The organism is Acinetobacter sp. YH16031 (assembly GCF_013417335.1).
Classification (GTDB): domain Bacteria; phylum Pseudomonadota; class Gammaproteobacteria; order Pseudomonadales; family Moraxellaceae; genus Acinetobacter.
Genome location: NZ_VPED01000013.1, coordinates 1 through 57671 on the forward strand (window position 1 = coordinate 1; position 57671 = coordinate 57671).

Annotated in this window: 50 protein-coding genes, 1 tRNA gene and 1 pseudogene (1 of these 52 running past the window's edge); 28 read left to right on the forward strand and 24 right to left on the reverse strand. The window is 42.6% G+C overall.

Annotation, left to right across the window (positions count from 1 at the left end; translation table 11 throughout):
• The 15 genes and pseudogenes from FTV31_RS07850 to FTV31_RS07920 form a co-directional block, all read left to right on the forward strand.
• Positions 1–112: pseudogene (locus FTV31_RS07850) on the forward strand (IS982 family transposase); the annotation flags it as partial.
• A gap of 89 nt (positions 113–201) precedes the next feature.
• Positions 202–501: a hypothetical protein gene (locus FTV31_RS07855; protein WP_180014105.1), complete on the forward strand. Its 300-nt coding sequence runs from the start codon at positions 202–204 to the stop codon at positions 499–501.
• 148 nt (positions 502–649) lie between these two features.
• Entirely contained in the window at positions 650–2071 is a 1422-nt protein-coding gene (gene cysS / locus FTV31_RS07860; protein WP_180014107.1) for a cysteine--tRNA ligase, read from the forward strand.
• 65 nt (positions 2072–2136) lie between these two features.
• Positions 2137–2212 (forward strand) — tRNA-Gly (locus tag FTV31_RS07865).
• 273 nt (positions 2213–2485) lie between these two features.
• Positions 2486–3463 (forward strand): KpsF/GutQ family sugar-phosphate isomerase, encoded by a 978-nt coding sequence (locus FTV31_RS07870; RefSeq protein ID WP_004786235.1) that lies wholly within the window; start codon positions 2486–2488, stop codon positions 3461–3463.
• A 3-nt stretch (positions 3464–3466) separates the two neighbouring features.
• Positions 3467–4006, forward strand: coding sequence for an HAD family hydrolase (locus tag FTV31_RS07875; RefSeq protein WP_180011851.1), 540 nt, complete (start codon positions 3467–3469; stop codon positions 4004–4006).
• Between the two features lie 33 nt (positions 4007–4039).
• Entirely contained in the window at positions 4040–4588 is a 549-nt protein-coding gene (lptC, locus tag FTV31_RS07880; protein ID WP_034705852.1) for an LPS export ABC transporter periplasmic protein LptC, read from the forward strand.
• The gene (gene lptA, locus FTV31_RS07885) at positions 4572–5138 is read left to right on the forward strand and encodes a lipopolysaccharide transport periplasmic protein LptA (RefSeq protein ID WP_159122791.1); all 567 of its coding nucleotides are present in this window, start codon (positions 4572–4574) and stop codon (positions 5136–5138) included. The genes lptC and lptA overlap by 17 nt, the downstream gene beginning before the upstream one ends.
• On the forward strand, positions 5138–5881 hold the full coding sequence (gene lptB / locus FTV31_RS07890; RefSeq protein ID WP_004786227.1) for an LPS export ABC transporter ATP-binding protein: 744 nt from the start codon (positions 5138–5140) through the stop codon (positions 5879–5881). The genes lptA and lptB overlap by 1 nt, the downstream gene beginning before the upstream one ends.
• A gap of 140 nt (positions 5882–6021) precedes the next feature.
• Positions 6022–7563 carry a TolC family outer membrane protein gene (locus FTV31_RS07895; RefSeq protein ID WP_180014109.1) on the forward strand — a complete coding sequence of 514 codons (1542 nt, stop codon included), beginning with the start codon at positions 6022–6024 and terminating at the stop codon, positions 7561–7563.
• Positions 7560–9698: a type I secretion system permease/ATPase gene (locus FTV31_RS07900; protein WP_166135207.1), complete on the forward strand. Its 2139-nt coding sequence runs from the start codon at positions 7560–7562 to the stop codon at positions 9696–9698. Before FTV31_RS07895 ends, FTV31_RS07900 begins: the two co-directional genes overlap by 4 nt.
• Positions 9695–10882, forward strand: a complete 1188-nt coding sequence (locus FTV31_RS07905; protein ID WP_004786223.1) for an HlyD family efflux transporter periplasmic adaptor subunit — start codon at positions 9695–9697, stop codon at positions 10880–10882. Before FTV31_RS07900 ends, FTV31_RS07905 begins: the two co-directional genes overlap by 4 nt.
• Positions 10883–10996: 114 nt before the next feature.
• Entirely contained in the window at positions 10997–11596 is a 600-nt protein-coding gene (locus FTV31_RS07910; protein WP_180014171.1) for a YigZ family protein, read from the forward strand.
• Positions 11589–12206 carry an acyltransferase gene (locus FTV31_RS07915; RefSeq protein ID WP_180014111.1) on the forward strand — a complete coding sequence of 206 codons (618 nt, stop codon included), beginning with the start codon at positions 11589–11591 and terminating at the stop codon, positions 12204–12206. Before FTV31_RS07910 ends, FTV31_RS07915 begins: the two co-directional genes overlap by 8 nt.
• Before the next feature lie 187 nt (positions 12207–12393).
• Positions 12394–13236: a universal stress protein gene (locus FTV31_RS07920; protein ID WP_034703837.1), complete on the forward strand. Its 843-nt coding sequence runs from the start codon at positions 12394–12396 to the stop codon at positions 13234–13236.
• 170 nt (positions 13237–13406) lie between these two features.
• Here the strand turns inward: FTV31_RS07920 and FTV31_RS07925 are convergent, their stop codons facing one another.
• The 22 genes from FTV31_RS07925 to FTV31_RS08030 all read right to left on the reverse strand — a co-directional run bounded on the left by FTV31_RS07925 (position 13407) and on the right by FTV31_RS08030 (position 40376).
• Entirely contained in the window at positions 13407–14072 is a 666-nt protein-coding gene (locus FTV31_RS07925; RefSeq protein ID WP_166135213.1) for an O-methyltransferase, read from the reverse strand.
• 132 nt (positions 14073–14204) lie between these two features.
• On the reverse strand, positions 14205–14918 hold the full coding sequence (locus FTV31_RS07930; protein ID WP_004786214.1) for a D-Ala-D-Ala carboxypeptidase family metallohydrolase: 714 nt from the start codon (positions 14916–14918) through the stop codon (positions 14205–14207).
• 140 nt (positions 14919–15058) lie between these two features.
• On the reverse strand, positions 15059–15382 hold the full coding sequence (gene fdxA, locus FTV31_RS07935) for a ferredoxin FdxA (protein WP_004786212.1): 324 nt from the start codon (positions 15380–15382) through the stop codon (positions 15059–15061).
• A gap of 204 nt (positions 15383–15586) precedes the next feature.
• A complete protein-coding gene (gene mutS, locus FTV31_RS07940; protein ID WP_180014113.1) occupies positions 15587–18211 on the reverse strand; it encodes a DNA mismatch repair protein MutS in 2625 nt (874 codons plus the stop codon).
• A gap of 289 nt (positions 18212–18500) precedes the next feature.
• Positions 18501–20507: a triacylglycerol lipase gene (locus tag FTV31_RS07945; RefSeq protein ID WP_180014115.1), complete on the reverse strand. Its 2007-nt coding sequence runs from the start codon at positions 20505–20507 to the stop codon at positions 18501–18503.
• Positions 20508–20631: 124 nt separating this feature from the next.
• On the reverse strand, positions 20632–21582 hold the full coding sequence (locus tag FTV31_RS07950; protein ID WP_004786208.1) for an ABUW_2363 family tetratricopeptide repeat lipoprotein: 951 nt from the start codon (positions 21580–21582) through the stop codon (positions 20632–20634).
• A 122-nt stretch (positions 21583–21704) separates the two neighbouring features.
• A complete protein-coding gene (gene cysE, locus FTV31_RS07955; RefSeq protein WP_004786206.1) occupies positions 21705–22514 on the reverse strand; it encodes a serine O-acetyltransferase in 810 nt (269 codons plus the stop codon).
• The gene (locus tag FTV31_RS07960) at positions 22514–23362 is read right to left on the reverse strand and encodes an RNA methyltransferase (protein ID WP_034703830.1); all 849 of its coding nucleotides are present in this window, start codon (positions 23360–23362) and stop codon (positions 22514–22516) included. The genes cysE and FTV31_RS07960 overlap by 1 nt, the downstream gene beginning before the upstream one ends.
• A gap of 36 nt (positions 23363–23398) precedes the next feature.
• Positions 23399–26971: a DNA polymerase III subunit alpha gene (gene dnaE / locus FTV31_RS07965; protein ID WP_159122782.1), complete on the reverse strand. Its 3573-nt coding sequence runs from the start codon at positions 26969–26971 to the stop codon at positions 23399–23401.
• Between the two features lie 580 nt (positions 26972–27551).
• Positions 27552–28247, reverse strand: a complete 696-nt coding sequence (locus FTV31_RS07970) for a methionine ABC transporter permease (protein WP_004786199.1) — start codon at positions 28245–28247, stop codon at positions 27552–27554.
• The gene (locus FTV31_RS07975; protein WP_180014117.1) at positions 28244–29269 is read right to left on the reverse strand and encodes a methionine ABC transporter ATP-binding protein; all 1026 of its coding nucleotides are present in this window, start codon (positions 29267–29269) and stop codon (positions 28244–28246) included. The genes FTV31_RS07970 and FTV31_RS07975 overlap by 4 nt, the downstream gene beginning before the upstream one ends.
• Positions 29270–29341: 72 nt before the next feature.
• Positions 29342–30217: a MetQ/NlpA family ABC transporter substrate-binding protein gene (locus FTV31_RS07980; protein ID WP_180014119.1), complete on the reverse strand. Its 876-nt coding sequence runs from the start codon at positions 30215–30217 to the stop codon at positions 29342–29344.
• 535 nt (positions 30218–30752) lie between these two features.
• Positions 30753–31301, reverse strand: a complete 549-nt coding sequence (locus FTV31_RS07985) for a GNAT family N-acetyltransferase (protein WP_180014121.1) — start codon at positions 31299–31301, stop codon at positions 30753–30755.
• A gap of 11 nt (positions 31302–31312) precedes the next feature.
• Complete coding sequence (locus FTV31_RS07990) at positions 31313–32152, reverse strand: TIGR02391 family protein (RefSeq protein ID WP_180014123.1); 840 nt, start codon at positions 32150–32152, stop codon at positions 31313–31315.
• A gap of 85 nt (positions 32153–32237) precedes the next feature.
• The gene (purD, locus tag FTV31_RS07995) at positions 32238–33521 is read right to left on the reverse strand and encodes a phosphoribosylamine--glycine ligase (RefSeq protein ID WP_180014125.1); all 1284 of its coding nucleotides are present in this window, start codon (positions 33519–33521) and stop codon (positions 32238–32240) included.
• 147 nt (positions 33522–33668) lie between these two features.
• On the reverse strand, positions 33669–35243 hold the full coding sequence (gene purH, locus FTV31_RS08000; RefSeq protein WP_180014127.1) for a bifunctional phosphoribosylaminoimidazolecarboxamide formyltransferase/IMP cyclohydrolase: 1575 nt from the start codon (positions 35241–35243) through the stop codon (positions 33669–33671).
• Between the two features lie 94 nt (positions 35244–35337).
• Positions 35338–35607, reverse strand: a complete 270-nt coding sequence (fis, locus tag FTV31_RS08005; protein ID WP_001086304.1) for a DNA-binding transcriptional regulator Fis — start codon at positions 35605–35607, stop codon at positions 35338–35340.
• A gap of 401 nt (positions 35608–36008) precedes the next feature.
• Entirely contained in the window at positions 36009–36869 is an 861-nt protein-coding gene (locus FTV31_RS08010) for a DUF3426 domain-containing protein (RefSeq protein WP_180014129.1), read from the reverse strand.
• Positions 36870–36887: 18 nt separating this feature from the next.
• Entirely contained in the window at positions 36888–37793 is a 906-nt protein-coding gene (prmA, locus tag FTV31_RS08015; RefSeq protein WP_180014130.1) for a 50S ribosomal protein L11 methyltransferase, read from the reverse strand.
• Between the two features lie 123 nt (positions 37794–37916).
• Positions 37917–38816, reverse strand: coding sequence for a bile acid:sodium symporter family protein (locus tag FTV31_RS08020; RefSeq protein WP_180014132.1), 900 nt, complete (start codon positions 38814–38816; stop codon positions 37917–37919).
• Positions 38817–38904: 88 nt separating this feature from the next.
• Positions 38905–39792, reverse strand: a complete 888-nt coding sequence (locus FTV31_RS08025; RefSeq protein ID WP_180014134.1) for a bile acid:sodium symporter family protein — start codon at positions 39790–39792, stop codon at positions 38905–38907.
• Between the two features lie 146 nt (positions 39793–39938).
• Positions 39939–40376 (reverse strand): hypothetical protein, encoded by a 438-nt coding sequence (locus tag FTV31_RS08030; RefSeq protein ID WP_180003123.1) that lies wholly within the window; start codon positions 40374–40376, stop codon positions 39939–39941.
• A gap of 249 nt (positions 40377–40625) precedes the next feature.
• Here FTV31_RS08030 and mnmG point away from each other — a divergent pair, with 249 nt between their 5' ends.
• From mnmG to FTV31_RS08045, 3 genes are all read left to right on the forward strand, one after another.
• Positions 40626–42506, forward strand: a complete 1881-nt coding sequence (mnmG, locus tag FTV31_RS08035; protein ID WP_180014173.1) for a tRNA uridine-5-carboxymethylaminomethyl(34) synthesis enzyme MnmG — start codon at positions 40626–40628, stop codon at positions 42504–42506.
• Positions 42507–42815: 309 nt separating this feature from the next.
• Positions 42816–44009, forward strand: coding sequence for a 3-(3-hydroxy-phenyl)propionate transporter MhpT (mhpT, locus tag FTV31_RS08040; protein ID WP_180014136.1), 1194 nt, complete (start codon positions 42816–42818; stop codon positions 44007–44009).
• A 113-nt stretch (positions 44010–44122) separates the two neighbouring features.
• Positions 44123–44449, forward strand: coding sequence for a hypothetical protein (locus FTV31_RS08045; protein ID WP_180014138.1), 327 nt, complete (start codon positions 44123–44125; stop codon positions 44447–44449).
• 56 nt (positions 44450–44505) lie between these two features.
• Here FTV31_RS08045 and glnG read toward each other — a convergent pair whose 3' ends face one another.
• Positions 44506–45987, reverse strand: coding sequence for a nitrogen regulation protein NR(I) (glnG, locus tag FTV31_RS08050; protein ID WP_005235270.1), 1482 nt, complete (start codon positions 45985–45987; stop codon positions 44506–44508).
• Complete coding sequence (gene glnL, locus FTV31_RS08055) at positions 45974–47083, reverse strand: nitrogen regulation protein NR(II) (RefSeq protein ID WP_125278343.1); 1110 nt, start codon at positions 47081–47083, stop codon at positions 45974–45976. Before glnL ends, glnG begins: the two co-directional genes overlap by 14 nt.
• 350 nt (positions 47084–47433) lie before the next feature.
• Between glnL and rimO the strand changes: the two genes are divergently transcribed.
• The 10 genes from rimO to lpxD all read left to right on the forward strand — a co-directional run.
• A complete protein-coding gene (gene rimO / locus FTV31_RS08060) occupies positions 47434–48777 on the forward strand; it encodes a 30S ribosomal protein S12 methylthiotransferase RimO (protein WP_004786172.1) in 1344 nt (447 codons plus the stop codon).
• A gap of 46 nt (positions 48778–48823) precedes the next feature.
• Positions 48824–49552, forward strand: a complete 729-nt coding sequence (gene pyrH, locus FTV31_RS08065; protein WP_004786170.1) for a UMP kinase — start codon at positions 48824–48826, stop codon at positions 49550–49552.
• A gap of 79 nt (positions 49553–49631) precedes the next feature.
• The gene (gene frr, locus FTV31_RS08070; protein WP_005235283.1) at positions 49632–50186 is read left to right on the forward strand and encodes a ribosome recycling factor; all 555 of its coding nucleotides are present in this window, start codon (positions 49632–49634) and stop codon (positions 50184–50186) included.
• A gap of 7 nt (positions 50187–50193) precedes the next feature.
• The gene (gene uppS, locus FTV31_RS08075; RefSeq protein ID WP_179992307.1) at positions 50194–50946 is read left to right on the forward strand and encodes a polyprenyl diphosphate synthase; all 753 of its coding nucleotides are present in this window, start codon (positions 50194–50196) and stop codon (positions 50944–50946) included.
• 5 nt (positions 50947–50951) lie between these two features.
• Positions 50952–51776, forward strand: a complete 825-nt coding sequence (locus FTV31_RS08080) for a phosphatidate cytidylyltransferase (protein WP_004786167.1) — start codon at positions 50952–50954, stop codon at positions 51774–51776.
• A complete protein-coding gene (gene ispC / locus FTV31_RS08085) occupies positions 51777–52973 on the forward strand; it encodes a 1-deoxy-D-xylulose-5-phosphate reductoisomerase (protein ID WP_180014140.1) in 1197 nt (398 codons plus the stop codon). It abuts the gene before it with no gap.
• Between the two features lie 3 nt (positions 52974–52976).
• The gene (gene rseP, locus FTV31_RS08090; RefSeq protein ID WP_104426204.1) at positions 52977–54332 is read left to right on the forward strand and encodes an RIP metalloprotease RseP; all 1356 of its coding nucleotides are present in this window, start codon (positions 52977–52979) and stop codon (positions 54330–54332) included.
• Between the two features lie 38 nt (positions 54333–54370).
• On the forward strand, positions 54371–56815 hold the full coding sequence (gene bamA, locus FTV31_RS08095; RefSeq protein ID WP_180014142.1) for an outer membrane protein assembly factor BamA: 2445 nt from the start codon (positions 54371–54373) through the stop codon (positions 56813–56815).
• Between the two features lie 80 nt (positions 56816–56895).
• On the forward strand, positions 56896–57387 hold the full coding sequence (locus FTV31_RS08100; RefSeq protein WP_218948697.1) for an OmpH family outer membrane protein: 492 nt from the start codon (positions 56896–56898) through the stop codon (positions 57385–57387).
• Between the two features lie 3 nt (positions 57388–57390).
• Positions 57391–57671, forward strand: partial view of a UDP-3-O-(3-hydroxymyristoyl)glucosamine N-acyltransferase gene (gene lpxD / locus FTV31_RS08105; RefSeq protein WP_180014146.1) — the 5' portion only. 790 nt of this gene lie beyond the right edge of the window; the window shows 281 of its 1071 coding nt (coding positions 1–281); the start codon lies at positions 57391–57393; its stop codon lies beyond the right edge, outside the window.

The following is a 57671-nucleotide window of genomic DNA, read 5'->3' on the forward strand; positions in this document are numbered from 1 at the left end:
TAAAGCACGTAGTCTTCATGGATTTCTGAGTGGAATTTACGCCTCACTATGTGCATATCAATTAACCCATCAAAATAAGCCAACAATTCAAATTAAGGAATCATCGGCTTAAGCAGGATCCGGGTTAGTATATTATTTGCGAGTACAGTTGAACAACCTATACTTAAAGGATCTTTAGGAGAGTTAAAAGGCCGTTATGCTTTGGATTGTTCAAAAGAGAAAGCCCATAGCTTATCTTATGTTATTGGTGAAAAAAGCATTTTGCGCTTAATTTCTGCTAAGCAAAAGCGTGCTTTATTAAAGTCAATTGAGCCTAAGTCTGAAAAAACTTTTGAAGGTTATCAATATATAATTACCGCCGAGTACCAAGGGACTACGATAGATTTCTACCAGAAAGATCATCAAAACTATGCGCGTGTTTTAAATACCAGCCTGAGTAATTCATTGGGACCAAAAACCAAACAGATGTTAATACAGTGCAAAACCGAAGCTAAATCCTGATATCTAAAAAGACCAGCAATAGCTGGTCTTTTTATACAATAGAGAAATAACCGCAGAAAAAAACCTTGAAAACTTTTCTTAAAACTTTATGAAAAATAATGCTTAGGTTAAGATGAGCCATCATTTGTAAAAGCATTCTAGAAGACCTATGCAACCATTTGTTCTATATAACTCAGAGCAACGTAAAAAAGTAGAATTTGTACCTCGTAAAGAAGGTCAGATTGATCTGTATGTCTGTGGGATGACGGTCTATGACTACTGTCATATCGGACATGCACGCACAGTGGTTGCATTTGACTATATTATCCGTTTCCTGCGCAGTCAGGGCTGGAAAGTAAAATACGTACGCAATATCACTGACATTGACGACAAGATTATTAAACGTGCCAATGAAAATGGGGAAAGCATTTCATCACTGACCAGCCGTTTTATTGATGCCATGAATGAAGACTTTACCAAATTAGGCTGTCTTGCACCGGATGAAGCACCAAAAGCCACTGATTACATCAATCAGATGCAAAACATGATTGGTACGCTGGTGGAAAAAGGGACTGCATATCCGGCAAATAATGGCGATGTTTACTTCGAGGTTGAAAAATTCGCCAAATACGGGCGTCTCTCAGGCCGTAAACTGGAAGATATGCAGGCAGGCGCTTCTGAACGTGTAGACGTCGAAGTTGAGAAAAAACACCCGTTTGACTTTGTACTTTGGAAACATGCCAAAGAAAATGAACCTTCATGGGCTTCACCATGGGGCAATGGTCGTCCAGGCTGGCATATTGAATGCTCTGCGATGTCAACTTGCTGCCTAGGCAATCATTTTGATATTCATGGCGGTGGTGCTGACTTAAGCTTCCCGCATCATGAAAACGAGATTGCACAGTCAGAAGCAGCCACTGGCGAACAGTATGTAAATTACTGGATGCATGCCGGCTTCATCAATGTCGATGGTGAAAAGATGTCGAAGTCTTTGGGGAACTTCTTCACCATCCGTGATGTGATTGAAAAATTCCATCCAGAAGTGGTGCGTTACTTTATCGTATCCTCACACTACCGCAGCCCGGTGAATTATTCTGATGTAGCCTTAAAAGAAGCGAAAAATACGCTGATGCGTTTCTATCATTCTTTTAAAGCTTATCAGGCAGTGTATGGCGAACAGCTGGTTGATACGTTAGATCAAGGCTTTGTTGAGCGTTTCAATACAGCCATGTGTGATGACTTCAATACACCAGAAGCCATTGCTGTATTGTTTGAACTGAATAAAGAGCTGAATCGTGCAGTAAAAGATCAGAATCAGGAACAGGCTGCTGTTTATTATTCTACTCTGCGCCATCTCACCAATATTCTGGGTCTGGTACAGCACAATGTCGACGAATTCTTAAAGTCTGATATTGGTCAGGAAGCTTTAGGCTTGTCTGAAGAGCAGATTGAAGATCTGATCCAGCAACGTAAAGATGCCAAAAAAGAGAAAAACTTTGCTCGTGCCGATGAAATCCGCCAGTCTTTATTAGACCAAGGAGTGGTGCTGGAAGATACCCGTCAAGGAACTGTATGGCGTCGTGCTGATTAATTCGACAGTTGAATCAATAGAGAGTTGACAGTTAGCAGAAACTCTCTATAATTCACTCCCATATTGCGGGAATAGCTCAGTTGGTAGAGCACAACCTTGCCAAGGTTGGGGTCGCGAGTTCGAGTCTCGTTTCCCGCTCCAAAATTCAAAAAACCCTGATCGGAAGATTGGGGTTTTTTATTGCCTACGCAAAATAAAAAGGACAATCAAAACTGATTTACCTAATGAAATTCTAAATAATGAAGAGCTTTCGGTCAGGGAAATTTTAGAATATTCTGTTTAAGTTTTATGAAAAGCTCTACATTTTGAAACCTGCTATTTGCATAGATATGATAAAATTGCGAAAATTATTTTTTGCTAGAATGAGTCAACTCTGTATAGAGTTAAGGTAAACCTACTTTGAACCCACCAAATATGCCAAATCAAATAGACTTCCAGAAAGTTGCACTTGAAACCTTGCGTATCGAAGAACAAGCATTACAGATTTTAGCCACGCAGATCGATGAGCGTTTTAGTCAGGCATGTGAAATTATCCTGCAGTGCAAAGGTCGTCTGGTGATTACCGGGATGGGGAAATCCGGGCATATTGGCCGTAAGATGGCGGCAACTTTTGCGTCTACGGGTACGCCTTCATTCTTCATGCACCCGGGCGAGGCAGGGCATGGGGATCTCGGTATGCTGGTACCGGGTGATGTACTGATTGCCATTTCAAACTCAGGCAAAAGCGATGAAATCATGATGCTGATGCCTCTGATCAAGCGTCTGGAAATTCCCTTAATTACCATTAGTGGGGATGCCAAAGGCCCAATGCCACAAAATGCTGATGTGGCTTTAACTCTAGGTCATCTTCAGGAAGCCTGTCCACTTGGCCTGGCACCGACTTCGAGTACAACAGCAACTTTAGCGCTGGGTGATGCACTGGCTGTCGCTCTTTTAGATGCACGAGGTTTTACTGCTGACGATTTTGCCTTGTCACATCCAGCGGGTGCCTTGGGTAAACGCTTATTGCTGCATGTAAAACACTTAATGCACACTGGTTCGGAATTGCCAAAAGTGTCACCAGATACACCAATGAATCAAGTTTTATACGAGATTTCAAATAAACGCCTAGGTTTAACCACAATTGTGGATCAAAATGACCTTCTGCTGGGTATTTTCACTGATGGTGACTTACGCCGCCTGATCGACAAACAGCAAGGTTTTGATGTCAATTTACCGATTCAGGAAGTAATGACCAAAAATCCGCTGACAATTTCTCAGGAAGCACGTGCTGTCGTTGCACTGGAAAAAATGAACGAACGTAAAATTAATCAATTTGTAGTGGTTGATGATGCCAATAAAGTCATTGGTGTAATTAGTATGCATGACCTGATTCAGGCTGGGGTAAATTAATAAATGGCATCTTATGTATTATTAGAGCAGGCACGTCATATTGAGGCACTGGTACTTGATGTAGATGGTATTTTAAGCGACGGTTTTGTCACATTGACCAACACGGGCGATGAGATCAAGTCTTTTGATATCCGTGATGGTCTGGGTATGAAACTGGTACAGCAAGCCGGAATCAAAGTGATCATTATCACTGGGCGTCAAAGCAATATCGTACAGAAACGTATGTCGGATTTAGGTGTAGATCTGGTTTATCAGGGCCGCGAAGATAAAGGGACTGCTTTGCGTGAAGCGTGTACTCAGCTCGATATCGATCCTGAAGACTGTTTATACATGGGTGATGACTGGCCTGATCTGTCTGCCTTCGCGATTGCAGGCATGAAAGTGACTGTTCCAAACGGCCATGTTGAAGTGCGTCGTCGTGCTGATCTGGTAACGCAAGCCTATGGTGGTCGTGGTGCGGTACGCGAGATTTGTGACATGTTACTGATGTCCAAAGGTAAGTACCAAGAGTTACTTGAAAAATATACTCGTGCGCCTTATTAATAAGTCATACATCCTGGATTAAGTACACCGCTTATGGACACTAGAGTTTTATATCTTACGGCTATTATCATTGCCGCAATAAGTGGTGGTTATTACTATTACAGCGGTAAAGGCAACAAGTTGCAGACTGATTCTGCACGTAGCATGACCTATTCTGCGAATAATATTAACTTAACCCAAACTGATGAAAAGGGCATGTTGTCTGTTCGTGCCCAGGTCGACCAGCTTGAACAAAACCTGCAGCTAGAGACTTCAAGTCTCAAAAATCTGCAGGCAACGACCTATAAAGACGGTCAGATTGATGCGACATTCTTTGCCAAACAGGGCAACGGTTATGATGACAATACAAAAGTTGTACTTTCTCAAGAAGTGCTGGCGACCAAGATCATGCAAAATGGAAAAATGCAGTTCCGTACCGAGGAGCTGACCGCTTTTCCGAAAACACGTGAAATTGAAACCGATAAAACTGTCATTGTTGAATCTCCACAGGCTGAATTTATCAGTCAGGGCCTAAAAGCCAATCTTAATGATGGTCAATACGAATTCTTTAATATTCGAGGAAAGTATGAACCAAATTCCTAGAGCTAAAATGATGAAAACTTTCCTTAAGCGCGCTGCGTTGTTAAGTCTGGTTGCATTGGGTTCAGCCACTGCGTTTGCATTGCCATCTGATCGTAATCAGCCGATTACCTTATTAGCTGACCGTGCGACTTTTAATGAGCGTACTGGAGTCACGACTTATTCAGGTAATGTCATTATTGAACAGGGCACCATGAAATTGCAGGCCAATTCGATTGTGGCGAATCTGAATAATAAAAAACAGATCAGCCTGATTACGGCAACAGGTAGCCCGGCTCAATTTCAGCAGAAAGTTGATCCTGCCAAAGGTTTGGCCAAAGGTCAGGCACAGAAAATTGTCTATAATGCGGAAACCGGGATTATTACCCTATCTGGAAATGCCTACTTGCAGCAAGATGGCGCTAGTATCCGTGGTAATACACTGAAATACAGCATGAATAAAGGCGATATTGAAGCAACAGGTACACCAAATAAAACCGGTTCAGCAGCAGGTCGTGTACAAATCGTGATTCCGCCTTCATCTTCGAAATCCTTCCCGGGAGCACGTGATTAATGGCACAGACGCATCAGGTTCAGACTTTAACCATTAAGCATCTGGCGAAAAATTATAGTAAACGCTGGGTAGTCAAGGACGTTTCCTTCAGTATGGAAAGTGGGCAGATTGTTGGGCTTTTAGGACCTAATGGTGCAGGTAAAACTACCAGTTTCTATATGGTGGTGGGTCTGGTGCGTATGGACAAGGGTGAAATCCATCTGGATGATCTCGATTTGTCTGACTTGGCAATGCATGAACGTGCGCGAAAAGGGATTGGCTATTTACCTCAGGAAGCTTCTATTTTTAGAAAACTAACCATTTCTGAAAATATTATGGCGATTCTGGAAACCCGTAAGGATTTAAGCAAAGCTCAGCGTCAACAACGTTTAGCCGAATTACTAGCAGACTTTAAAATTACCCATATTAAAGATTCATTGGGTATGAGTGTTTCGGGTGGTGAACGTCGTCGTGCTGAAATTGCCCGTGCTTTGGCAGCTGACCCTAAATTCATGTTATTGGATGAACCTTTTGCCGGGGTTGACCCGATTTCAGTGGGTGATATTAAAGATATTATTACGACGCTGAAAGATCGTGGAATTGGTGTATTGATTACCGATCATAACGTTCGTGAAACTCTAGCCATCTGTGAACATGCCTATATTGTCAGCGAAGGTTCAGTCATTGCTGAAGGCACGGCACAAGAAATTCTGGCCAATGAAACGGTACGTAAAGTTTATCTGGGTGATGACTTTACTGTATAGAAAATTTTCATTATCAGAAAAACCCGCATTAAGACTTTAGTCGTCAAATGCGGGTTTTTTTTAATTACATTAAGACGAAAAAGCTATCTTTTTGTATGATTTGATATATTGTTAGGCTAAAACACGAAACATTCATTATTATGCAATTTAGGGTGCAGCACTTAAAAAATGTTCAGGGGATAATAGATAAAATTAAGGGAAGATGGATCATTCTTCTTTTACCTTTATCTGTACCATTTGTACATGCAGAAAATTCACAGAATTATTTTAGTAATATTAAAAGTGGGTTAGGAAAACTGATTGCACCAGAGCCAACACGATCGGCGCAGACGATTGATATTAGCTCACTGAGTCAGTACTCACTGGATACCTCAAAGGTGGCTGAACTGCCGCAGATTAGTCGGCCGCAGCAGGCACAATCTTCAATTCGACCTATAAATGCTGGTATTCCTGCAAAAATGAGTCTGATTGAGGCGGTTCATACTGCAGTTCAGCGTCGTCCGGAAATTGCCCAGAGTATTTCGTCTTTATCTGCACAGGCCGCCAATATTGATGTGGCCAAAGCAGCGTATTATCCGCAGTTATCTGGCGGTGTAGGTACCGGAGATTTGACCTCAGGTGAACGTGGACGTCAGGTGGTTTCTCTGAATGCAACCCAGATGCTATATGACTTTGGCAAGATTAGAACCAATGTCAGTGTTGAAGAAGCGAGACTGGCAGAAGATCAGGCAAGAGTATTGGTAAGTCTGGATCAGGTGGCACTGGAAGTAGCTGATGCTATCGTCAATATTAAACGCTATCAGGAAATTACCAAGATTGCCGAACAACAGATTCAGGGCATTGCACGAATTGCAGAAATTGCCAATTTACGTGCCCGCGCCGGAATTAGCACACAGGCTGATCCGGTTCAGGCGCAATCCAATCTGGAAGCTGCGCAATCTAACCTGATCGTGCAACAGACCCAGTTAAGACAATATCAGCAACGTCTACGAACTTTATTGGGATTTGATGTCTCTGCAATTCAATGGGAAATTCCAGATCGGATCGTGACCCAGGCTAATCTTTATCAGGATCCTGAATTTACTCAGATTCCAAGTATGATCTTGGCACATTCAGGGGTGGATGTAGCCCGATTGCAAAAAGATCAGGCACGTTTAAGCCGTTATCCGACCATTAATCTGAAAGGTAGCTTAAGTCAGGCGGTTAATGGTCGAAATCCGAATAATAATGAAGATGATGGCTTTTATAATTCAATCATGATTGAAGCCAGCAGTAATTTTTATCAGGGTGGCGCTGTTCGGTCTCAGGCACGTGCTGCCAGTTATGCCGAAGAAGCTGCACGCGCACAGGTCAATACTGTCTATCTGGATGTGCTGGATCAGGTTCGTTTAATCCGGGAACAGATCGAAAATAAACAAAGACAAATGGATGTCCTGGCTCAGCGCCGTGAAACCACGGTACGAACCAAAGAGCTATATCAAGAACAATATAAATTGGGCACTCGGACTGTAGTGGATTTATTGAATGCAGAACAGGCGATTCACAGCGCAGCACAGGAAATTGAATCAGCGCGCTATGACATCTATTCGGCGATTGTGCAATACATTCAGGTGACAGGTCGTACACGGGATATTTACGCGCTTAACCGTATTTCTATTCAGGGGTTTGAAGTTCAGTCATGAGTACTATAATAAATTATCAGCCGTGGCTTCAGGCAGTTTTGAATATTGCCAAGCATTATCGGATTGAACCATCTGAGGAACGGATTCGTCTGCAACTGGACTGGAACCAGCATCATGACATTGATGAAATGCTCAAGATTGTCAGCCGTCAGATGGGATTAAATGTCCGCAAAAATAAATTTGATAGCAGTCTGCTGAATCCTTGGCGTTTGCCCTTATTGGTTGAATTTGATAGCGGAGATGTCGGTGTTATTGAACGTATCGACACACAAGGTAATGTCAGTGTACAACTGAGTGGTGATGCCGGTTTATCGCAAAGTTTTACCATCGAGCAGTTAGAAACAGGTGCGAAGCATGTTTATATCCTGCGACCAGAGTCTTCTGTGCCGGATGCGCGTGTCGACGAATACATCAAGCCCTTTGAGAAAAACTGGTTCTGGTCAATTGTTCTGAAAGACTGGAAACGCTATATCGATGTGATGTTTGCCTCTTTAATCGCCAATATTCTGGCTTTGGCAACGATTGTCTTCTCGATGAACGTTTATGACCGTGTCATTCCTTCACAATCGATTCCTACTTTATGGGTGTTGGCCGGCGGTGTACTGATTGCGGCGATTTTCGAGTTTGTATTGCGGGTATCCCGTATTTATCTTTCAGACATTATTGGTAAACGGGCTGACCTGAAAATATCTGACCGGGTATTTGGGCATTCCTTAAGAATTAAAAACAGTGAGCGTTCCAAATCGACCGGAACGTTTATTTCGCAGATTCGTGAACTCGAAGGTGTGCGTGAACTGGTCACTTCAACTACCGTGACGGCTATTGCAGATCTGCCATTCTTCTTCCTGTTCCTGGGGATCTTCTGGATTATTGGCGGCAACCTGTTCTGGGTTATGCTGTTGGTAGTACCACTCATGATTCTTCCAGGGATTCTGGCGCAGAAAAAACTGGCTAAGTTGGCACAGTTAGGAATGCGTGAATCTGCGATCCGTAATGCTTTATTAGTGGAAGCCGTACAAGGGATTGAAGATATCAAGCTGTTAAGAGCTGAAACCCGCTTCCAGAACCAATGGAATCATATGAATGAGGTCTCTGCTGATGTCAGCATGCAACAACGTAAAATTGTTGGCTTAATGACAGCATGGACCCAAAAAATTCAGGGACTCACCTTTGCTATTGTGGTTTTGGTCGGTGCATTTGCGGTGATGGATGGTGAGATGACCACAGGTGCTTTAGTTGCCTGTTCGATTTTATCATCACGGATGCTGGCACCTATTTCACAAATTACTGGTGTCTTGGGCCGTTTACAGCAAGCCAAAGTTGCCAAGGGCGGTTTGGATGAATTGATGAAAAAACCGGTGGATCAGCCGGATTATTCACATCTGATTCACCGTCCTGTTTTAGATGGTCATTATGACCTGAGTGGCGTGGTGTTTAAATATGGCGATGATGATCCCAAACCGAGTCTGGTCATTCCAAAACTGGAAATCAAGCCCGGTGAAAAAATAGCAATTCTGGGTCGTAACGGTGCAGGTAAATCGACTCTATTGCAACTGTTGTCGGGTATGCAAACCCCAGCACAGGGTAAGGTCAAACTGGATGGTATTGATCTGACCCTGATTGATCCTTCAGATGTACGCCGTGATATGGGCTTGCTCAATCAGAATTCACAACTCTTTTACGGCAGTATTCGTGAAAACCTGACTTTGGGAGCACCGCTCGCTACGGATCAGCAAATTCTGGAGGCCTTGCAAATCACTGGTGCACTTAACTTTGTTCAGGAGAAAAAAGAAGGTCTGGATCATATCATTCTGGAAGGTGGAGTGGGCTTCTCGGGTGGACAGCGTCAAGCCTTATTACTGGCACGGCTCCTGATCCGCCAGCCTAAAATCTTATTGTTAGATGAGCCAACTGCAGCGATTGATGATGTTTCAGAAAAGCAGTTAATTGATCATCTGAAAGGGTATCTGGCACATCGTACACTGGTGGTGGCAACGCATCGTCGCGCCGTACTGGAGTTAGTTGACCGTATTCTTGTGGTCAATGATGGCAAAATTGTCATGGATGGTCCACGAGACCAGATATTGAATCAGTCACAGGTAGGAACTAAACGGGTCGTGGGAGCAAGCGCATGAGTGAACCACAAACATTAACGCGTTCAAACAAAGTGAGCTTTCAGGAACCGCCATTACCGAAATCCAGTTTGATTATCTGGATTGTGGGCATTGGCTTGTTAATTCTATTGACATGGGCCTGGTTATTTAAACTGGAAGAGGTCTCGACCGGTACGGGTAAAGTCATTCCATCGTCCAAAGAACAGGTGATTCAGTCTCTGGAGGGCGGCATTCTAACCAAGTTAAATGTCAAAGAAGGTGAGATTGTAGAACGTGGTCAAGTCTTGGCACAGCTTGATCCAACCCGCTTCGAATCAAATGTCGGTGAATCAGAATCCTTGCTGATCGCTTCACGCGCCACTTCTGCCCGTTTACGTGCAGAAGTGAGTGGTACGCCGTTGTCTTTTCCGGAAGAAGTGCTGAAATATCCGAAACTGGTTAAAGAAGAAACCGCACTCTATCAGTCACGTCGTGCCAATCTGGAAGAATCTCTTGCCGGATTGCAACAGGCATTGGTACTGGTACAACAGGAATTGGAGATGACCGCGCCATTGGTGGCCAAAGGCGCAGCCAGTGAAGTTGAAGTTCTACGTTTGAAGCGTGAAGCCAATGACCTGCGTAACCAGATGAACGATATTCGCAACCAATATTATGTGAAAGCACGGGAAGAACTGTCCAAAGCCAATACTGATGTGGAAACTCAGCAACAGGTAGTACGCGGCAAGTCAGATACCTTGAACCGGACCATTTTTAAATCCCCAGTTCGTGGCGTGGTCAAAGAAATTGATGTCATGACTTTGGGGGGCGTGGTTCCGCAAAATGGCAAGTTGATGACCATCGTGCCTCTAGATGAAAAATTACTGGTTGAAGCCCGAATTTCACCACGTGATATTGCCTTTATCCGACCTGATCAGGAAGCACTGGTTAAGATTACTGCCTATGATTACTCGATTTATGGCGGTCTAAAAGGCAAAGTGACTGTGATTTCGCCAGATACCTTGCGAGATGAAGTCAAACAGGATCAGTTCTACTATCGTGTGTATATCCGTACCGATAGTGACAAATTGAGAAACGCCGCCGGGCAGGAGTTTAACATCACACCAGGTATGGTGGCTTCTGTTGATATTCGTACCGGAGCAAAAACGGTAATGGACTATCTGATCAAGCCATTCAACAAGGCTAAAGAAGCGTTACGTGAACGTTAAATTTAAAAGTAATCAATAAAATTAAATTGAATCAAGCCTCTCGTATAGAGAGGCTTTTTCTTTGCCCCATCAAAACAGGTATACTGCACAGGTGAAATTTGAATGCCTGAAGTTATGCCATTTACCATTGCCAGCCTTGTCAGTTTTGAGGAAGACATCAAAAAAAGCCGATTTCAGGCCTTTGCCACACCTGTAGAAAATGAGCAGGATGTGAAGGATTTTCTGGAGGCCTATCGTGATCCGACCACCACTCATCAATGCTGGGCCTGGAAAATCGGTCATCATGTACGCTTTAATGATGATGGTGAGCCATCGGGTACCGCTGGCCGACCGATCCTCGCGACTATTGAAGGCAATGAGCTAACCAATGTACTGGTACTGGTGAATCGCTGGTATGGTGGCATCAAACTTGGAACCGGCGGACTGGTCCGTGCCTATGGAGGCTGTGCTGGACAATGTTTGTTATTAGCTGAAAAAATTGAGCTGATTGAAAAGAAAAAGGTCGAATTTGCTTGCCAGTTTAATGAGTGGGCGATTTTTCAGTATGAGCTGAATCAGCAGCAGATTGATTATCAGGAAGAATATACGGCTGAAGGTGTACAGGTTCAGGCACAATTTCAGAAACATCAGATTGAACCTTTTGCGTTGAAGATTCAGGATGTTACTCGCGGACGTGAACAGTTAAAAATCATAGAAGAAGCTACAGATGACTGAACCAGATCCATTACTGAAATATCGTGAGCAGCATAAACACCGTCTGAATTATATGCCTTGGCTATATTGGTCCTTAAAACCCAAGAATCGTGGTTGGGCTGAGGCTTGGCAGAAAGAATATCAGACCTATCTGATGGAGATGGAAACAGTCGAGATTGGTGAAAACTGTTTTATTTCGCCGTTGGCACATATCTTCGCTGAACCGGGGCGTAAAATTATTATCGGGGATAATACCTTTATTGCGGCAGATTGTACGCTACATGGTCCTTTGGAGATAGGGAGCGAAGTTGCAATCAATCATCACTGTATTCTGGATGGTGGTCGGGTTGGGATTAAACTGCATGATCAGGTACGCATCGCAGCCTATTGTCATCTTTATGCCTTTGATCATGGGATGGAACTGGAGCAGCCGATTTATCAGCAGCCAGTCAGGTCCAAAGGGATTGAGATTGGTCGGGATGTCTGGCTAGGTGCCCATGTCGGCATTAAAGATGGGGTGAAAATTGCCGATCAGGCGATTATAGGGATGAATAGCATGGTCACGAAAGATATTGAAGCGCGTGCAATTGTCGCCGGAAATCCGGCAAAATTGATTCGATATCGGGATTAAAATAGTGAAAGAAGTTCTTGGAAAAAGGATTTATATCAGGTGCTTAATATTCGGTAAAGGCCTTAGAACATCACATAAAAGTTAACATATTTCAATTCAAGCCTTACAGATTTCAGTGCACATTTACTAATGCTTGTGCTAAGTTAAAAATAACTAAGAAATTTTTATTATAAAAGAGAGGCTGAACATGAAACGTGTCATTGCCTGCATAGACTCCTCACCATGCACGAACGCACTTGCAGATGCGGCTGCATGGATTGCCAAACAGACCGGCCGTGAACTGGTTTTATTACAGGTTCTGGATTATTACCCGGCCAGTTATCATCTTGGGGAAATTAGCGGTGTGATTGGCTTTGAAAGCAATGCCATGTTGCTTAAAGAGCTGGCTGAGCTGGAGCAAAAGCAAAGTGAAATTGCGCTTAGTTATAGCAATAATCTGCTCCAGCATATTTCGGATCGTATCTTTAAAGATTATGGCATCCGCACCACCCATATTCAGGAAAAGGGTGATTTTCTGGAACAAAGTTTTCAGATTCTAAAACCTGATGATATTGCTGTAATCGGACTACTCGGTGAGCGTTCTGCCGAGAAAAACAAGCCAATCGGCACCAATGTAGAAAACTTTATCCGTGGTGCTAACTGTACAGTGATGACTGTAGGGGAACACTTCAGACCACCGACACGTTTTATCTTTGCTTATGAATATTCGCCGACTTGTGTGAAGATGATGAAACGCATTGCAGAAAGTGATTTATTAAGACAATTACAATGTCATCTGCTTTATATCGGGGATCATGTGGAAATCCTGAATGAGCCTCTGCAATATTTGACAGAAGCAGGACTAGAGGTCGTTCCAGAATACCGCTATGGAGAAGTAGCTGAAAATATCCTGTCTTATCAGCAGGAACATGGGATTCAGTTAATTGTCTTGGGGGCATTCAGTCACAGCAAGATCCACCAGTTCTTCTTGGGCAGTATTGCGACAACGATTTTCCGAAATTCTAAAGTGCCATTATTGGTAGCGAAGTAGAAAGAGGGTGATAAAACCTACAGAAATGTATTTTTTGATAAATTGTTACAGCTTGAATTAAAAATAACCAGAGTTATCCTCATATATTGTGGATAACTCTGTGGTTACATTCTGTAAGATGATGTTATTTATCGAGAATACTTTATTGGCTGATTTTTGTTCTAGTCGTATTATTTGACAATTGCGAGTGCAAAACCATCATGTCCTTTACTGCCAACGGTCTGTAAAGCAGTACAAGATAAGATACGTGGATGATTTTCCAGCGCTTTAAACATGTCACGAATGCCTTCAATACTTGGTTTTTTATTATCCGGATTGATGATATCACCGGCACGAATCACATTGTCCAGGAAGATAATGGTACCGGAGTGAGAAAAGTTTAAGCTCAGCTCCAGATATTCAGGATAGCTTTGCTTATCGGCATCAATAAAAATAAAGTCAAAGGCTTCAGTATCTTGAGGCAGGGCACGAAGCACATCTGCAGCACGGCCACATTTCAGCTCAACTTTCTGTTTTAACTGTGCACGATCAATATTTTCCTGTCCCATCGCAGCATGTGTATCACGGCCTTCGATTGTCAGGATATAACCGTCTTCAGGGAGGGCACGAGCCAGCCACATGGTGCTATATGCAGCAAAGGTTCCTAGTTCCAGTACGCGCTTGCACTTATTCATCTGGATCAGCATTTGCAGCAGCATGCCCTGATTCGGCGCAACAGCCAGATGATCTGGAAAACCATGTGCAGCAGTATTTTCAAGAGTCTGATTCAGGATAGGATCTTCAGGAATTAAATGTGAATCAATGTAGCGGTCAATATCTGTCCACATTTGTTGCATAGTACTCGCACCTTTGTTGTGATGCGTGCATTTTAAACTTTTCCGGGCACAGCGCAATTTATTGTTCTATATTCGCTGATTTTTTAGGCTATACAAAGCCAAAAGCTGGCTTTGTATAGAAAATGAAATGACTTAGTAATTACACATTGATGAGCGACGACTTAAATCCGGGCCCCAAGTGCGATAACCTTGAGTATCAATATGGATTTGGCCAGAGGCATATAAACCGAGCCCCATATTCAGGCTTTGTCCATGCTGTAACCAAAACTGGCACAGTTTGAACTTGGTATTTTCAATTGCTGCATAATCCTGAGCCTGTGGGTACTCAGGTCCGATCCGAAAATCAATTGCCGAGTTAAACAGGTGACGTGAAGAATTAGCTCCACCGGCACACTGATTTAAAGGCAGGTCACGATAAACCGAAGTGACTTCAAAATCAGTCAGTACATTGGCAGCAACCAGATATTTGAAGACACGTAAAGTAGGCACCTGATTTGACCAGAGCTCACGGCTTGGAATCATATATTGAGATCGACCACATTTAGCCCAATCCCGTGCAGTACGCATCAGCTCAAAACTTGGAATAATATTTCCGACCCCTTGCTGGGCCAAAAAGTTTTCATATTCACGTACAAGAGACAGGTTATTTAGTGCCGATACCCAGTGAGTATAGACATAAGGAACCGGTTTAGGCTGTGGTTTATGGTTGTACTGGACTCGTTCTTCTGGGATGTAAATCCTTTTATCTGGAGTTACTTTACCAGACTGTTTTGTGGTGGTAGCACATCCTACAAAGACAAGCGGGATTATACAAACACTCAATAACCCCTTTATTAAATGCTTCATTGATAGCAATTCAGATATTTTAAAATAGCGCTATTTTAGTCCACTTTTACGGAGAAAATCAGGATAAATTGCAATGAAATGTGTGGATGGGGTATAAAAAAAGACCAGTCTATGCTGGTCTTTTTTTAAGATTTGAAAAATTATTTTTCAAGATATTGTAATTTATCAGTTTTACCATTCCACTCTTCACGGTCAGCAGGTTGCTCACCAATTTGAGTGATATTCGGCCATTTTTGAGACAGTTCAGCATTTAGCTCGATAAAGACTTCTTGGCCTTCCGGTAATTCATCTTCAGAGAAAATTGCATTCGCAGGACATTCAGGCTCACATAACGCGCAGTCGATACACTCGTCCGGGTTAATCACAAGGAAGTTAGGACCTTCATAGAAACAGTCTACTGGGCAAACTTCAACACAGTCTTGATATTTACATTTAATACAATTTTCAGTGACAACGAAGGTCATGGCGACAGCTACCTAAAAAATATGGTTCTAATGACGAATACCGTATTTTAGGCAAAAATAGAGGGAACAAACAATTCCTTTTATTGATATTTGTTATATATAGGGCTGTTAAATTTGAAAAAACTGCGATGATTTGATGGAAGGCTCAGGGAATGAGAATCATCATCAGCTAAGCCCTATGCGGGATAGGGCTTAGAAGAGATTTTAACTTGGCTGTTTCATGAGATCTTTAAGAGCATAAAGTTGCTGTAATGCTTCACGTGGGCTCAGATTGTCGACATCAATGTCTTCTAATAATTCAAGCGCTGCTGAAGGCTTTTCAATCTCGATGACTTTTTCGATGATTTCAGGCATGGCAAACAGATCATGCTGCGGACTTTGTGGTTTGGCCTGATGCTGCTTTTCCAGAATTTTTAGGCGATGCTGAGCTTCTTTAATTACAGCCGCAGGAATACCTGCCAATTTAGCCACCTGTAAACCATGACTCTGACTAGCTGGACCATGTTGGACTTTATGCAGCAGAATCAGATTGCCATTTAGTTCTTTGGCTGTGACATGGTAGTTATCAATGCCTGATTCTTTATCCAGTTCGGTCAGCTCAAAATAATGCGTTGCGAACAGACATAAACATTGAATCCGTTTAGTCAGATCCAGCACACAAGCCCAAGCCAGGGACAGCCCGTCATAAGTACTGGTCCCGCGACCCACTTCATCCATCAGGACTAGCGACTGGCTGGTGGCATGATGCAGGATTTGTGAAGTTTCCGTCATTTCGACCATAAAGGTTGATTTACCGGTCGACAAATCATCTGCAGAGCCAATCCGGGTAAAGATCCGGTCAATTGGTCCCAGTGTTGTCGATTGCGCCGGCACATAACTACCGCAATAAGCTAGCAGGGCAATCAGGGCAGTCTGGCGCATAAAGGTGGATTTACCGCCCATATTTGGACCGGTAATAATGGCCATACGGTGCTGATAATCCAGCTGTGTATCATTCGGAGTAAATGCAGCCTTGCTTAAGGCTTCCACTACGGGATGACGGCCGGCAACGATTTTTACACCAATTTCAGGGCTAAATTTTGGTCGTGACCAGTTGCGTAAACGTGCCTGATGCGCAAAGTTTGCCAACAGATCGATCTGGGCAATCGCACTGCTCATCATCTGTAGATTGCCAATATCCTGACGCAATTCATCCAGCAGCATCTCGAACAGCATTTTCTCGCGAGCAAGTGCACGGGATTCGCTAGACAGTACTTTATCTTCAAAGGCTTTCAACTCAGGCGTGATATAACGCTCGGCATTTTTGAGTGTTTGTCGACGGATATAATGCTCAGGTGCCTGTTCAGCTTGTGCACGGGTTAATTCAATATAGTACCCACTGACACGGTTATAGCCGATTTTCAGGGTAGGAATGCCACTTTGCTCCCGTTCCTTAATTTCCAGATCAATCAGGAACTGTCCGGCATGGTCACGGATTTTACGCAGCTCATCCAGCTCGCTATCGAAACCTTCTGCAATGACATTGCCATCACGTAGCAATACCGGTGGATTTTCAACGATAGCGGACATCAGGCGCTGATGCAGGCCATGAAAATCACCCAGTTCTTCATTCAGCTGTTGTAATAATTTCGAATTCTGTTGACTTAACAGCGGTTGTAACGCATGGCGTAAAAATGGAATTTGTGCACAGGCTTGACGTAATTGAACCAGATCGCGTGGACGAGCACTACCTAAAGCGATTCGGCTGAGTACACGTTCAATATCACTGATTTCTTTTAAGACCAGACGGACTGGCGATTCATGGAAACCTTTAAGCAATGCCTGTGTCGCATCTAGTCGCTCATCCAGAATCGCGGTATCACGAAGCGGTTGCATCAGGGTGCGGCTAAGCAGACGGCCACCCATAGCAGTTTGACAATCATTGATTAGCTGGAACAATGAAGTGCCATGTTCAAATAAAGGCTCAATCAATTCGAGGTTGCGACGGGTGACTGGATCCAGAGCAATAAAGTCTGAACTTTGTTCCAGTTGAATGGTTCGGATATGCGGTAAAGCCGTTTTCTGAGTTTCTTTGGCATAGTGAATCAATGCGGCTGCAGCAGCTTTGGCCAAGGGCAGATGATCAATTCCGAAACCTGAAAGTGTGCTTACTGCAAACTGGTCGCATAAGGTCTTCTGAGCATTGTTCTGGTTGAAATCAACATTCGGACGTTTACTGATTGGAACATCTAGCTGTTGTTTTAAGTATTCTACCAGTGCTTGATCTTGCAGATTTTCATCCACCACAATTTCGCTTGGCATCAGGCGTGCCAACTCAATGGCTAACTGACTTAAGTCATAATCGATTTGCTGGACTTTAAATAAACCCGCACTCAGGTCGAGAAGTGCAATTCCGATTTGTTGGTGTTGAACACACAGAGCAACCAGGTTGGAGGTTTGATGCGCACCTAATAAGGCATCATCAGTTAAAGTCCCGGGAGTGATAATTCGGACGACCCCACGTTCAACTGGACCTTTACCAGTCACTTCACCGATCTGCTCGCAGATCACCACCGTTTCGCCTTTTTTCACCAGACGAGCTAGATAGCCTTCAGCAGCATGGAAAGGTACACCGGCCATGGGAATTGGCTGGCCATTGGCTTTACCGCGATGGGTCAGGGTAATGCCTAAAATTTTGGCGGCCTTATGGGCATCTTCAAAGAACAGTTCATAGAAATCACCCATGCGATAAAACATCAATGAGTGTGGATGCTGCATTTTGACCGACATGTACTGCTGCATCATGGGCGTTAAGCTAGAGAGATCAGCCACAAGTTCTGAACTGGTCATTAAGAAAAAATCCTTTAAATATATAAAGCCAAACCGAAATCTTTTTCCGAAACACTATCCTCGGAAAACCTGGAAAATAGCCTAAGCTAAAATCCTGTAAAGACTGGTTTGAATGTCAAAAATAATTGCCTCAAGTCTAACAAATTTAATTTTTAGAAAGAAACATAAATCCGCAGGAATCTGTATTTGTACGGACTTAGTCGATATAAAGCATAAAAGGGTATTGATACATGGGTTGCCCATAAAAAAAGCCACCGATAGGCAGCTTTTTTATATCGCTTATCAAAATTTAATCAGGATCATACAATCCCAAGTCGACCAGATGTAATCTGAGAAGGCGGCGGAGTTCCAGTACAGCCTCAGGCGTTTCCTGAACAGAATGTCCACCTTTGATAATTTTATTGGAAGCCGCACCTTCAAGATATGCACTCTGATAAGCGACGACATCATCAGTCATAATATTTTCATCATCGCTATCTGTATTGTTGCCAATAATCGAGTGAAATTTGAAACCTGGTGCCGGATTAATATCTTTAGTCAGTGCCGTGAATTTTGATTTCTTACTAAGATCACTCGGCCCATTCTGAATCAGGTCACGACCGACTTCATGCAGAAAATCACTCAAGCCAATTTCACCTTGGACAGTGTCGGCAAATGCACCCAAAAAGGCACTCGGAACACGAATAATTTTACGTGCCAGTTTGGTATGCCAGCGATCTGCATAATCGGTCCCTTTATGCGGCGCTGCCAGGAAAATAGCGCGACTGAAATTCGGAACCGGCTGCATTTTTAAACGCGCTTTAAAAAGTGGATTGTCCCGGAACTTGGTCAGCTTTGAGTTTTTTACAATATTAAAAGCGGGTTCAGTAATATCTGCATCACTCACCAATAGACGGGCAATAACACCGCCCATACTGTGTCCGACCAGTACAGCTTCTTTTTTGGCTGGTGCATTATTACTAATACGTGCGAAACCTTGTTGAAGCAGCGCGTTAATCTGGAAACGGCTTTCTAGAATAGGCATGTTGGTTGAGTAGAAGACCTGCCAAACCTGGAAGTTTTCTCTTAAGACCGGATCACCCATAATATCATTGGTTAAACGAATCCAAGCTTCGGGGCTGCTGGCCAAACCATGAATCAGCACTAAAACCTTTTTATTTGGATTATAAGGTTCCAGCATAAACAGATGCGGCATGACCAGATTATCGTCACGATTGATCAGTGTCAGATAAGCTGCGCGTCCCAGATTGTTTTCTGCCAGCCATAGCCCATAAGGCGCTGAAAAGTTTGCCGCTAAAGCATATTCCTTATTGGCAACTTTAATCTTGTCATATTTATACGGGTCATAAAGTTTTAAATGGAAGTTGCTGTTATTTAGAATCTGTTCTACAGAGTTCGCTGATTCTGGAATGGCAGTAATTGTGGTTGCCAGATAACGTGCTGAATGAATAAAAGGATTTACGCCATTTTGATATTGGTGATTTAGTGGATCAACCAGATATTTTTTATCTTTTTTGGAAATTTCTTCTTCTGGCAAGACCACCAGAAACTCAGAGCCGAAACCGTCACGACGGGTAATTGAGCGCAGACCAGAGAAGTTCATGTTATAGGTCGACATTAACTGTTCAATTGGCTGATTCTTGAGCTGGGGAAAATTGTCCAGATTAATGGTATAGACACTGTTTCCAACCTGCAGACGTTGTCCGGCTTCTTTGGTTTTATAACGTTCTGCGTAGATCTGGATTAAATGAGCAATTGCCAGGTTATAAAAGTCACGAATCTGAACTTGTCGGTTGTCGAAGATCCGGTCCTGTGGTGCACGTTCAGTCTGAAACAGATAGGCATAACTGTAGCGGATACTTTTATCCAGCATTTGTAACTGCTGTTCCTGACATTTTTGCAGGTTCTGGGTTTGCAGTTGCTGTTTTTCTTCAGATCGGGTCTTAGCCAGAGCACTGGTTTTACATTCAGCCGATTTACCAAGCTGGAGTGATTTAGCTAGATATAATTCACTCGATGTTGAAAGTAATTGCTCATCCAGAATCTGTGGAATTTCTTGTAGCTCTTTCACACATTCTTCTGGATTATTTTCACAGACTTGTGCTTCACGTCCGGTCATGGACAGGACATTCAGACTGGCTTCACTCAACTTATCGCGTGTAAGAATGCTATCGCGTTCATTATTGATGGTGACATTAATAGCCTGCTCTTTAACACTCACCACCTGACAGCCACTCAGTACAGCTGTCATGAGTACAGTGCAAAGTAATGCTATCTTATTTATTTTCTCGTGCATAAAGACTTTGAACACTCATTTAAAATTATAAAGCTTGATAATGCTTTGTATTTTACTAATTTTTTCCCATAAAAATAGACCGCCGGAGCGGTCTATTTGTAATATTATGAATCTGAAATATAGCTTATTGTGCTGGTGTAGGCGCAGGGGTTGTTGGTGCAGGAGCGGCTGTTTGCATGACTTGCCATACGTTCCAGCGACCCTGTTTTTCAATTTCCTGAATCAGACGATCAGCGACTTCAGCTTCTTGCGGATATTTAATTTTGTAATTATTCAGAACCTGAACAGCGTTCTTTTTATTCTCCATGGCAATGTAGTTATTTGCCGCAGATAAATAAGCTTCTTGAACACCTGCCTGCATTGCCTTGTCCAGATACTGAATTGCTTCGCGGTGACCACCACCTTCAGACAGACCAAAACCGAACCAGAAGTTTGCTTCAGCATCATCCTGGTTAATACGAAGAATGCGCTGTGCATAGGTCATTGATTTGGTGGTATAGATAGAACCCAAATCAAGATTACGTGCCATCACGCTGGCCTTAAATGCACGCATTAAGACATCAAATGAAGCATTCGGACGTGAAGCCAAGGTATCCAGCTGTTGAGAAACTTCGCGAAGTTTTGCTTCAAAACCACGGCGTTCCTGACGGTCGCTAAAGCGGGGTGGATAATGACGCGCTTTACCTTCTACCATCTGCAAGAAATCATCGATTTCGGTAATGTCGATTTCATTTTCATTGGCAAGTGCTGCATAACGCATACTGCGTGTATTGCTATCCACCATCGGGATGATCAGCTTGTTCACATCTAGGGTTAACTGTTTAGACGGATCTTTAGGATCAGTGACCACCATTTTCGTCACTGGCTGCGCAGCGGCTTTTTGCAAATGAACTTCAAATGGAGGTGGTTCGTTATAGTTAAATGGATTTAAAGCATAAAATGGCGGAGTAAGTTCAGGTTCAACAAAAACTACCTGATCAGCTGGTTTCTGTTCTTGTTTGCTTGAGGTCGGTGCCATAGAGCACGCCGTCATGGTAAAAGCTAAGCAAGCAATTGCTAAGGGCTTCAAGGTCATAATATCCGTCCATTCATGTTATTTTTTAAAACATCTATTCAAAAAATGCATGATCGTCAGTCTATGAAAAGTGCTGCGATCATGCAAGCAAATGCGTGTTACAAAAGAATTACGATTTATAGTCAGGCCTTGGACTGACTGGTTTGTGCTTCGCACTCACGGCGCGCATCTTCCAGAATTTTAAGTTCTTCCTTGCTAAATGGCTGTTCATTTAACTGGTTTTTCTTGAAAGTCGGATCAAGCAAAGACAGGCGGTTGCACAGTGTATTCATACGTTTTTCATTTTGTTGAATACGGTCAAGTAGAACACGCATGCCTTCCAGAATCGGGTCTGTCTGATCCTGTGTAGTTGCATAAGGCTGGAAACCAATGCTTTCTGCATAATCACGACGACGAGCTTCAGCATCATCTTTTGGCTGGTCTTTGGTGATAAAGCGCGCTGGATTGCCAACCGCTGTGGTATTCGGCGGAACTGCTTTAGTAACTACAGCATTGGAACCGACCTTGGCATTTTTACCTACCGTGAATGGACCCAGGATTTTGGCACCTGCACCAACAACAACGCCATCTTCCAGAGTCGGGTGACGTTTGCCTTTATTCCAGGTTGTACCACCCAAAGTCACGCCATGATACAGGGTGACATCATCGCCAATTTCTGCAGTTTCACCAATCACTACACCCATGCCATGGTCAATAAAAAAACGTTTACCAATCTTGGCGCCCGGATGAATTTCGATACCTGTTGCAAAACGGCTAAAAGAGGACAAAACGCGCGCTGTACCTTTACAGTCTTTTTTCCATAGCTCATGTGCCATACGGTGCATAATCAGTGCATGGATGCCAGGGTAGGTGGTTAAGACTTCTAAGGTATTGCGTGCTGCAGGATCGCGCGCAAAGACAGCTTGGATATCTTCTTTGAGCTGTTTTAGCATTAGTTTTGATCCTCATCCTGTTGTGATGTATGGGAAGATTTTTTCCAGGTGCCGTTATTCAGTGCCTGAACACGAGTGAAAATACCACGAAGTAAGTGATATTCCATACGATCTAATTGTATACGTCCGAAAAGGCGACGCAAGCGTAAAGGAAGTAATCGTGGGTTTTTTGGATCCATAAATTCAATTTCTGCCAGCATTTTTTCCAGATGCGGGTAGAACTGTTCCATCTGTTCATGGGTTACTAGCGGTTCATCCCATTCCATTTCAATGCCATCAATGACTTGCATGGTGGCTTTTGGATCACGAGGATGTTCTACCTGATCCAGTGCTGCCATACGCAGTTCATAGCAGATCACCTGAATGGCTTGAGCGACATTCAATACGCCGTAATCCGTATTCACAGGAATGGTTAAGTGATAATTCGCCATCGCCAGTTCTTCATTGGTCAGACCACGGTCTTCACGGCCAAATAGAATCGCAATTTCCTGTTTTTCTTGCACCACAGCGGAAAGTGCTTTTTCTGCCGCTGGACGGACATCTAGTAAAGGCCATGGAATAGTGCGACTACGCGCACTGGTACCAAAGACGATCTGGCAATCTTTAATGGCTTCTTCCAGTGTTTCTACGATTTCAATCTGTTCGATCAGATCAGTTGCACCTGCAGCCAGTGCATCAATATCTGGGTGCGGATAAGTTTTAGGCGCAACCAAGACCAGTTTGCACAGGCCCATGGTTTTCATGGCACGTAAGGCACTACCAATATTAGCAGGCAGGGTGGTATTAACCATGACAATACGCACATGGGAGAGATGTGCTGAAACAGCAGCATTGTCAATTTGACTCATGATGATTCCAGTTTGGATATATTAAAAATGGGAGATTTATGAATACTGCGGCTGAGATTCAGCTTCATATTGTGCCAAGGCATCGTCCATGCTCATGTCGGCAGGCGGAGGCGGAACCTCAACTGGCTTAGCTTCTTCATAAGATACGGCACGTGCAGCTTTAGACTTCACCTGATACTCGATATAGAGCGCAGTCTTGCCAAAATAGTCACGCAGCTTGGCGAGAAGATCATCCAGTGGTGCAACTTTCCAGCTTAAGCCCAGATGCAGTTCAGCCGTGGCATAGCCATAATCCAGATACAGAATCACTGGAATATGCGTGCTCATATCCACATTGGTATATGGCATCAGAATTTGCTGCAAGTCACGGCTGAGGGTTTTGCTGTAATGTTCAGCTTGCAAGGTAATCTTGATGCTGTTAGCACGTTTCTGACGGATTTCATTCAGGCTAAAGGCTTTGGTCAAACGACCGAGTGGGCGATCAAAACCTTCACGCTCGTAAATTTCACCTTCAATCACCACGACTTTATCAACCTGAACGATGTCTTTAAAGCGCTGGAAGCGTTCATGGTTGGTGGAGATTTCGATACGTGCCGTACCATCATCTAATGTCACCATCATCCGGTTCGGGAAGTTAGCGACATCGACTACCAGACCAGCAAACACAGTCGTTACACCACGACGGGTCGGGGTTAATTCATTGATCTGACAAGGTACGAATGCTTTTAGCTCATTACGATATACATCAATTGGGTGACCCGTTAGATATAGGCCGAGTGTATCTTTTTCACCTTTGAGACGGACTTCATCAGACCAAGGTTTCACCGGTTTGGCCGGTTTACGCTGAACTTCTTCAACTTCACCAAATAGATCCATGATCCCGGTTTCACGGTTCTGACGGGCCTGATCTGCAGCCTGTACTGCTTCAGGAAGCTGTGCCATTAAATCAGCGCGTTCAATGCCCAAGCAATCCAGTGCACCAGCACGGATCAAGGCTTCGAGCGTACGTTTATTGATTTTTTTCAGGTCGATACGGTGACAGAAGTCAAACAGGTCTTTATAAGGACCTTCTTTCTGACGTGATTCAATCACTGACTGCATTGCCGCTTCACCCACGCCTTTAATCGCACCTAAACCATACACAATAGTTTTTGGATCACTGGCATGGAACTGGTAAATCGACATATTCACCGATGGTGGTAATACTTCCAGTCCATTATGACGGCAATCATCAATCAGGAACACCACGTTATCAGTGTTCTGCATTTCCGAGGTCATCACCGCTGACATGAATTCAGCAGGATAATGCGCTTTCAACCAAGCTGTTTGATAGGCGACAAGTGCATAGGCTGCAGCATGTGATTTGTTAAAGCCATAGCCTGCGAATTTTTCCATATAGTCGAAGATATGGTTCGCCGTTGCTTCATCGATATCTTTTTTCGCAGCACCTTCAATGAAGATCTTACGCTGCTTGACCATTTCTTCAGGTTTTTTCTTACCCATCGCACGACGAAGTAAGTCCGCACCACCCAAGCTATAGCCGGCACAGAACTGTGCCGACTGCATTACCTGTTCTTGGTATACCATGATCCCGTAAGTCGGCTCTAATACCTTTTCCAGTAATGGATGCAGGTATTCAAACTCGCCACCATGCATACGATGGATAAAGTCAGGAATCAGGTCCATTGGACCCGGACGATATAACGATACGAAGGCGATAATTTCTTCGAACTTGCTAGGACGTGCTTCCTTCAACATCTTTTTCATGCCGACGGATTCAAACTGGAATACCGCGGTGGTATTCGCCGTCGCGAAGATGTTATAGGCTGGCTTGTCATCCAGCGGAATATAGGAAATATTCACCGGTTCGGTCACGTCTGGGCGTGCATTGATGTGCTTGATGGCATCTTCAATAACGGTCAGGTTACGTAGACCTAAGAAGTCGAATTTCACTAGACCGGCAGCTTCGACATCATCCTTATCAAATTGAGCAACACGTGCTGTACCATCCGCATCACACATCACGGCTGAATAGTCGGTCAGTTTGGTCGGTGCAATCACTACACCACCGGCATGTTTACCGGTATTACGGGTAATGCCTTCAAGCTTGAGTGCCATTTCCCAGATTTCTGAGGCATCGTCATAATCGGGATTCGATGGATTGGTGACGATATCTTTCAGTTGAGGTTCAGCTTCCAATGATTCTTCAAGGCTTAAACCCAGAGGCTTGGTTGGAATCAGTTTGGAAATACGATCAGCCAGACCATAAGATTTACCCAAGACACGGGCTACATCTCGAATCGCACCTTTCGCTGCCATGGTACCGAAAGTCGCAATTTGCGATACCGCATCACGACCATAAGTCCGTGCCACATAGTCAATTACGCGGTCACGACCAGCGATACAGAAATCGACGTCAAAGTCGGGCATCGAAACACGTTCCGGGTTCAAGAAACGTTCGAACAGCAGGTCATAGCGCAGAGGATCAAGATCGGTAATTTTCAAACTATAGGCTACGAGGGAACCCGCACCTGAACCACGGCCCGGACCTACCGGTACGCCATTTCCTTTGGACCATTGAATGAAGTCCATCACGATCAGGAAGTAACCAGGGAAACCCATGTCCAGAATAATTTTGATTTCAAACGCCAGACGTTCATCATAAGGCTGACGGATTAAAGGCCAGTCTTCTTCACGTTTTTCTGGTGGATACAGGAAATTCAGGCGTTCTTCTAAACCTTCTTCACATAAATGTGCGAAGTAGGTGTCAATAGTATGGCCTTCAGGAATTGGGTAATCTGGTAAGTCGTTGAAACCTAAACGTAGGGTGACATTACAACGTCTTGCGATATGGAAGGTGTTTTCAATCGCGGTTGGAATATCGCTAAACAGTTCCGCCATTTCTGTTGAGCTTTTAAAATATTGCTCAGGGCTATAGGTTTTAGGACGGCGATTATCACCAAGCACATAACCATCTGCGATACAGACACGCGCTTCATGTGCTTCAAAGTCTTCGCGTGCAATAAAATGCACATCATTATGTGCAACTACACCAATATTATATTTCTTTGCGAGCTTTACCGCTTCTTCAATGAAAGTATCTTCATTAGCACGACCAGTGCGGGTGAGGGCGAGATAAACACGATTTCCAAATTTCTCTACCCATTCTTGCAGTAGCGGTTCAGCTTTATCGGGATTTGAAGTAATCAGCATTTTGCCGACATCGGACTGCATACCGAGCAATACGATCATGTCATCGTGCTGATTCAAGATCCAATCTTTTTGTACGCAAGGAATATCCAGTTGCTGGCCGCTGATATAACCTTCAGACACCAGTTCGGTCAGGTTGCGCCAGCCTTTGTTGGTCATGGAAAGCAGGGTAACCCGATGCTCAGCATCATTCAGACGAATTTCAGAGCCAAGAATCGGTTTGATGCCTTTATCCAAACATTTTTTATAGAATTTAACAGCAGCATGTAGATTGGATAAATCAGTCAGCGCGAGTGCTGGCATCTCGTCATTCGCAGCAGCTTTGACCAAGTCAGGTATACGTACGATGGATTCAGTAATCGAAAATTCTGTATGAATACCAAGATGAACAAAGTGCATAAATGAGTCCCTGCAAAAACCACTCGATAGTTTAGCACGGGATTTATTGTTTCAGTTTGAAATTGAGGGGAAATGCTGAACTTTTAGATTGTGAATTAGAATTGACTTAAAGCTATGCTTATCATTTTATCGAAATAGAACTACGCACCCAAATTGAATTTGTATGAGGCGACATGGATGTCGCCGTTGGCTTGTGATACAGGGAAGTATCATCAAGCTAACAGAAGATTTTTGTTACTTTTGATCTTTCAAAAGTAAAAGAAGAATTTCAAGTGTCAGTAAGTTTATTCATAAAGTTATTTGAAAATTAGAATTTCATTATTTTTACTTTAATTTAAATTTTGAGTAGTTATGCCTTACTTTTGACGGGCCAAAAGTAACAAAACCCCTTGTTGATCTGATGGCACTTCCTGAGCAAGCTTTAAGCATTGCTTTAAAGCTTGTGTAAGACAGATCAACGGCAGCATCCATGCTGCTAAGTCATGTATCAAATGTTCGCTTCGATGTTTAAGATGCAGCTATTTTATGGGTAGAAAATAAAACCCTCAAAAAGAGGGCTTTATTTACTTAGGAATTTAGCTTAACGAAGTCGAGATAACCAGTCACCGACACTTTGTACAATCTGCACCAGAATCAACAAGACAATTACAGTCATGATCACGACAGAGGTATCAAAACGCTGATAACCATAAGAGATCGCCAAGTCACCAATACCACCAGCACCAACGGCACCCGCCATTGCGGTTGCACCAATCAGACTGATTGTTGCAGTAGTCAGGTTAAGAATCAGTGAGCTACGCGCTTCCGGCAGAATAAACTTAAAGATAATCTGCATTGGTGTTGCACCCATGGCTTGTGCAGATTCGATAATGCCTTCATTCACTTCCAGCAGAGAAGTTTCTACCAGACGGCCGATATAAGGACCGACATAAATAGTCAGAGGTACAATCGCTGCCCAAGTACCAATTGATGTTCCGACCAAAAACTTGGTTAGTGGAATCACCGCAATCAGCAGAATAATAAAGGGTAGGGAACGCAGTGCATTCACAATCGGGTTTAGAGCATGGTAAATCACACGGTTTGGCAGAATCCCGTTTGGACGAGTGACGAGTAAAATGATCGCCTGAATGAAGCCCCAAATACAGCCAAACAACATCGCAAAGAACACCATATGGAAGGTTTCTTGCAGTGCTGTAACAAACTGATCCATCGACAGCGAGCTTTTCCAGAATGGCGCAGTAATAGTGGTCAACCATTGTACAATTAAGTCTCTCATTCTTGTACTCCTGCTTGATCTACTTGTACGCCGTTATCTCTCAGATATTGCATCGCTGCTGTGATTTGCGCTGGATCGCCTAAGAGCTGAATAAACATCTGGCCAATCACCGACCCATTAATTTCTGTCATATTGGCAAACAGGATATTTAAACTGACATCAAACTGTTTGATCACACCCTGAATCACGGTTTCCTGCGCTGAGCTGCCCAGGAATTTTAAACAATAAATACTGTGATGATTCTGGTTTTCCAGATTCGCCAGAATATTCACTGGCAAGTTTTGCTGGAGTACAGTTTGAATGAAGTTTTTCGTCGTTGGATGCTGAGGTTGACTAAAGATCTGCAGGGTAGAACCGGTTTCAATTACATCACCTTTTTCCATGACAGCCACATAATCACATACGGTCTCAATGACATCCATTTCATGGGTCACCATAACAATGGTAATGCCTTGTTCCTGATTAATGCGTTTCAGCAATTGCAGTACAGATTTGGTGGTTTGCGGATCTAAAGCAGAAGTTGCTTCATCACACAGCAGAATTTTGGGATGGTTCGCTAGGGCACGAGCAATACCGACACGCTGCTTTTGACCGCCTGATAACTCGTCCGGAAAAGCATGACGCTTATGTTTCAGATCAATAAAATCCAGCAGTTCTTCGAGACGTTTTTCTCGTTCAGCTTTACTCCAGCCCAGCAATTTCATTGGCATTTCAATATTGGCAGCCACCGTTTTGGTCTGCATCAGATTGAAGTGCTGGAAAATCATGCCGATCTGGGTACGTTCCTGACGCAATGATTTGGCATCCAAAGCAGTAAAGTTCGTGCCATTGATAATCACCTGACCAGAAGTAGGGCGTTCAAGCAGATTAATCAGGCGGATCAGGGTACTTTTACCGGCACCACTATAGCCAATAATGCCAAAGATACTGCCGGTTGGAATCTGTAAATTAATCCGATTCAAGGCACGTAAGGTTTGACCATTGAGCTCATACTGTTTGGAGATGTCTTTAAATTCAATCATAGTGTCAAATACTGCATCACGAATAAAAAAACAGGCAAGAAATCTTGCCTGTTCTGAATATTGATTATTGTATTACTTTTCTTCGGTTAAATAAGTCACTGGTTTATTTACAGCAACTTTAGTACCACCGAAGTGTTCATCAACATAGGCTTTCACAGCAGGAGTATGATACAACTGGCCAACTTTTTGAAGTACAGGATCATTTTGACGGTCAGCAGCGACAGCTAAAATGTTAACATTCATTTTAGTACTTTGATCAATCGCTTCGTAATAGATCGCATCTTTCAATACGTTCAGACCACCTTCCATTGCCAAAGTATTACCTAGAACAATCGCATCTACTTCATCTTTCACACGAACTGCTGTTGCCATTTGAATTGGCTTGATCACGATCTGTTTCGTATTTTCAGTGATATCAGCAGGCGTACCTTTTACCAGGTCAAAGTTTGGTTTAAGTTTTACCAGACCTGCAGATTGCAATAATAATAGTGCACGTGATTCATTTGCGCCATCGTTAGGAATAGCAATTGTCGCACCTTGCTTAAACTCTTCAACTTTTTTCACTTTGCTTGAGTAAATCCCCATTGGCTCAAGATAAGTCGTAGAAAGTGGGGCAATCTTTTGTGTGTTAGCATCATTATAAGCCACCATATAGGCATAAGACTGGAATGCGTTAACATCAATTTCTTTATTGGCAACAGCAGTATTCATCGCCACATAGTCAGTAAAGTTTTTCACATCAAGCTTGATGCCGGCTTGTTTAGTTTCAGGCAAAGTTGAAATGTAGCGCCATACGTCAGCATCTGAACCAGTCGATGCCATAGTAACCGTTTGCAATTCACCTGAATTTTTGTTTTGTGCTGCGTCCGTTGCAGGCGCTTCTTGTTTTCCGCATGCAGTTAAAGTCAGTACAGATGCGCTGAGTAAAACGCCAAGTAGCTTTTTCATAAAGATGTCCTAATTCTCGTGTTGCCTAAAGTATATGCATTTTAAGATCATGTTAAAGTGGAGTTTTATTACACTTTCAGCTGACCTTAGATCGAGTCGCATGTGGCTCCGGCAGGAAAAATGCAAATGTACTGCAACAGTTCACGTTAATTCGATCGGGTCAGAGTTCCAAACCGCTATATCATTTTTCTATTTGGAGAGAGTAAATAGAGATTTTTAAAAGATATAATCGTATTTGGCACTCTGAATGGGCGCAATCATAGCAATTATTATTTATTCGATATAGTGGATAAAAACTATTTACTTATCTTTTTAATAGAATATAAATTGAATGAAAATGATTAAAATATCAATGAATACAATATATTATTTTTATTGAAGATAAGGCGGAATTTCATATCGTTTAAAGATTGATCTTTATAAGATTTTATCCAATAGAAATCATAAAAATGAATAAACATGATAAATACATCAGCTCATTAAACTACTGAAAGATCTTTTTTAATAAATGTTTAGGAAGGATTTGAGCCGTGTCTTATTTACCTGAGTAATTACTTTGATTGATTTCATACAATACATGCCAACATAAAGGGTGATCTTCCGGCAGCTTTGGATGCTGAAATTCTTGAGTCTTTACCATACCTATCTTTTTCATCACAGCCTCAGATGGGGTATTTGATTTGGCAGTAAACGACACAACTTTATCTAGGTTTAAAGTATTAAAGGCATAATCTAGGACTGCACGTGCACCTTCAGTAGCATAACCTCGATGCCAATACTTTTTCGCCAGACGCCAGCCAATTTCAACACAGGACGAAAACTCAAATAGATCAGGTTGTGGTTGCAGACCAATGAAGCCAATAAATTCTTTAGTCTCTTTTAGCTCAACTGCCCATAAACCCCAATCATGTTGATCAATCTGTCGAGTCACTTTTTCAATAAAATGTAGACTTTGTTCAGGTGTCAAAGGGGCGGGGAAATAACGCATGACCTCATTATCTGCACACATTTGGATAAATGGGGCAGTGTCGGAATCTTGCCATTGGCGAAGGATTAGGCGAGGGGTTTCGAGATGAATAGTCATACAGTATCTGTTTATCGTCTTATTGACTCACTTTCCAGTAGGTAAAGTTCATTGATTAATAAAAACTCTCTATGAAGTTGGGAAATTGACTTATCAACTTCACTATGTGCTCGTTGATTCCGATATGCTTTAAATGTATTTACAAACAGTCGACCAATAGCGGTTGAGGAATCCTCATTTTCTGATTCCCACTTAAAGGGGGATAACTTATTTTTCTTTAAATCAGAACAAAAGGAATCATCCATAAGAGAAGCAGAAAATTTTTTTGAATCAATTTTTGCCCGCACAATGTCTTCTAATCGAGTATAAGCTTTCATAATAGCCGAATCTGCATCATCGCGGAATTTTAAGGCTAAATCCAAAATTCTCGGATCAATTAAATTCAATGGTAATTCTGAAGGATAATAACGATCTATATTCAAAGGTTCTTTGAATATGACTTCTAAATTATTGATATAATTGTATATTGTGTTGGTTCTAATGTTAGGGTTGTTTAAAATTAACTCTATATCACCATCCGTTAAAGCATTTCGATTTATAGTTTCGAATAATTTTTGTGTAATAACCACTTCTTTTATTTCAATTTCATGTCGCCTTAAAAGGTTTAATGCTTTAACAAGTCCTTTATATCCCTCAGATATATAATCTGATCGGAATCCAAAACGGATAAGATATAAGTGTCGATATGCTTTTACTAAAAAACAGTGAGTTTGATCATATGTTAAAACGATTGCACTTTCGATTTGCGCTTCGAATTGAATGATCATAGCAATAGCTTCAATACAATCTTGAGTATAAGGCGTTCCTAAATACTGAATTGTGTCAGAAGGTTTATTAAATAAATTCAGCATATATTTTTATTAGGTAAGTAATTTGATTAAATCATATAATAAAAACCCCGCACTAAGCGGGGTTTTTATTTAATCTGAATATAGATTAAGCATTTTCACGTGCAATCGCACGGTAACCAATATCTTTACGGTATTGAACACCGTCGAAAGTTACTTTTTCACAAAGTTCTAAAGCTTTAGCTTGTGCTTCACCAATGGTATTACCCAGTGCAGTGACACAAAGAACACGACCACCCGCAGTGACAATTTCACCTTTTTCATTAGCTTTGGTGCCTGCATGGAAAACTTTCGCATCAGTCATTTCAGTGTCTAGACCAGAAATCACATCACCATTGCTAGACGTTTCTGGATAGCCTTTAGATGCTAATACGATACCGACAGTCTTACGCTCATCCCATTCAGCTTCTGCAGGTAAATTACCTTCAAGACCTGCTTGAACCAAATCAACTAAAGATGATTTTAAACGCATCATAATTGGTTGAGTTTCAGGATCACCAAAACGACAGTTAAACTCGATTACTTTTGGTTGACCTTTATCGTCAATCATCAGACCTGCATACAAAAAACCTGTGTATACGTGACCATCTTTTTTCATGCCTTCAACAGTCGGGCGCATCACTTCATTCATAGTTTTTTCAAATACGTCAGCAGTCACAACAGGAGCAGGAGAGTAAGCACCCATACCGCCAGTATTTGGACCTTGGTCGCCTTCAAAAATACGTTTATGATCTTGAGACGTCGCCATTGGCAAGATGTTGTCACCATCAATCATACAAATGAAAGAGGCTTCTTCACCAGCAAGGAATTCTTCAATGACTACGCGAGAACCAGCATCGCCAAACTTGTTGCCAGCCAGCATGTCATCAATCGCATCAAATGCTTCTTGATTGGTCATGGCAACAATCACGCCTTTACCTGCAGCAAGACCATCAGCCTTGATCACGATTGGTGCACCATTTTTCTCTACAAAGGCTTTCGCTGCATCTACTTCGGTAAATACATCGTAGAAAGCTGTTGGAATGTTATGGCGTTTTAAGAAGTGCTTAGCGAATGCTTTAGAGCCTTCCAGCTGAGCAGCAAATTGAGTTGGACCCCAAATTTTCACGCTTGCTTCGCGGCAAGCATCAACCACACCATTCACAAGCGGTGCTTCAGGACCCACAATAATCATTTCAACTGCATTATTTTTCGCAAAATCAATAATGGCAGGATTGTCGAGAATGTCCAAAGCGACATTTTCACATTTATTTTCAGTTGCGGTGCCTGCATTGCCCGGTGCAACAAATACTTTTGCCACTTGATCATCTTGTGCGATTTTCCATGCCAGTGCATGTTCACGGCCGCCACTACCTAAAACTAAAATGTTCATCTTTAGAAAATTCCCTCGAAAATGAAATTCCACAAACCCAATGAGGTTTAAAAATCTTTTAACATCTTATAGCAAGATATTAAATAATCTACTGATGTAACAAACCCTCCTTACGAAAAGGAGGGTTTGGAATTTAATACTTAAAAATTAGTGGCGGAAATGACGCATGCCAGTAAATACCATTGCAATACCAGCTTCGTCAGCTGCTGCAATAGTTTCTTCATCACGCATTGAGCCACCTGGTTGGATGATGCATTTGATGCCAGCTTTAGCCGCGTTATCGATACCGTCACGGAATGGGAAGAATGCATCAGATGCCATTACTGCACCTTCAACCACTAAACCAGCGTGTTCAGCTTTGATTGCAGCAATACGAGCAGAGTTTACACGGCTCATTTGGCCAGCGCCCACACCGATAGTTTGACGGTTTTTCGCATAAACAATCGCATTTGATTTTACGTATTTCGCAACTTTCCAAGCGAAGATCATGTCATCGATTTCTTGTTCAGTTGGAGCGCGTTTAGTCACAACTTTCAGGTCATCTTTAGTGATCATGCCCAAGTCTTGATCTTGAACCAATAAACCACCGTTTACGCGTTTGTAGTCAAGCTGTGGAGCACGTTCGTTAATTGCTGGAAGTTCACCACATACGAGTACACGTACGTTTTTCTTCGCGCCAGTCACTTCAAGTACGCCGTCAGCGATGCTTGGTGCAATGATCACTTCAACGAATTGACGATCCACAATTGCTTGTGCAGTTGCAACGTCTAATTCACGGTTGAATGCAATGATGCCACCGAATGCAGATTCAGGGTCAGTTGCATAAGCAAGATCATAAGCAGCTTTGATGCCGTCTAGAGAAACTGCAACACCACATGGGTTCGCATGTTTTACGATCACACAAGCAGGTTTCGCAAATGATTTCACACATTCAAGTGCAGCATCAGTATCCGCGATGTTGTTATAAGAAAGTTCTTTACCTTGTAGCTGCTTAGCAGTCGCAACAGAAGCTTCTTTCGCAACTGGATCAATATAGAATGCAGCAGACTGATGCGGGTTTTCACCGTAACGTAAGTCTTGAGCTTTGTTTAATTGAGTATTGAAAGTACGCGCAAATTTGTCTGCCTGACCTTCTTCCTTACCTACGCGAGCGCCCAAGTAAGATGCGATCATACCGTCGTATTGAGCAGTATGTTCGAATGCTTTAACCGCAAGGTCAAAACGCGTTGCATAAGATAAAGCACCCTCAGCTTTAAGCTCAGCAATCACAGTTGCATAGTCAGCAGCATTAACCACGATACCTACAGACGCGTGGTTTTTCGCAGCAGCACGAACCATTGTTGGACCACCGATGTCGATGTTTTCAATCGCATCAGCCAGTGAACAGTTTGGTTTTGCTACAGTTGCAGCAAATGGATATAGGTTAACAACGACAAGATCGATCGCATCGATGTTGTGTTCAGCCATCACAGCTTCGTCTAGACCACGACGAGCCAGAATGCCACCATGAATTTTCGGATGTAGTGTTTTTACACGGCCGTCCATCATCTCTGGGAAACCAGTGTGCTCCGAAACTTCTACTACAGCGACATTATTGTCTTTCAACAATTTGTATGTACCACCTGTAGATAAAATTTCTACCCCGAGAGCAGCAAGGTCTTGTGCAAATTCCACAATACCGGTTTTATCGGAAACAGAGATTAAAGCGCGTTTAATAGTCATGATCTTCGTCACAGTTACCAAGGAACAGATTAAATCTAAATAGCTAATTAACAGTCAAAAAAAATGCCTGCGGTAGCCGCAAGCATTTTATCATTTATTCACTCATTAAACCGTGAGCTTTTAACTTTTTACGTAAAGTACCGCGGTTTAGTCCGAGAATCTCGGCAGCGCGTGTCTGATTACCACGCGTATATTCTAGAACGACAGATAATAAAGGCTTCTCCATTTCTGCCAGCACCATGTCGTACACCTGAGAAGGTTGCTCGCCTTGCAGTTGTGCAAAGTAGTGGCGAACTGCGCGATCTACGTGAATACGAAGAGCGACATCAGATTGTGCAGTAAAAATAGGAGATTTGCTATTCATGCGAATTAATCCGAAAAATCAAATATCACTTGGGTAAAGCGATATATAAAAGTGGTCTAGAAATTGAAATGAACTCCATTTTAGATCCTAAAACTGGAGTTCTAAAACTTGGTCATTACATTGAGCTTGTAGCTTGCCACATCTCAACGATTTGGTCGAAAAATAAGCGTAACAATAGTTAAAGTTTTGTTACTGACCAAAATCAAAACAAAAAAATCTGCTCGATACGCAATAAGTTTTATAGCGCATTAGGCAAGACTGTATTTGTTGTGAAAAAGTAGCGAGGAGTTTGCAGCACATAGCTTTCGTGGCGCGTATAATACCATTGTCTCGGGAAAAGTGAGCAAGAAAACTGCATTTTTTTTAACTTTTTTTTCGTTTTTTAATAGTTTTTATCAATATTAAGGTCGAATTATTTCCAAACTGTAATTATCGAAGTCTTTACGGTCGACAGGAAGCACAAATTCAAATTTAAATGGGCTGTTTTGGGGAATACGTTGAATCTTAACCAGGCTTTCGATCAGGTATTCCTGAGGTTTTAAATTATAAGTCGCCAAGACTACACCCTGATCTTTAAGGTGAACTCTTAAGTTTGGCATTTCCAGACTGCGCTTGTGGAAATTGATTAGCTCACCACTAAACTGGGTTTTATCTGTGGCAATCGCTTTGGCTTTGACCTTATTGGTATTGATCAGATTGTAATGTTCTTCCAGATTGGAACAGTTGAACACTTCACAGATATTGTTAAAAGCCACACTCATCACATGACTATTCTTAATATAGTGTGGATTGAACCAGAAGAATTGAAATAACAGTAAGCCAAATAAGAACAGGTTTAGGCTGGTCCATCCTAAATAATAAAGCGGGCCTTTATTGTGCTGCTTGTCTGCCTGATCATCCCAGTTCATGCTAGGCAGTACAGCAATCGGTTCGGTACTGAAATAATTCAGGTTGTTCAGATAGGTTTTCAGATCAATATTGGAGTTTTCAACTTTTTCATCAAAAATGTTCAGTAAATAGTGCTGATCTGAAGAATTAGTTGAAGAAGTAGATTCAGCGAGGCTTCTATTAATATAAGAAACATGACTTGGCGTATGAGTAAGGGCGACCGAATTCTGTGCTTCGGTCACCAGATGCGATAAAGCATTAAAGGTCGTACTACATTTTGGGCAGCAAACCATGCCTTGGGCAATGGTTAATTGCGCAACCGTAACTTTATAGGTTGTAGAGCAGGTCGGGCAGTGGGTTCGCTTGTCACTCATAAATGTTTTATAGACTCTTTAATTCTTATGGCGTTTCCCCGAAATACGGCACCAGTGTTCATCGCGTTTTTCTACTTCTAATATATCAAAATGTTTTGAGTAAATGCTAGTAACATCAGCAACTTGCTCTTCGATAACACCTGCGAGTGCGAACTCTGCCTCAGGTTTGACCAATTCTGTGAATTCAGGCTCAAGCATCATGAGTGGGCCAGCCAGAATATTGGCAACAAATACATCTGCTTTCTGCTCGCCAAGCTCTGCATTGAACTCTTCCGGTAAACCAACATAAAGTCGATCCAATACGCCATTCAGTTCAGCATTCTGTTTGGTGGCTAAAACAGCTTGTGGGTCAATATCAGTTGCATAGGCATATTTGGCACCGAGTAACAGGGCCGCGACAGCCAGAATACCTGAACCACAGCCATAATCGATCACGATCTTGTCTTTTACATCGGTTTTGCCTAGCCATTGCAGGCAAAGGAAAGTAGATGCATGGTTACCTGTACCAAAAGCCAAACCTGGATCAAGCTTGATATTCACTGCATCTGCTTCAGGCGCTTCCATCCACTCTGGAACAATCCAGAATTTTTCAGAAATCTGGATTGGCTCATATGCATCCATCCAGGTACGTTCCCAAGCTTGATCTTCCAGGAATTCATGGCGGATCGGTGCTTCAGGTAGTTGTGCGCGAATAAAGGTTTCCAATGCAGCTACATCGATTTCTTCTTCGTCATCTTCCTGAGCATAGATGCCAGTCACGATCACTTTATTCCAGAGCGGTGTTTCTCCTGGAAGTGGTTCCAGTAAATCCTGGTTTTCAGCATCATCCAGAGTGACACTTACGGCGCCCAGTGAGCTAAGTAATGTTTCAGTAAAATCTACCTGAGCTTGATCAACTGTAATATGAATTTGTAACCACTTCACAGAAATAACCTTTATACATTTTTTCAAAAAGCTATTGTAACGGAAGTTCGGCTTGAAGGTGTGATCTTCTTGAGACGGAGTCAAATAAAAAGGATGCTTTCGCACCCTTTTTATGAAAACCGGTTAAAACGCATTTTCCTGAGTGGGAGAGATCGTAGGGTGTGCAGCTACTGGAGCAAAGCGATTCAGCAATAGTCCAAAAATAGCCGCGAAAATATACATAAAAATTGAATATACCGCTGCAGGCATGGCAACTGCAGTACTGGACATGACAGTAAGTGCAATAGTCATGGCAAGCGTACTGTTATGAATACCGATCTCGAAGGCACTGGCACGTGCCTGAGCGGAATTGATATTCATCAGTCGTGGAACAAAATAGCCAATTATTAAGCTGAAGAGACAGAACAGGGCGGTTGCTAAACCCACCTGAGTCAGATATTCGGCAATATTAGCGCGTTCACTATAAATTGCTCCGGCGATAATCAGTACTAGAAAGAGGACTGCAAAAATGCGAAGAGGCTTGTTTAACTTTACTGTAAGTGCAGGCGCATAATGACGAATCAACATACCAATCGCGACTGGTATAATAATGATACCAAACACTTGCAGAATCTTTCCGAACTGCAAGCTGATCTGCTGACTATCCTGCATAAAATGCATGATGGAAAAATTCATGATTAAAGGCAAGGTAAATGCAGCGACCACCGAATTGATCGCAGTCAAGGTAATATTGAGGGCTAGATCGCCTTTAAACAGATAGCTGAACAGATTTGCGGTGCTGCCACCTGGCGATGCGGCCAGTAACATCAGACCAACAGCAAGTAAAGGGGGTAAAGCCAGAACTTTACATAGAATGAAAGCAATGCTTACCAATAGAATTAATTGACAAAACAAGGCAACTAGCACTGCTTTAGGATGCTGACTAACCCGGGCAAAATCTTTAAGCGTGAGTTCGAGTCCTAATCCCACCATGATGATGGCGAGTGCGAGGGGGAGGAATATTGTTATGATGCCAGAGTCCATCTGCATGCTCCTTATAGAAATTTATTTTAATAGTTTTAAATTTTCTATAAAAAAGCATACAGCTTAAGCAGGCAATTGACTTAGAAAGTTACAAATCTGATAAACGACTCTTGGCACTATAGCTGAGTTTCTGCTGGCTGATCATAAAACCAAAAATACAAGCAAAAACGTACATGACAATTGAATAAATACCCGCAGGGATGGCAATGGTGACATTATTCAGGACAGAAATCGCAATTGTCATTGACACAGTTGTGTTATGAATGCCGACTTCGAAGGTGCAGGCGCGTGCCATCTTGTCTGGAATATTCATTAATAAAGGCAGGCAATAACCGAGAAACAGGCTGGAAAAACATAATATAGAGGTAGCAATCCCAATGCTGGCAAAATATTCGATGATGTTAAAGCGCTCTTGGAAAATGGCATAGATCAAGAGCATGCTTAAAAAAGCGATAGATAGCAGCCGCATTGGCATATGTGCAATATTTGAAAGCTTTGGAAATTTTGCCCGAATTAGCATGCCGATCACAACCGGAATCAGCGTAATCAGAAAAACCTGAGCCATTTTTTCAAGCGGTAAGCCGATGCCGGTATCCTGTCCTATAAAATAGTACAAGGACAGATTCATAATAAACGGTAAGGTAAAAATAGAAATAATCGTATTGATGGCGGTTAATGTGATATTAAGCGCAACATCACCTTTATAAAGATAACTCAGCAGATTGGCAGTAGCCCCTCCTGGAGAGGCAGCCAGCAGCATCATGCCTACAGCAAGCAATGGCGGCAGATCCAGTACCAGACAGATTAAAAAAGTTAAACCGGTTAAAATGACCAGTTGTGAGAATAAGACAATAAAAATCACCTTAGGATAACGACTAACATGCAGAAAATCCTTGACTGTTAACTGTAGTCCTAACCCCATCATCGTAATTGCCAAAGTAATCGGCAAAAACAAGCTAAAAAACCCCGAATCCATGAAGTTTCCTTTTTATTATTCATTTTTTAGGTATGTTTTGAGTTTAGCGTAGATGAATAAATAAGCAATATAAAAACGGGTAAAATTTATGCATTTTACCCGTTAAGTTTCTGATTAAAAATATATTTAATCAGCTATATGGTGATTTACATCCCTGATTGAGATGGGGTTTGAGGCTGGGTTTGCATTTGTGGTTGAGACTGCATATCTTGTTGCATCTGTGGCTGAGACTGCATTTGTGACTGTGGACGTGGAGGGGTAAAGCCTAATGCACATTTACCATTGACCTGAGTGCCATTAATAGTTGCTGAAGTTTCGCCGCCTGAACTACAAGATGTATAAAGTTCAGGTTCATCGCCTTTGATATTGGTTGATGATGAAGGGAAGAACTGTTGCTGACAGGTACCATTCCAGATAATGCCGCGGTAAGCAAAACTTACAGGAGCACCCTCTGATTTACCTTTACAAACTTGCTGGTATTTTTGGGCATTATAAACCTTTTCAACTTTATCATTTGCTGAGGCTGCAAATGGAGCGAAACATAGACCGCAGAGCGCTGTTGCTAGGAAAATATTCTTATTCATCATGTATACCTTTGTTTGTAATGTGACCACTTTATAGATTAAAAACTAATCAATATTAAACAATATGAGTCGGGTAACTTTTTGAGTTTAGATGTTTAATTTATATAGTAAGTATGCAAAGTTTAATTACATTGCTTTATTGGCTGGCAGAGTAAATTCCGAAGGATAAATTCAAGTGATTTTGTCAACTTTGGAAGGAAGTTTGCTATAATGTTCAGCTATCCTTTTTCTATCTCTCTATTTACCACTATGCACTATCCTAAAGTATACGATGTCATTGTTATCGGTGGCGGTCACGCAGGTACGGAAGCAGCACTGGCTGCAGCACGTATGGGTCGACAGACATTACTCTTAACTCATAACATTGAGACTTTAGGGCAGATGAGCTGTAACCCGGCCATTGGCGGGATCGGTAAATCACATTTAGTGCGTGAAATTGATGCCTTGGGCGGTGCGATGGCGCTGGCTGCCGATAAAGGCGGTATTCAATTCCGTATTCTGAATTCACGTAAAGGTGCAGCAGTACGTGCAACTCGTGCGCAGGCTGACCGTGTTCGTTATAAAGCAGCGATTCGTGAGACTTTAGAAAATCAAGCGAATCTGGACATCTTCCAGCAAGCAGCAGACGACCTGATTGTTGAAGGTAATACTGTTAAAGGTGTCGTGACCCAAATGGGTATTCGCTTTGATGCGAAAACTGTGGTGCTTACAGCAGGTACATTCTTGGGTGGTGTGATTCATATCGGTCTTAACAATGCTTCAGGTGGTCGTGCCGGCGATCCTCCTTCAATTTCACTAGCACATCGTTTACGTGAATTAAACTTGCCTGTAGGTCGTTTAAAAACTGGTACGCCACCACGTATTGATGCACGTTCAGTCGACTTCTCTGTCATGACACCGCAGCCGGGTGATTTCCCGTCTCCAACCATGTCATTTATGGGTGATGTGTCTATGCACCCTGAACAGGTGAATTGCTACATCACTCATACCAATGAACGTACTCATGAGATCATTCGTGGCGGTTTAGACCGTTCACCGATGTACACTGGTGTGATTGAAGGTGTAGGTCCACGCTATTGCCCATCGATTGAAGATAAGATTCATAAATTTGCTGATAAAGATTCACACCAAGTATTCCTTGAGCCTGAAGGCCTGGATACACATGAGCTTTATCCAAACGGTATTTCAACTTCTTTACCATTTGATGTTCAGTTTGAATTGGTGCGTTCAATCCGTGGTATGGAGAATGCACACATTCTTCGTCCGGGTTATGCGATTGAATACGATTACTTTAACCCGCAAGCATTGAAGTTCACTTTGGAAACCAAAGCGATCAATAACCTGTACTTTGCTGGTCAGATTAATGGTACTACTGGTTATGAAGAAGCGGGGGCACAAGGTCTGCTTGCAGGTTTGAATGCTGCACGTCGTGCATGGGATCAGGAACAATGGACACCAAAACGTGATGAAGCGTACATGGGTGTACTGGTTGATGACCTGATTACTTTGGGTACTAAAGAACCGTACCGTATGTTCACTTCACGTGCGGAATACCGTTTGATGCTTCGTGAAGACAATGCAGACCAACGTTTAACACCAGTCGGTCGTGAAATGGGTCTTGTAGATGATGAGCGTTGGGCTGCTTACTGCGAGAAAATGGAAGCGGTTGAACGTGAAACAGGTCGTTTGCAACACCTTTGGGCAGCGCCAAACAATCCAATGGGTAAAAAATTCGTTGAGATGACCGGAGCGGATCTTTCTAAAGAATGTTCTGCAATTGATTTGTTAAAACGTCCGAACATCACATTCGCTCAAATTGCAGAATTGACAGGTTCAGAAGTTTCGCCACAAGTCGGTGATCAAATTGAGATTGCGGTGAAATACGAAGGTTATATCAACCGTCAGCATCAAGACGTTGCACAAATGAAGCGTTTAGAGGAAACCAAGATTCCTGCTGATTTTGACTATGATGTTGTTTCAGGTCTTTCGCGTGAAATTACATTGAAGTTAAAAGATATTCGTCCTGAAACACTGGCTCAAGCAAGCCGTATTCCGGGTGTAACACCTGCGGCGGTTCAATTGGTGATGATTACGATTCGTAAGAATGCCCAAGCGAAAAAATCTGCTTAAGATGTTGAAGTGAAAAAACCCGCATAATGCGGGTTTTTTTATTTTGAAAAGCAATGATCGTTAAAAATGATCATTTGATAGTAATTAGCTACTGTATTTTAAGTTTTTGTTTTTTATTAAATAAAAAAATAATGTATGAAAAAATAAAACTTATTTATTGTTTTTATGTCTTAAATTATAAATGAAAAGCAATTATCCAAAGGCGAATTCCGACCATTGTCGTGGTGTTTATTTTTGGAGGACAGGCGGACAATTCCTCTGCAAGCTCAGCCGAATGACAGGCAAGCTGTTTACTGCTGGAGAGGAAGCATGGCATCAACACAACAAAATAAATTACAAAAGTTTTTAATCATATTTTTATGTTTTTGGGTGGCATTTTTCGAGGGCTTTGATTTGCAAGCACCGGGTATTGCTGCAAAAGGAATTGCTGAAACATTTAGCCTTGGTCAAGTTGAAATGGGTTATGTTTTTAGCCTTGGTGTATTCGGTATGTTATTTGGTGCGTTCTTTGGAGGACGTATTGCAGATTACTTGGGGCAAAAGAAAGTACTGATGCTTTCAATCTCAATCTTTGGTGCATTCATGGCATTAACTGCTGTAGCAACAAGTATTGAGGTACTCTATATTGCACGCTTTCTCACGGGTTTAGGTTTGGGGGCTGCAATGCCAACAATGATTTCAGTTGTAGGTGATGAAGCGACTGAAGCTAATCGCGGTAAATTAAACAGTTTGATGTATTGCGGTTTACCTGTAGGGGCTATTTTTGTTGCAGGCTTAGCCATTTTCTTTAAAGATATTTCTTGGCATACCTTGTTCTTGATTGGTGGTTTAGCGCCGTTGTTATTACTTCCATTTATGGCATTTATCTTAAAAGAAAAAGTACAAACCCATACTGAAAAACAAATCGTTCCACCAATGGTAGAGGTTTTGTTTAAAACTGAACAATATAAACGTACCATTCCACTGTGGGTAGGTTTCTTCTTTACCTTGATGATTAACTACATTCTGATCAGTTGGTTGCCGAACTTATTGATGGAACAAGGTCTATCAAAACCACAAGCATTCAGTATTATGCTGATCTTCCAGGTGGGGGCATTGGTAGGTACGCTTGGTTTAGGCTTTATGCTGGATCGTTTGAAACTTTGGCAAATGGCAGTGATTATCTATATCGGTTTAGCACTTGCATTGATCCTGTTATTTACAAGTAAAGTCATTCTATTACTTATTCTTGCTGGCTTGATGGGCGGGATTTTCTCAACAGGTGGTCAGTCGATTCTTTACGGTATTTCGCCAATTTTCTACTCAGGCACAGGTAAAGTAACAGGTGTGGGTAGTGCAATTTCATTAGGTCGCCTAGGTGCAATGACTGGGCCATTATTGTCAGGGAAAATTTTGGCACTCGGTTTGGGGACTACAGGTGTATTGATGGCAAGCTTACCAGCAGTAGTGATTTCAGCTGTGGCGGTCACTGCATTGTCAAAATACAAATCTAAAATTAAATAAATTTTAGAAAATACAGAAAGGCAGCCTATTTGAGGCTTCCTTTTTTATAGCGGTGACTTATACATTCGCATAGCTTTTGATAAAATTGCGCCAAATAAAATTTGATTAAGATTATGACGTACCAACTCATCGAACTCGACATCCAAGCCACTGACAATATCGCTTGCCCACATTGCCATCAAAAGATTATTAACTGGCAGGAAGAGCAGTATGTTCAACCCTGTGAACATACCTTATTTATTGCCATGGATATCGGTTTTGAATACATCACCGATGAATTTGAGCAAACTATGCGAAAAACAGTGGATGAACTGCATGCTAATGATGATGTTGTAAACATGTTCGAGGAAATCACCACAAGTACTTATCCGAATTATCTGATTTTAAAATCGGATCTAGGCGCGGCAGGTTATTCGCGTTATATCGGTTTAACAGTGTAAGAATCTCATTACTATATATAAGCAATAAAAAAGCACCCAAGGGTGCTTTTTTAATTTCAGGCTTGGCCTTCGACTTCTTCGACTTCATCATCGTCCGCACTGTCCATGCCGAGTTCTTTCAACTTACGGGTGAGGGTATTACGTCCCCAACCTAATAGTTCGGCTGCATGACGCTTACGACCACGGGTTTGTTGTAGTGCAGCATTGATGAGTGTGCGTTCAAACATTGGTGTAGCCACATCTAATAGCTTCATTTCGCCGTTTTTCAGTTTCTGGATTGCCCATTGACCCAGTAATTCATCCCAGTGATGCGGCGCAATTTGATTCAGGTTTGGAATTGGAGCACCCGGATCTTGCTGCTGAATTGGAATCTGTTTTAATTCAGGTGGCAGATCTTCTGGATAAACTTCACGGCCTGTGATCATCACGGTTAGCCAGCGACAGGTATTTTCAAGCTGACGCACATTACCTTGCCAAGGCAGCTTCTGCATATATTCCTGAGTTTCAGGACGTAAGATTTTAGGATTTACACCCAGTTCTTTACCTGCACGCGCCAGGAAGTGCTGTGCCAGCATTGGAATATCTTCAGAGCGATGTGCCAGTTTAGGAATATGAATACGAATCACGTTTAGACGATGATATAAGTCTTCACGGAAGCGGCCGTCATGTACCAGCTTTTCCAGATCCTGATGCGTTGCAGCTACAATACGTACATCAACTTTAACCGGAATGTGACCACCAACACGATAGAATTCACCATCAGCCAGGACACGTAACAAACGCGTTTGTGTTTCAAAAGGCATGTCGCCAATTTCATCCAGGAATAGCGTACCGCCGTTAGCCTGTTCAAAACGGCCTTGACGCTGTGTATTTGCACCGGTAAAAGCGCCTTTTTCATGACCAAATAATTCAGTCTCAATCAGGTCTTTTGGAATTGCAGCCATGTTTAGTGCAATAAACGGTTTATTGCTACGAGGTGAATGGCGATGTAGGGCATGCGCAACCAGTTCTTTACCTGTACCGGATTCACCATTAATCAGTACGGTAATGTGTGATTGAGACAAACGACCAATGGCACGGAATACTTCCTGCATCGCTGGCGATTCACCAATGATCTCAGTTGACTGAATCGTTGGTGCAGATTTGGCAGATTCTTGCTGCTGTAATTTGGTGATATGTAAAATCGCACGATTGACCAGTGCTAGCGCTTCATCAATATCAAATGGTTTTGGCAGGTATTCAAAAGCACCTGTTTGATAGCTGGATACCGCAGATTCCAGATCTGAATGCGCCGTCATAATAATAACTGGCAGATCAGGATTGGTATTTTTCACCTTGCCTAAAAAGGTCAGACCATCAATACCTGGCATACGGATATCGGTCAGGATCACATCAGGTGCATCTACGCCCAACTGATCAAGTGCTGACTGGGCTTCTTCAAAACTGGTAACGTCGAAGCCTTCTTCTTTAAATGTTTTTTCTAGTACCCAACGCATGGCACGATCGTCATCAATCACCCATATTTTATTTCGCGACATGATCTGACTCCCAAGGTAAAAATAAGCTAAATACGGTTTTTCCTGGAACTGACTGGCATTCAATCATTCCGTTATGTTGATGCATAATATTTTGAGCAATGCTGAGACCTAGTCCGGTACCTTTGGCACGGCTGGTCACCAGCGGGTAGAACACAGCTTCGATAATATCGTCTGGAACACCCGGACCATTATCTTCAATGTCGATTCGAACCACAGATCGGTGAATCACACCACTAATGGTATAAAGACGCTGAATCCGGGTTCTTAAAATAAGTTCCGGTTGATGCTCGACAAAGAAATCCTTGTTTTCTGTCATGGCCTGAACGGCATTCACGCAGATATTTAGCATGACCTGAATGAGCTGATCGCGATCTGCCAGAACTTCTGGCAGGGACAGATCATAGTCCCGGGTAATTTTAATTTTCTTTTTAGTCTGATTCACAATCAGTGAGCGGACGCGTTCTAAAGGCTCATGCACATTGACCATTTCATAGCTTGGTAACTGGCGTGAACCGAGCATGCTATCTGCCAGATTTCTCAGGCGATCCACTTCACTAATAATAATGTCAGTGAACTCTTTATATTTTGGATCTTCAAGGCTACGTGCCAGAAGCTGGGTTGCACCACGAATGCCACCGAGTGGATTCTTGATCTCATGTGCAACACCACGAATTAATTGGCGCGCAACTTGATGCTGCTGGATATAGTTTTCTTCACGTGAGATTTTCAGCATACGGTCACGCTGATTCAGCTCGATCAACAATAAAGGATGATTTGGCTTGCCCGCATTGAGCAGGGAAACCGTATAGTCCACATGAATGTCTTTAAAGTTGACGATGATCGTCGCCTCACGGCGAGTATAAGGTTGGCCAGTATGCAGTGTGTTATAGAGAGATTCTTCAGTATTGAATTCATCTGTTGGCGCTTGCAGTATATTTAATACCGGCGTGCCTGATGCGCGTAACAGGCTGACATCAAACATGGCCTCGCAGGCTGTATTTAAGTAATAAATATTCAGATGACTATCAACCAGCATAATGGCAGTGGTCAGGTTGTCCACCAAAAGGCGATAGTCGATGGAAAGAGGCTGATCCATTAGCGGTGGTTTTCCTGTATTAAAATGGCGCAATGGCATCTTCATAAAGCAAAATAACAATTTCAAAGTTCAGATTTGAGGCAAATTAAGCAAGATGTACGCCAACTTTAGAACTCTTGTTAAAATTTTGCTGAAAAATGCACGAAATCTGACGGGGATGCCCAATCAAACTCAGGTATAACGGATTAAATTGAGGCTGTAAACCTAAAATGATTCATTTTGGTGCATAAGCTTTTATATTGAATATTTTATGGCGTTATTTTAGTGCGTGATGCAAAGAGTGGCCATTTCAACTATTTTTATGATGCGAAAAGACATACAATACGCGCATTCTAGTGGAGCGCAGATTCATGAAGTCCCCCAAAGTCGGTTTTGTATCTTTAGGTTGTCCTAAGGCATTGGTAGATTCTGAACGAATTTTAACTCAGTTAAAGACTGAAGGTTATGATGTCGCATCGGATTATGACGGTGCTGATTTAGTAGTAGTAAATACCTGTGGTTTTATTGAATCTGCAGTACAAGAGTCTTTAGATGCCATCGGTGAAGCGATGAGCGCGAATGGTCGTGTTATCGTAACAGGTTGTCTAGGAAAAGACGAAGATAAAATTCGCCAAATGCACCCGAATGTCCTGAAAGTGACGGGTGCAGCAGCATATGAAGAAGTGATGGATGCGGTACATGAGTATGTTCCTGAGCCGCCAAAACACAATCCATTTATTGATCTGGTGCCTGAGCAGGGTATCCGTTTAACCCCTAAACATTATGCATACCTGAAAATATCAGAAGGCTGTAACCACCGTTGTACCTTCTGCATCATTCCAAGCATGCGTGGTGATCTGGTTTCCCGTCCAGTCGGTTCTGTGCTTGAAGAAGCTGCAGCACTGAAACGTTCAGGTGTCAAAGAAGTACTCGTAATCTCCCAAGATACTTCTGCTTATGGCGTTGACACCAAATACAAGCTGGACTTCTGGAACGGCCAGCCAGTTAAAACCAAATTCTATGACATGTGTGAAGCATTGGGTCAATTGGGCATCTGGGTGCGTCTGCACTATGTCTATCCATATCCACACGTAGATGCTGTAATTGATTTGATGGCTCAAGGCAAAATCCTGCCTTATCTGGATATTCCATTCCAGCATGCCAGCCCAAGAATCCTGAAGTTGATGAAACGTCCGGCGCACAGTGAGAATACACTGGAGCGTTTAAAAGTTTGGCGTGAGAAATGTCCTGACCTAGTCATCCGTTCTACATTTGTGGTGGGTTTCCCGGGCGAAACTGAAGAAGATTTCCAGATGCTTCTGGACTGGCTGAAAGAAGCACAACTGGATCGCGTGGGCTGTTTTACTTATTCACCAGTTGAAGGTGCGACAGCGAACGATCTTCCAGATCATGTGCCTGAAGAGATCAAACAGGAACGTTATGAACGTTTCATGCAGGTTCAGCAGGAAATTTCAGCAGCGAAGCTACAAAAACGTATTGGCCAGAAAATGACGGTGCTAGTCGATGATCTGGAAGAAGAATTCCCGGTTGCTGTAGCGCGCTCATATGCGGATGCGCCTGAAATTGATGGTAATGTTTTTGTTGAAGATATCGACAAAAGTGTGATTAAGGCAGGGGATTTGCTTGAAGTCGAAATCACTGATGCAGATGAATATGATTTATTTGCCAAGCTGATCTCAATCAAGTCTGCTTAAGATTTTGAATTAAAAGAATTTAGATTAAATAATTTGGAGTTTGATGATGTTGGATTCTAAAAAGCCACGATTTGGTCGCATCCTGCTAAAGCTATCTGGTGAAGCACTGGCAGGAAACAAGGACATGGGTATCGATGCACAAGTGCTCGATCAGATGTCACTTTCTATTGCACATCTCGTGGGTTTGGGTGTACAAGTCGGTATCGTTGTCGGTGGCGGTAACCTGTACCGCGGTAGCCAGTTGCAAAAAGACGGTCTGGTAGGTCGTGTAACCGGTGACCAGATGGGTATGCTGGCGACTGTGATGAACGGTCTGGCATTACGTGATGCTTTGGTACGCCGTAATATCAAAACCCGTTTGATGTCTGCATTGCCGATTGGTGCAGTGGTTGAATCTTATTCTAGCCGTGATGCGATTCGTCATCTGACTCAAGGTGAAGTGTGCGTATTTGTAGCGGGTACAGGTAATCCGTTCTTTACTACGGATACAGCAGCATGCTTGCGTGGTATCGAGATTGAATCTGACCTGATCCTGAAAGCTACTAAGGTTGATGGTGTTTACAATAAAGATCCAAGCAAATACGAAGATGCCGTGAAATACGACACATTGACATTTGATCAGGTGCTGGACGAGAAGTTGGGCGTCATGGATTTAACTGCGATCTGCTTATGTCGTGACCACAATGTGCCACTTCAAGTATTTGACATGAACAAATCTGGCGCATTGCTTTCAGTGGTGATGGGTGAAAAAGAAGGAACTCACGTCACCAATTAATGACGTGAGCTACAAAGCCCTTTATACTACCTCCTAATTTAGTAAATACATCTTTTAAGAATTAAGTAAGGAAGATCATATGATTAACGATCTTAAAAAAGACGCAGAAGAGCGTATGAACAAGTCTCTTGACTCGTTAGAACATGGTTTCGCAAAAGTTCGTACCGGACGTGCGCATCCATCGATTTTGAACGGTGTCATGGTTCCTTACTACGGCTCTGATGTGCCATTGAACCAGGTTGCCAACGTAGGCGTGGAAGATTCACGTACATTGCTGGTTCAACCATTTGAACGTTCAATGGTGGCTGCGATTGATAAAGCGATCCGTGAGTCTGATCTTGGTTTGAACCCGATTACTGCTGATGCGATCCGTGTACCAATGGCAGCGTTGACTGAAGAAACGCGTCGTGACATGCAGAAAGTTGCACGTAACGAAGCTGAAAATGCCAAAGTTGCGATCCGTAACATCCGTCGTGATGTATTGGGTGACATCAAAGCATTATTGAAAGAAAAAGAAATTTCTGAAGATGACGAGCGTCGTGCTTCTGACGAAATTCAGAAAATCACAGACAAATTTGTTGCTGAAGTAGACAAACGCTTGGCTGCGAAAGAAGCTGAATTGATGAAGGTCTAATTCATCAATGACCGCTTCTGAAGAAAATTCCCGTCTTCCAAAACATGTTGCCATCATCATGGATGGCAACAATCGTTTTGCCAAAAAAAATCAGATGCAGAAAGGTGATGGACACCGTGAAGGAAAAACGGTTCTAGACCCGATTGTTGAACATTGTAGAAAAAGAAATATCCAGGCTTTAACGGTCTTTGCATTCTCCAGCGAAAACTGGAACCGTCCCCAATATGAGGTCGACCTGCTCATGAAGTTGTTGGAAGACACGATTCATGAACAGTTGCCACGTATGCAAAAATTTAATATTGCTTTACGTTTTATTGGTGATCGGTCGCGTTTATCTCCTGAACTGCAAGCATTAATGTTGCAAGCAGAACAAAGGACTGCTAATTTCGATAGTATGACGCTTACCATTGCAATCAGCTATGGTGGAATGTGGGACATGGCACAAGCTGCGAAGCAGATTGCTGCGGATGTTTTAACAAATAAATTAGATCTTGAAGCAATTGATACTGATGTGTTCGGTCAATATGTCAGTTTGAGTGACTTGCCGCCTGTTGATCTGCTGATTCGTACCGGTGGAGATTTCCGCCTGTCCAATTTCCTGCTCTGGCAGGCAGCATATGCAGAGCTGTATTTTACTGAGACCTTATGGCCAGAATTTACCGTAGAGGAATTCGATGACGCACTTGCTGTATTTGGCGGGCGCGAACGTCGTTTCGGTAAAACATCAGAGCAGATTCTTCAAGAAAGACTTGAGAATTAATACACATGTTTGAGCGGATTATAACCGCATTGGTGCTGGTTGCAGTCGTACTGAGCTGTATGTTTGCGACCAAATCACAATATCCAATGTTCGCATTGATGGTTGTGGCTGCCGGGGTGGCAGGCTATGAGTGGTTTAAACTCATGCCGCGAAAATGTAAAAATGTAATCAAGCCAGTGGCGTGGGGTTATGGTCTACTGACTGCAGCCTTATCTGCACTGGCTTTATACTATTGGGATGTGGCCTTGCTATTGTGGTCAGCATCTATCCTGACCTGGTTGCTGAGTATTTACTGGGTTAAAACCTATCCTGATTACGATGGCTGGTACAATGTCAGCTTGCATGGCATCGGGATTGTACTGGTTTCTGCTGCTGTTACAGCAATCTTCTCGGTTTGGCTAAACTCCCCATGGTGGTTGATGTACCTGTTCCTGCTGGTATGGGGTGCAGACAGTGGCGCTTACTTTGTTGGACGCAAGTTCGGCAAGAAAAAACTCGCACCAAATGTCAGCCCAAACAAGTCGGTAGAAGGACTATATGGCGGTATCCTTACCTCCATGCTCATCGTGGTTGCCGTCGCTTCACTTTATCTGGATATGACCTGGCCAGAGCTATGTCTGTTCCTGATTCTTTCTGTTATTACCGTGTTTAGTTCAGTGCTAGGTGACCTGTTTGAATCCATGATCAAGCGTCGTGCTGGAATCAAGGATTCGGGCCGTATTTTGCCGGGTCACGGTGGTGTACTAGATCGTATTGATTCTTTGCTTGCTGCAGCTCCTATCTTTGCAACAGGCATATATGTTTTAAAACTTATTGGCGTAGATTTATAAATGTCACAAGCTGTTTGTATACTGGGTGCTACAGGTTCAATTGGTCAAAGTACTTTAAAAATTTTGCAGCAACATCCTGAAGCTTACTCGGTTTTCGCTGTGACAGCGCAAAGTCGTATTACTGAGCTGGCAGAAATCTGTCAGCAGTACCGTCCTAAAGTGGCTGTAGTACCTGCAAATAAAGTCGATGAACTTTCTCAGTTGCTACAAGTACAGGGCTTATCAGATATCGAAATTCTTCAGGACGAAGCGGGCTTAATTTCAGTCGCAGAGCATGCGGATGTTGATATTGTGATGGCGGCAATTGTCGGGGCGGCAGGCCTGCTTCCTACATTGGCTGCAGTCAAAGCGGGTAAGCGTGTCCTTTTGGCCAATAAAGAAGCATTGGTCATGTCTGGCGACATCATGATGCAAGCCGCGCGAGATTATGGTGCACTCTTGTTGCCAGTCGACTCTGAACATAATGCAATTTTCCAGTGCCTGCCTCAAAACTACTTTGATGCCGAACGTAATGGTCAACCTAAACTCGGTGTTCATCAGATTTTACTGACTGCTTCTGGCGGTCCATTCCTGAACCATTCTCTTGAACAATTGCATGATGTGACACCTGCTCAAGCCTGCAAACATCCAAACTGGTCAATGGGGCAAAAGATTTCCGTAGATTCAGCTACTTTAATGAATAAGGGACTGGAACTTATCGAAGCGTGTCATTTGTTTGCAGTTCAAGAACAATTTGTTACAGTTGTTGTGCATCCACAGAGTATTATTCATTCCATGGTGCAATATGTGGACGGGTCGACATTGGCACAAATGGGCAACCCGGATATGGGCACGCCAATTGCACATGCTTTGGCATGGCCACAACGGATTAGTACCCATATCCCGGCTCTGGATTTGTTTAAGCATTCACAGCTGAATTTCCAGGAACCGGATGTGGTTCGTTTTCCGGCACTGAAATTAGCGCGTCAAGCCATGAAGAGTGGTGGAATTGCGCCTACAATTTTGAATGCGGCCAATGAAATTGCAGTTGCTGCATTTTTAAATCAGCAAATCAGATTTACCCAAATTCCTCAGGTGGTTGAAACTGTCCTGAACCAGATGGACAATCAACCAGCACACGATCTGGATACTATCCTGCATGCAGATCACACAGCACGAGGTTTATCACAGCAATATGTTGTGAATAAAGGAAGTTAAGACATGAACGCCTTGTTTATTATTGCAGCCGCAATCCTATTACTCGGTCCCTTAATTGCGATTCACGAGTTTGGTCACTACATTGTGGCACGTAAACTGGGCGTTAAAGTACTGGTCTATTCCATTGGCTTTGGGCCAACCCTCCTAAAATGGACTTCCAAAAAATCCGGTATCCAATATCAGCTTTCAGCTTTGCCTTTGGGTGGTTATGTCAAAATGCTGGACGAGCGTGAAGGCAGTGTGGCAGAAGAAGACTTGCCTAAAGCCTTTAACCGTCAGCATCCCTGGAAACGTATTGCCATCGTTGCTGCGGGTCCTCTCATTAACCTGCTTTTAGCTGTTGTCCTGTTTTGGGTACTTTTTTTACCTGCACAAGAACAGCTGAATACTCGTGTAGGCAAGGTCTTACCAAACACACCGGCAGCCGCGGTACAGATGCAGCCGGGTGACAAGATTGTCGCTGTAGATGGTGCGCAAGTCGAAACTTGGGAAAAACTGAGTTATGCCTTGGTGGATCGTGTGGGTGAAACTGGTGTGGTCTCGATTCAGGCAGACCGTGCGGGTGAAAACAAGATATTCCAGTTACCAATTCAAGACTTTCTTAAAGATCAAAGTCAGTCACCCCTTGATACACTAGGTTTCTTGCCATATCGTCCGGAAATTCCGGCTGTGGTGAGCAAACTGAGTGAAGATGGTGCAGCCATTCGTCAGGGTCTTAAAGAAGGTGACAAGATTCTGGCCATTGATGGTGTACAGATGAAAGACTGGTTCGATGTGGTACAAGTGGTACAGGCATCACCAGAAAAATTACTTAAGATAGATGTATTACGTGGTAATCAGGTCGTGCATCTTCAGGTCATGCCGCAAGGCAAACGTGACAATATGGGGAATGTAACCGGTATGCTCGGAGTTCAAAGTGATCCGGGCAAGGTGACAATTCCTGCTGAATATAAACAGACGATTCACTATACGCCTGTTGAGGCGATGGTGATGGCCTTTGACAAGACAGCACATCTGTCTTCAATGATTCTGAACTCGATCGTCAAAATGGTACGTGGTCTGATTGGTCTGGATAATCTTTCTGGCCCGATTACCATTGCCAAAGTGGCGGGACAAAGCGCGGAAATGGGTTGGGAAACTTTTATTTCCTTTATGGCGCTAATGAGTGTAAGTTTAGGGATATTAAACTTATTGCCAATCCCAATGCTTGATGGCGGACATCTGGTTTATTATTTTATCGAATTAATTCGTGGTAAACCTGTTTCTGAACAAATACAATTGGTTGGATTGAAAATTGGTATGGTACTGCTTGGCAGTATGATGCTTTTGGCATTATTTAATGACTTTATGCGTTTATAATAACGTAAATGGAATAATTAACAGCGGAAAAGACTGGCATGCAGCACACACATTTATTTATGCCTTTGGCACTCGTTAGTGCAATGGCAGTAGCACAACAAGTATATGCGGCAGAAGACTTCATTGTACAAGATATAAAATTTGATGGATTGGTACGTTTAACTCCAGAAAATGTGTACGGCTTGGTGCCAATCAACAGTGGTGACCGGGTGAATGATCCGATCATTGCCAATGCGATTCGTAGCTTGTATGCATCTGGACTATTTGATGACATTAAAGCCGTTCAGCAGGGCAATACCTTGGTATTCCAGGTTGTAGAACGTCCGGTAATTTCAAAAATCGAGCTGAAAGGCAATAAGCTGATTCCAAAGGAAGCGCTGGAAGAAGGCCTGAAAAAAATGGGTCTGGCTGAAGGTGAGGTACTGAAGAAATCTGCATTGCAAACAGTCGAAACCGAGCTGGAACAGCAATATATGCAGCAAGGTCGTTATGATGCCGATATTACGGTAACAACGACACCGCGACCAAATAACCGCGTTGAAGTGCTGATCGATTTTGTTGAAGGTAAAGCCGCTAAAGTTTTTGATATCAATATTATCGGCAATACTGTCTTTAAAGAATCAGATATCAAGCAGGCTTTCGCTGTTAAAGAAAGTGGCTGGAGCTCGGTCATTTCACGTAATGACCGTTATGCACGTGAAAAAATGGCTGCGAGCCTAGAAGCCTTACGTGCGATGTATCTGAACCGTGGTTACATCAACTTCAATATTACCAATTCAAGTCTGAACCTGAGTGAAGATAAAAAGAATGTCTTTATTGAAGTTTCAGTCAATGAAGGCGAACAGTTTAAGTTTGGACAAACCAAATTCCTGGGTGATGCGCTTTATAAACCTGAAGAGCTACAAGCTTTGCAATTGTATAAAGAAGGCGACACATACTCTCAGGAACGAGTGAATGCGGTCAAGCAGCTATTGCTACGTAAATATGGTAATGCTGGGTATTACTATGCTGAAGTAAATGTTGTACCTCAAATCAATAACGAAACTAAACAGGTTGACCTGAACTATTATATTAACCCAGGTCAACAAGTCACTGTGCGTCGGATTAACTTCACAGGTAACTCTAAAACTGCCGATGAAGTATTGCGTCGTGAAATGCGCCAGATGGAAAGTGCGCTGGCAAGCAATGAGAAGATTGACCTGTCTAAAGTGCGTTTAGAACGTACTGGTTTCTTTAAAACAGTCGATATCAAACCTGTTCGTATTCCAGGATCACCAGATCAAATTGATTTGAATGTGGCAGTTGAAGAACAGCATTCAGGTACAAGTACTCTAGCTGTTGGTTTCTCTCAAAGTGGTGGTGTAACGTTCCAGGCTGGTCTAAGTCAGACTAACTTCCTGGGTACAGGGAACAGCGTTTCGATTGATCTGTCACGTTCTGAAACTCAAGATTATTATAACTTGAGTGTAATGGACCCGTACTTCACGATTGATGGTGTACGGCGCGGTTATAATCTTTATTACCGTAAAACAAAGCTTGATGATAATTACAACGTAAATAATTATGTTACAGACAGTTTTGGTGGTGGTATTAATTTTGGTTATCCAATTGATGAGAATCAGAGTGTAAGCTTAGGTTTAAATATCGATAATACTGAGGTAACTACGGGTAATGGTGTTTCTACTTATGTTCGTGATTACTTATTAGCAAATGATGGTAAAACAATAGGCCAAAGTCCTTATTGTATTGATGATGCTAACCCTTGTGCTACAGAACCAAAAGCAGATCGTTTCCAAGGTGAATTTTTAACCTATAACCTAAACTTAGGATGGTCTTATAATACTTTAAACCGTCCAATGTTCCCGACGACAGGTATGTCACATCGTGTCAATGCAGAAATTGCCTTGCCAGGTAGCGATGTGGAGTATCAAAAACTGACTTATGATGCGCAGGCTTTCTTCCCGTTAGGCAAAGATTTTGTTCTACGTGGTTATGGCCGTTTAGGCTATGGTAATGACCTACCTTTCTATAAGAACTTCTATGCCGGTGGTTATGGTTCTGTGCGTGGTTATGAAAATAGTACTTTAGGTCCAAAGTATGACAGTGTATATGCTGAAAATTCAGGCTTGAGTAATTTTGATCCAGAAGAAGTGGGCGGTAATGCCTTGGTTCAGTTTGGTACTGAATTAGTTCTCCCTGTTCCATTTAAGGGGGATTGGGCGCGTCAGGTTCGTCCAGTTCTTTTTGCTGAAGGTGCTCAAGTATTTGATACAAAATGTGATGTTTCACAATCTGCTGAGCTGCGCCAATATTGTAAGGATAACTTTGATTTCGATGCAGGCAATATGCGTTATAGCGTAGGTGCTGGTTTCACCTGGATTACCATGATTGGTCCATTATCACTGAGCTATGCATACCCGTTGAATGATAAAGACGGTGATGAAACTCAAAATGTTCAGTTCGAAATTGGACGTACTTTCTAAGAAGACTTTGATCTTAAATACAAATTTTGCTCATAAAGCCATCAGGTTTTGTGAGCAAAATTTTTTGAATGGGTAAAAACATGAAAAAAATGATGATGGCAATGGGTATTGCTTTAGCGGGTTTGACTTCATTGTCACATGCAGATGATTATGGAATCGTTGATCTGGAAAAAGTAGTACAAAACAGTACCTATTTAAAGCAGCAAAATGCCGCTCTGGAAAATGAAATCAAGCCGCAAACCGCACAGATTGCACAGTTTCAAAAAGACCTTGCTGCAATTAAGCAAAAAGGTCAGGCTGCAAAAACACCAGTAGAACGTGAAAAAATAGCCAAAGAATTTGAAGGCAAAGCGACTCAGCTGGCAGGTGTGCAGCAACAGGTACAGGCGACTGTGCAAACGCGCATGCAAAGTGTAAATAAGGCTTTTGAAGGAAATCTGAAGCGTGCTGCTGAACAATTGCGCCAAGAAAACAAGCTAGATGTGGTTTTAAATAAAAATTCCGTACTTGCTTATGACGCGAAGTATGATTTAACTGATAAAATGATTCAAAAGGTTAATGCAATTAAATAATCGATGAATCATCAAAAACTTCAGTTAGCTGACCTCGCTCGTCTTGTCCAAGGTGAGTATGTAGGTCAGGCAGATTTATGTTTGAGAGGTTTGGCAAGTCTTGAAAATGCAACCTCTCATGACCTTGCATTTGTCAATGCAGATAAATATCTGGAACAGGCAGCTCAGAGTAAGGCAGGCGCTTTAATTGTGACTGCTGAATTAAAAGAGCAGCTAACTTCCCAGCAGAACTTCATTGTCGTGGCCAATCCTTATCTGGCTTTTGCAATTCTGACTCACGTTTT

What these genes read in the sequence shown, in the direction of transcription:
- fdxA (WP_004786212.1), bottom strand. Translation starts at nt 15,382, where the DNA reads ATGACCTTCGTTGTCACTGAAAATTGTATTAAATGTAAATATCAAGAC.
- pyrH (WP_004786170.1), top strand. Translation starts at nt 48,824, where the DNA reads ATGTTGGATTCTAAAAAGCCACGATTTGGTCGCATCCTGCTAAAGCTA.
- glnL (WP_125278343.1), bottom strand. Translation starts at nt 47,083, where the DNA reads ATGGATCAGCCTCTTTCCATCGACTATCGCCTTTTGGTGGACAACCTG.
- glnG (WP_005235270.1), bottom strand. Translation starts at nt 45,987, where the DNA reads ATGTCGCGAAATAAAATATGGGTGATTGATGACGATCGTGCCATGCGT.
- FTV31_RS07875 (WP_180011851.1), top strand. Translation starts at nt 3,467, where the DNA reads ATGGCATCTTATGTATTATTAGAGCAGGCACGTCATATTGAGGCACTG.
- FTV31_RS07900 (WP_166135207.1), top strand. Translation starts at nt 7,560, where the DNA reads ATGAGTACTATAATAAATTATCAGCCGTGGCTTCAGGCAGTTTTGAAT.
- FTV31_RS07925 (WP_166135213.1), bottom strand. Translation starts at nt 14,072, where the DNA reads ATGCAACAAATGTGGACAGATATTGACCGCTACATTGATTCACATTTA.
- FTV31_RS07985 (WP_180014121.1), bottom strand. Translation starts at nt 31,301, where the DNA reads ATGACTATTCATCTCGAAACCCCTCGCCTAATCCTTCGCCAATGGCAA.
- FTV31_RS07905 (WP_004786223.1), top strand. Translation starts at nt 9,695, where the DNA reads ATGAGTGAACCACAAACATTAACGCGTTCAAACAAAGTGAGCTTTCAG.
- FTV31_RS07920 (WP_034703837.1), top strand. Translation starts at nt 12,394, where the DNA reads ATGAAACGTGTCATTGCCTGCATAGACTCCTCACCATGCACGAACGCA.
- FTV31_RS08030 (WP_180003123.1), bottom strand. Translation starts at nt 40,376, where the DNA reads ATGAATAAGAATATTTTCCTAGCAACAGCGCTCTGCGGTCTATGTTTC.
- lptB (WP_004786227.1), top strand. Translation starts at nt 5,138, where the DNA reads ATGGCACAGACGCATCAGGTTCAGACTTTAACCATTAAGCATCTGGCG.
- FTV31_RS07980 (WP_180014119.1), bottom strand. Translation starts at nt 30,217, where the DNA reads ATGAAAAAGCTACTTGGCGTTTTACTCAGCGCATCTGTACTGACTTTA.
- mhpT (WP_180014136.1), top strand. Translation starts at nt 42,816, where the DNA reads ATGGCATCAACACAACAAAATAAATTACAAAAGTTTTTAATCATATTT.
- rimO (WP_004786172.1), top strand. Translation starts at nt 47,434, where the DNA reads ATGAAGTCCCCCAAAGTCGGTTTTGTATCTTTAGGTTGTCCTAAGGCA.
- FTV31_RS07915 (WP_180014111.1), top strand. Translation starts at nt 11,589, where the DNA reads ATGACTGAACCAGATCCATTACTGAAATATCGTGAGCAGCATAAACAC.
- FTV31_RS08010 (WP_180014129.1), bottom strand. Translation starts at nt 36,869, where the DNA reads ATGAGTGACAAGCGAACCCACTGCCCGACCTGCTCTACAACCTATAAA.
- FTV31_RS07870 (WP_004786235.1), top strand. Translation starts at nt 2,486, where the DNA reads ATGCCAAATCAAATAGACTTCCAGAAAGTTGCACTTGAAACCTTGCGT.
- FTV31_RS08100 (WP_218948697.1), top strand. Translation starts at nt 56,896, where the DNA reads ATGAAAAAAATGATGATGGCAATGGGTATTGCTTTAGCGGGTTTGACT.
- FTV31_RS07960 (WP_034703830.1), bottom strand. Translation starts at nt 23,362, where the DNA reads ATGAGTCAAATTGACAATGCTGCTGTTTCAGCACATCTCTCCCATGTG.
- purD (WP_180014125.1), bottom strand. Translation starts at nt 33,521, where the DNA reads ATGAACATTTTAGTTTTAGGTAGTGGCGGCCGTGAACATGCACTGGCA.
- FTV31_RS07950 (WP_004786208.1), bottom strand. Translation starts at nt 21,582, where the DNA reads ATGACCTTGAAGCCCTTAGCAATTGCTTGCTTAGCTTTTACCATGACG.
- FTV31_RS08025 (WP_180014134.1), bottom strand. Translation starts at nt 39,792, where the DNA reads ATGGATTCGGGGTTTTTTAGCTTGTTTTTGCCGATTACTTTGGCAATT.
- FTV31_RS07975 (WP_180014117.1), bottom strand. Translation starts at nt 29,269, where the DNA reads ATGATTGAATTTAAAGACATCTCCAAACAGTATGAGCTCAATGGTCAA.
- fis (WP_001086304.1), bottom strand. Translation starts at nt 35,607, where the DNA reads ATGAATAGCAAATCTCCTATTTTTACTGCACAATCTGATGTCGCTCTT.
- lptA (WP_159122791.1), top strand. Translation starts at nt 4,572, where the DNA reads ATGAACCAAATTCCTAGAGCTAAAATGATGAAAACTTTCCTTAAGCGC.
- frr (WP_005235283.1), top strand. Translation starts at nt 49,632, where the DNA reads ATGATTAACGATCTTAAAAAAGACGCAGAAGAGCGTATGAACAAGTCT.
- purH (WP_180014127.1), bottom strand. Translation starts at nt 35,243, where the DNA reads ATGACTATTAAACGCGCTTTAATCTCTGTTTCCGATAAAACCGGTATT.
- rseP (WP_104426204.1), top strand. Translation starts at nt 52,977, where the DNA reads ATGAACGCCTTGTTTATTATTGCAGCCGCAATCCTATTACTCGGTCCC.
- dnaE (WP_159122782.1), bottom strand. Translation starts at nt 26,971, where the DNA reads ATGCACTTTGTTCATCTTGGTATTCATACAGAATTTTCGATTACTGAA.
- FTV31_RS07910 (WP_180014171.1), top strand. Translation starts at nt 10,997, where the DNA reads ATGCCATTTACCATTGCCAGCCTTGTCAGTTTTGAGGAAGACATCAAA.
- FTV31_RS08080 (WP_004786167.1), top strand. Translation starts at nt 50,952, where the DNA reads ATGTTTGAGCGGATTATAACCGCATTGGTGCTGGTTGCAGTCGTACTG.
- FTV31_RS08045 (WP_180014138.1), top strand. Translation starts at nt 44,123, where the DNA reads ATGACGTACCAACTCATCGAACTCGACATCCAAGCCACTGACAATATC.
- FTV31_RS07930 (WP_004786214.1), bottom strand. Translation starts at nt 14,918, where the DNA reads ATGAAGCATTTAATAAAGGGGTTATTGAGTGTTTGTATAATCCCGCTT.
- FTV31_RS08020 (WP_180014132.1), bottom strand. Translation starts at nt 38,816, where the DNA reads ATGGACTCTGGCATCATAACAATATTCCTCCCCCTCGCACTCGCCATC.
- ispC (WP_180014140.1), top strand. Translation starts at nt 51,777, where the DNA reads ATGTCACAAGCTGTTTGTATACTGGGTGCTACAGGTTCAATTGGTCAA.
- lptC (WP_034705852.1), top strand. Translation starts at nt 4,040, where the DNA reads ATGGACACTAGAGTTTTATATCTTACGGCTATTATCATTGCCGCAATA.
- FTV31_RS07945 (WP_180014115.1), bottom strand. Translation starts at nt 20,507, where the DNA reads ATGCACGAGAAAATAAATAAGATAGCATTACTTTGCACTGTACTCATG.
- cysE (WP_004786206.1), bottom strand. Translation starts at nt 22,514, where the DNA reads ATGCTAAAACAGCTCAAAGAAGATATCCAAGCTGTCTTTGCGCGCGAT.
- mnmG (WP_180014173.1), top strand. Translation starts at nt 40,626, where the DNA reads ATGCACTATCCTAAAGTATACGATGTCATTGTTATCGGTGGCGGTCAC.
- FTV31_RS07895 (WP_180014109.1), top strand. Translation starts at nt 6,022, where the DNA reads ATGCAATTTAGGGTGCAGCACTTAAAAAATGTTCAGGGGATAATAGAT.
- cysS (WP_180014107.1), top strand. Translation starts at nt 650, where the DNA reads ATGCAACCATTTGTTCTATATAACTCAGAGCAACGTAAAAAAGTAGAA.
- FTV31_RS07970 (WP_004786199.1), bottom strand. Translation starts at nt 28,247, where the DNA reads ATGAGAGACTTAATTGTACAATGGTTGACCACTATTACTGCGCCATTC.
- FTV31_RS07990 (WP_180014123.1), bottom strand. Translation starts at nt 32,152, where the DNA reads ATGCTGAATTTATTTAATAAACCTTCTGACACAATTCAGTATTTAGGA.
- uppS (WP_179992307.1), top strand. Translation starts at nt 50,194, where the DNA reads ATGACCGCTTCTGAAGAAAATTCCCGTCTTCCAAAACATGTTGCCATC.
- bamA (WP_180014142.1), top strand. Translation starts at nt 54,371, where the DNA reads ATGCAGCACACACATTTATTTATGCCTTTGGCACTCGTTAGTGCAATG.
- mutS (WP_180014113.1), bottom strand. Translation starts at nt 18,211, where the DNA reads ATGACCAGTTCAGAACTTGTGGCTGATCTCTCTAGCTTAACGCCCATG.